Source organism: Bizionia argentinensis JUB59 (assembly GCF_000224335.1).
GTDB lineage: Bacteria > Bacteroidota > Bacteroidia > Flavobacteriales > Flavobacteriaceae > Algorimicrobium > Algorimicrobium argentinense.
In genome coordinates this window covers 57,672-115,342 of the sequence record NZ_AFXZ01000019.1, presented here as the reverse complement: position 1 = coordinate 115,342, position 57,671 = coordinate 57,672, and the positions used below count along the sequence as shown (strand labels likewise).

Here is a 57,671-nt window from a genome sequence, read left to right as displayed (position 1 = left end):
TATGGAAACCTGATTAGACGCTTGATATAATTTAATAAAATACATGCCTTTGCTTAAATAAGACGTGTTTATGGATAAATCTGATCCGTTATTAATTTCATTGCTCAAAACCACTTGACCAAGGATATTATAAACCGTGTAGCTATCTGGTAATATATTATGAGCTTTTATAGTCAATTGATTTGAAGCAGGATTTGGGTACACGCTAAAGTTGTTTGCCCCATCGTTTTGTAAACTTGAGGATGCATTTAGAGGTCCAAAATAGAACGTTCCATTTAAGTCCGTAAAGTTAGCTTTTAAGGTAACGATGTCGTCACCAAAGTTACCAACAGTTGCAGCTATAGTTTCTTCAACCGTACCATTTACTTCTCTAAAAATATATAGTTCAGTTCTGTTTTTACCTGTTGCCGTTTCCCATCCAGCGATTTCTGCTTTTGTAAAGTAGAAGGAAATTGTAATGTCTCCATTTGTGTTTGCATTTTCTGTAGTTATGTTAAAAACTTTATCCATTGCAAACTCTGTTAGGTTTGTGTTTACGAAGACTTGAGATCCAGAGCCTTCACGTATGACAGAAATATCTAAACAGCCATAATCGAAACTATCGTTGTTTTCTAATCTGGCCATAATATTGCCTGACGTATTATCATAAGAATAAACATCAACAACTCCAGAAAGCTGCATTCTAGCAGATGCCCCTGGATTTACAGCTGTTTGTGCAGTGGTTGATTTATATGTTGTAACAGAAACATCATCTAGCATAAAAGCAAAAGCATCACTAGATAATACATGTATTGTTATATAGACATCTTGACCATTATAGGCCGATAAATCATAAGTAAATTCTGTCCATGTATCTGGAGCTTCAGCATAAGGGGAAGCTGTTAAATATGTGAAATTGTCTGGGTTTGTGTCTGTAGTAGAAACACCTACTCTAAAACGTTCTAAACCATACTCAGCTGTGGCGGATCTAGCCCAAAATTTAAGCTCGCTATCTATTCCATCTAGGAGAATCTGCGGCGTAAAAATATAATCGTTGTTGTCAGGAGTAGTTGCAGCAAAGCAATAGTACCCTTTAGAGCCTGAATGTGTGTCTAAATTTTCTCCTACTAAAGAAGGGCTTGTTAGACTTGGATTAAATACTATAAATGTACCCGTATAAGATTGATTAGGGAATGTTGTATTTGAAATGCCATAAGTAGTACTACCATCCATATCCTTCATAGTCCAGCCACCTACTGGGTTACTGGCAAAATCGTTATAGGTTTCAAAACCATCAGAAAATACGTTGACTAAAGAATTTAGAGTAGGGGCAGTGTCATCATTAACTATTGTATACGTTAGGGTTTGTGAGCCGTTTGTTGCTAATTCGGCATCGCCAGATGTGGCTAGAGTCATGTAAACAATGATGGTTTCATCATCTTCAATAAAGCTATCTTCAAAAACTCGTAAAGTTAAGGTTTGAATATCATTAGAACCGGCAGTAAAAGTAACCGTAGGCGTTACAAGTTCGAAATCCGTCATATTGGTTGCAGTACCGCTTAAAGTGAACGTTATAGTAGCATCTGCAGATGGCGCTTTGCCTATCTGAATTGGAATATCCAAATCTCTATAATTACAACCTGTACCTTCCATTTCATTTAAGATTGGTGTACGAAATGCGATTATAGGTTCTGGGTTACCTGTTGTTGAGTTTTGCAAATTTGAAATGCCATCCGCATTTTCAAGAACTGTAATAATTCTGTTTACTTGATCGGCAGTAAAGATATTCATACAAGCATCGTTTGTATAATCCATATAGTTTTCAACCATGTCAGGGCCTAATCCATCTGCAGAGCATCTATCAATAGTAGGGCATCCGCTATTAGATGCATTAGAATCTGGTGTGTCTGCACAGTAATCATCGTTTGTGCAATTTGAAGTATCTCCCCAAATATGTCTTAAGCCAAGCCAATGACCCATTTCATGTGTTAATGTCCGACCTTTATTATAAGGGGTTGCTGTTCCTTCATTAATTAATGAACCGACACTACCAGAAAGAACCACAACACCATCTGTAAGAGCAGAGCCATTATTAGCATCCATCCCTGGAAGTGTGGAGTTTGAGGGGAACTGTGCGTAACCCAATAAGGTATCTTCTAAATTTGCTGTCCAAATGTTAGCATATAAAGAACGGTCCCAAATAGTGGCTGGCTTAATGGAGTTGTCGAGTTGTGCTGTTTCGAGTGCACCAGTATAACCATATTGTCTATCAATACCTGGCTCTGGCAATATGTTACCATCTGGATCAACTACAGCAGGAATAAAATTTATTTCGGCAGATGCAGCTGCTGGATGCGTACTTCCTGAAAGATTATTAAAATCTAAATTTAACTGATCTATTTGTGCTTGTATTTTTTCGGCAGATATGTCATGAACATCACCGGGAGATCCAGCGAGTACGTGAAAAATAATTGGGATATTAATAATAGCTCCTCTATGCGTTCCATTTGTTCTGGCGCTGGCAATACGTTGTTTACGTGCTTCAGCTAAAGGTGCTAGCCAATTTTCAAAATCTTCTTTGGATTGTATATTAGGATTGTTCTGTCGGCGTAATTCTTCCACTTCTACCGTAGCACATCTAACATATCCTGTTTCAGCTAAATGTCTTTGATTTTCTACTGTTAATTGTAATGGCCCCTCTGGAATGGATTTAAAGTTCGGATTCTGCTGTGCATATAGATTAGATCCACCAATAAATAACAGAATTAACCAAAATAGTAGAAAGTTGTTTTGTTTCATGATAAGCATTTAAAATTAGCTAAAATAATTGTATCGAGTAAAAATAGCTAAAATAACAGTATATTATAGATGCTTTAAACTATTTATTGCTAAATAAATGCTCTTTTTATGATGTTTATAGGGAAGGGTCATAAAAACATAAAATTACAAAAATTACGCTACCAATTACTCTGGCTGTACTTGAAGGTCTAAAATTAAGAATTTGTCTTGTTTCGAAAACCCTAATTTTTAGAGAGCATTAGCTATTTCAATATTATAAAAATCATTTTTATTTTCCATTAAAACTGCTCATGGTATTATTAATACCTGCAGTTCCGAAAGATTTAATGAGTTCTACCGATTTTTCCAAGCGCTCTGTTAAGGCTTTGTTTTCTTCGTCAGACCAATCGCCAAGAACATAATCTACTTGTCGGCCTGTACTAAACTCATCACTTATTCCAAAACGGAAACGATTATATTTGGTGGTGTTTAATTTGTCTTGAATATCTTTAAGTCCATTGTGACCGCCATCACTTCCTTTAGTTTTTAAGCGAATGCTTCCGAAAGGCAAATTCAAATCATCGGTAATAATTAGTAAATTTTCTAAAGGAATTTTCTCTTTGGTTAACCAGTACATAACAGATTTTCCACTTAAATTCATGAACGTACTCGGCTTTAATAAAATAAACGTTCGACCTTTAAATTTATAGGTGGTTAAATCGCCTAGCTTATCGGTTGTAAAAGTTAAGCTTTCTTTGTCGGCTAAAAAGTCTAATACTTTAAATCCAATATTATGGCGTGTATTATGATATTTAGCACCAATATTCCCTAAACCTACAATTAGAAATTTTTTCATACTATCTGTTTCGTCTATTTTAAAAGTTTGGCTTTTCTTAAAAAAATTAAAGAATTTGTACATGCTTCAAATGTATGTAAAATTAAAAAAGCATTCTGAATCCCGATAGTTACCGGGATAGAATGCTTTTATAAATGTTTGCACTGCGAAAAAAAGGGTTTATTCTTGTCCTTCTGCTTCTGGAGTTGCTTCAGCACCTTCCTCAAGATCCTCAAGATCCTCATCGGCAACTACTACTGCAGCTCTTGCACGTTTAATCTGACAAACAACTGTGTTGTCAGTATGCATGATTTGGTATGCTTCGTTTTCTAAAGCAGTAACATATAATTTAGATCCAACTTTTAAAGGCGTAATATCTACCTCAATAAAATCAGGTAAATTACTTGGTAAAGCTTTCACACGTAATTTACGTGCGTTTTTACGTAAAACACCACCAGCTTTAACACCTTTAGAACTTCCTATAAAGTGTACAGGAATTTCCATAGAAATAGCTTTATCTTCAAATAATTGGTAGAAATCTATATGTAAGATTCTATCTGTTACTGGGTGGAACTGAATATCTTGCAAAATTGCATTTAATTTGTCTCCACCTTCTAAAGAAATCACAACTGTATGCGCATTAGGCGTATAAACCAGTTTTGAAAATGCGATTTCTTCAGCATTAAAATGTACTGGTTTGCCACCTCCGTATAATACGCAAGGTACCTGTCCAGCATTACGTAAGGCTTTTGTTGCTTTCTTGCCTACGCTTTCTCTTTTAGATCCGTTAATTGTAATTGACTTCATTGTTTAAATATATAATTATTATTAATATTCTAGTTTTGGTAGTATTAAACGATACTACATGACAAATTTTGAGCTAATAGATTTGTTATAATGCACATTCTGCATCACTTCAGCAAATAAATTAGCACAAGTTAATACGCGAATTTTAGAGCTTTCTTGTTTTAAAGGAATAGAATCGGTTACAATTAATTCTTCTAATTTAGAATTCTCTATACGCTCATAAGCATTCCCTGATAAAATAGGATGCGTACAAATAGCACGAACACTTAAGGCACCACGTTCCATCATTAAATCGGCTGCTTTTGTTAAAGTTCCAGCGGTATCCACCATATCATCCACTAGCACCACATTTTTCCCAGTTACATCGCCAATTAATTCCATGTGCGAAATGACATTAGCCTGGGCACGTTGTTTATAACAGATAACTACATCGCTTTCCAGTGCTTTGGAATATGCATATGCTCTTTTAGAACCACCCATATCTGGTGATGCAATGGTTAAATTATCTAGTTTCAAACCTCTTAAGTACGGTAGAAAAATAGTGGAAGCAAATAAATGATCGACTGGTTTTTCAAAAAATCCTTGAATTTGATCCGCATGCAAATCCATGGTAATAATTCGTGTTGCTCCAGCTGCTTCTAGCATTTTTGCGACTAGTTTTGCAGCAATAGGCACACGTGGTTTGTCTTTTCTATCTTGTCTTGCCCAGCCAAAATATGGTAAAACGGCGGTAATGTGTCTAGCTGAAGCGCGTTTTGCAGCATCAATCATCAATAACATTTCCATTAAGTTTTCGGCACCTGGGTTTGTAGATCCGATAATAAAAATACGGGTTCCACGGATAGACTCTTCGTATGATGGTTGAAATTCACCATCACTATAGGTTGAGGTAATAACGTTACCCATAGGAATACCAAAAGCGTCAGCAATTTTTTGAGCTAATACTTTACTTTGTGTACAGGTAAAAATCTTGGCTTCTGTGTGGGAGTTTGGCATATCTAACCGATTGTATGATAATGATTTATAATCACTCTTGTTTTACGAGGTGCAAATTTAAGAATTTATTTCAACTCCAAAAGCATAAAAGACAGTATTTTTAATTGTTAGAAGGATTTTATTTTCTAATTTTGCAATCTACTTCAAATAAGTACGCTCAAGTGGTGGAATTGGTAGACACGTTGGATTCAAAATCCAATGTCGCAAGACGTGCGGGTTCGATTCCCGCCTTGAGTACTGAAAGCCTTAACAAGAAATGTTAAGGCTTTTTTTATTTTTCATTATTAGGTACTTAATTTCGAAAACTAGTAACCATTCATTTTTCCTTAACCTTGCGTAATTTATTTACGGTCTAAATTATTAATAGATTCTGAAATGGAATCTTAAAAGTTGCTATGACTTGCTTCAATAAATTTTCTTGGTCCAGGAAGTTTTAATCTGATAGTACATATTTTCTCAATTTCGTCTGATCTGGTGTTTTTTAAAATATATATCCGGGCGCATCACTATTTCATATTTTGAGTCCACGTATTCTAGCTTTTCTTTGGGCGTAAATACAACTAAATCACCAAATCTACGTACCCATACGTATTGTATAGTGCTGGCATTTAGTATATTATTGCCGCTGCTGTATGATTTTTTTTTTAGTCTATAGGAAGTATAATTGTGACAACAATTATCGTCTTATTGTATTTTTTAAAAAACATTACAACGCTATTTATTAATTATTTAACCTGAATACAAACTCACTAACTTTTTTACTATGAATAAAATTACTTTATTACTTCTCTTTATTTTGGCTTTTTTAGGCATCCAAGTTAATGCCCAAATTACATCAGCCCAAGTTACGAATAACGCAACCGCATCTTTACAAATGCAGACTCAAATAGAAAAGACTATAAGGCTGCAGCGAAGTGCTACTTCGCGCACGACCAACAGAAATCTAGAGGCAACATACGTTGGCGCATTTAATACTGATGATGGCCCTTTGTGGAATGATAATCCGATGGTGTATAATGGTTTAGAGGCTGCTGCACTGGTATTTGGAGGTGGTCCGTCGGATTATGCTATTTCTACGAATTCTAATACCGCCGACCCTGCCACTATAACCCATACGGCATGGGCAACTACATGGGGTGTTGATGATTGCCTAGAAATAGATGAAGATTATTCAGTTGATTTAGGCGATCCTGGTTATAATGCTCCCGGAGGAGAATATAGTGCTGTATCAGCTTACACTAAAGACAATTGCTTTGCACCTGGTAATACAAATTATGTTTGGTTGGTTGATAATTCAACCTCATTTATAACCACATGGCAGACCACTATTGCTAACGAAACCATTAACATACCTACTACTGGTGTTGGTTATAACTACAGGGTTGATTGGGGAGATGGTACGGCGAATGCTCTAATTTCAGGCGACGTACTTCATACTTATGAAACACCGGGTATATATACGGTTAAGATCAGTGGCGATTTTCCGCGTATTTACTTTAATAATTCTGGAGATAGAGAAAAAATACGTTCCATAGAACAATGGGGAACTACTGAATGGGCCTCAATGAGCTCTGCTTTTTATGGCTGCAACAATCTTGTTGGAAATGCAACGGATGCGCCAGACCTTTCTGGAGTAACCGATATGTCATATATGTTCAGCGAAGCATCCGTATTTAATCAAGATATTGGTTCATGGAATATGAGTAACGTGACCACTATGGAGGGTATGTTTAGAGGTGCTTCCGCATTTAATAATGCCATTGGTACTTGGGATTTAAGTAATGTGACTAATATGGGTTCTGTATTTTATGAGGCAATTGCATTTAATCAAGATATTAGCACTTGGAATGTGAGTAGTGTTACCAATATGGCAAATATGTTTACAAATGCTATAGCATTCAATCAAAACATTGGTGCTTGGAACGTGAGTAATGTGACCGTTATGAACGATATGTTTCAAGGCGCTACGCTTTCAACACTCAATTACGATGCGCTTTTAAATGGTTGGCGTGCTTTGCCTACTTTGCAAGCTGGGGTAAACTTCCATGCTGGCAATAGTACTTATTGTACAGGCGAAAATGCTAGAATAGCATTGGAGGGTAGTTTTACCTGGGCCATTACTGATGCCGGACTAGACTGTACAGGAATTCAAACATGTACGCCACCAATAATAACTATTGAAGTGCAAGATGTTGATGGCAATCCAATGGTTGATTGTATAGAGCAAGGCAGCCCATACTATGCAATGGTAACGCTGTCAGGTGGGTATGGAAACACGTCTTACAATGTTTCTGCCAATAACTCGGATGCAGTTGAAGTAGCTGCTGATGATTTTGAAGTTTTTGGACCATTTACAGTTGGAACAAACTTTAGCGTAGGTGCCATGGGTATTCAAAATGGAGATTGTTATGTTTCTACATCTATTAATTCTCCAGCTTTTTGTCCACCTCCTAGTAACGATTGCATAAATTCTATACCACTTTCATGTGGTGATTCAGTTGCTGGCACTACTTTGAGCGCTACTAATAGTGGAATGGGAAGCGCATCTTGTAGCGTTGGTACACAAAAGGATGTGTTTTACACGCTTGATGTACTTGAAAATAATGAATATACAGTAACTGTTGTTGGAGCAAACTATGACGCAGTACTCGCAATTTACTCTGGTGCATGTGGTAGTTTAACTGAAATTGATTGTGTAGACAATGGTTTTACAGATGGTGTTGAAGAGACGATTACATTTACAGCTGCCGCTACAGAAGCGCTAATTATTAGAACCTATGACTGGAGTTCTTCGGCAGGAGACTTCATAATTAGCGTAACATGCCCAACAATGTCTATTAATGATAACATGATGTTAGTAGAAAGACGTCTATATCCAAACCCATTAAACGATGGTACATTCTACATTCATGCGCCAAAATTAAACGGTGAGCAGGTAGTTGTGAATATCACGGATATGGCTGGAAGACAAATTTTCAATAACACATTATCAGTTACTGATAATAAAGTAACGGTTTCTGTAAAGGATGCTTTAACGTCAGGCATGTATTTTGTAACGCTAAAACATGCAGGTGAATCAAGTACATTTAGAGTAATGAAGAAGTAATATTAATAACTAGAAGACATAAATGTTTGTCATAAATAAAAAACCGCCTCATATTGAAGCGGTTTTTTCATGAAAAAGGATATTGTTATAGAAGCAATTTTTTTAGAAATTAATGTGTAAAAGGTTAATCAAATAATTTACGCGTGCTTTATTATTGAAAAAATAACAAAACTTTAGTATCAATTAGTTCGTAATGTTATGAACTAAAACTATATTTGAAGGTATGATACTTTCAGAAAAGAAAAAACAACTTATTGAAGAGATAGGCGTTCGAATTGAAGAGCGCTTAAGTTTATCGCCATTAGCAGCTAGGATTTTTGCACTGCTAACGTTGTCGTCGTATGAGGGTTTAACCTTTGAGGAGATTCGTCGGGCTATTGAAGCCAGTAAAAGTTCCACTTCGGTGAACATAAAGGTTCTAATGCAATTAGAATACTTAAAGTATTATACAAAGCCTGGAGATAGGAAGCGGTATTTCATAATAGCCAAACATTTTCAGTTGGAGTCTTTAAAGCTTTATCATCAATCAATTCAACGTGAAATTGAAATGGTAGAAAAAATTAATGACTACAATAAAGAGTTTCATCCAGAGAAGTTTTCATACGAAAAATCTGTGGGAAATATAACACAAGATTATTTACGGAAAACTCAAAATTTGGTAAACGAAGTATTTCAGGCGCTTACAAAGTTTCGTAAAGGAGAAGAAACCAGTATTTAACTGCTTAAGCGCCGGATTGTTAAATTTTAACAATACTTTAGTCTTATTTAGTTCGTAATGTTACGAACTAAAACTATATTTATGTAACTAAAACAATAAACATGAAAACAAAAATAATAACATTATCAATTATTGCAGTCGCATTTATGAGCTGTAATTCTGGTAAGAAATCCGAAACCAATGATTCTTTGGAAGTAAAAGAAGAAGTAACTCAAATGGAAACACCAACTATTAAAGATGAGGTGGCAACGCTTGAAAATACCAAATGGGTTATTACCAAGCTGGAAGGTAAGGATATGACCGATAGAGAAAAAAACGGACAAATAATTCATTTCGTTTTAGACTCCGAAACAAATAGTATTAGTGGTTTTTCAGGATGTAATACGTTTATGGGAACCTATAAAATGGAAGAAGGCGGACGTGTTTCTTTCTCCAAGTTAGGCTCAACTCGAATGGCTTGTCCAGATGCTAAAATAGATGAATCATTAATAATAAACATTTTTGAAACGGCTGATAACTTTAGAATTACCAACAATACTTTAGAATTAAACAAAGCTAAAATGGCACCATTAGCCGAGTTTAAAAAAGTAGTTATGGACAATGAAATTACCGAGACTTACTGGAAGCTTAAAACATTAGACGGTAAAGCTGTTACTATGGCAGACAACCAAGAGCGTGAAATTTATTTCACTTTAAAGAATGACGGAAATCGTGTTACAGGTTTTGCAGGTTGCAATGGCTTAAGTGGTGAATATATGTTAGAAGATGGGAACAGAATCCGTTTTGTAAACATGGCAACAACCCTAAAAGCGTGTCCAGATGTGGATGTGAATGAATCAGCATTTTTAAAGATTTTTGAACTGACAGATAATTATACTGTTAATAATGAAACATTGTCTTTAAATGTTGGTAAGCGTGCACCTTTAGCAGTTTTTGAAGCTGTTTATTTCGACTAAATTATCATAAAAAATCACATAAAATCGGGCTTTTGGAAAATTGTGTATCCAATTTATAAGAATCTATTTTAAAACAACACAACACACTATTTATTAATTAACTAAACATTTTAAATTATGAAGACTACTCTAAAAAAATTAAAAAACATTAATTCGGAGAATTGCATTACTATAATAATGAACTCTCATAGAACACATCCAGACTATTTAAAAGATGAAATCACTTTAAAAAATCATATTAAAGAAGTCGAAACAAGGTTATTGGCGGATACTACGAAGCGAAATGCAACAGCCTTATTGGATAAATTGCATGCGCTTGCAAAAGATATAGACTTCAGCCATAATTTAGATAGTTTAATTCTTTTTGTAAACGATGACATAGCTGAATATTCAAGATTAGCTATAAAAGTTGAAGATCGCGTGGTAATTGATGACACGTTTTCTACAAGAGATTTAATGAGATCTATTCATTCAGAATCAAATTACTATGTATTAGTTTTAAGTCAGGAAAAAGCCCGTTTAATTGAAGCTTTAAATGATAAAGTTGTTAAAGAATTCAAATCGCCTTTTCCATTTGAAAACAAGCAGTTTTTCTCTAAAAATAAGACAGAAGCAGCAGTTTCATCTAAAAAGTCAAGCTTAATGGCTGAATATTTTAACCAAGTTGATAAGGAAGTAAATATCATTAGAAAAAATAATCCACTTCCTGTTTTAATTTGTACAGTTGAAGAGAACTATGGCGAGTATATAAAAATAGCGGATGAAAAAGACAGTATTTTCACGTCTTTTTTAAACTCTAATAGAATGACGGAAAAGGATCAAGCTATTGTTATAGAGGCTTGGAAAATAGTAGAGGCTCACACCAAAAAAATGAATGATGATAGAAAGGCCGAGCTTTTAAAAGCCGTTACAGATAATAAGTTTTTATCTGATACTAATGATATTTGGAGAGCTATTAACGACGGTAAAGTGGAAACACTTTTCATTGAGCAAGGTTTATTTCAGCCAGCTGTTTTGGAAAATGATGAAATCAAATATGTATCGGAAGATCATAGAACGGATACAGGGATAATTGATGATGTTTTTGACGAAATGATTGAATTAAATATGAGTTTTGGTGGCGATGTCGTATTTCTTCCAAAAGGCGAATTATCTAAATTTAACGGTTTTGGCGCAGTAACGCGTTATTAAATAAGAATAGTAAAAATTAAAATAGCCCTAATTGAAAGCTTTTTTAATTAGGGCTTATTTTTTAAGCGGAGCAAAAACGCTTAAAAATTTAAAGTTAATAATAATCTTTAAAAACTATTAATATGAATTCTCAAACAAAAAAAATTGTGATTACTGGCGGTGCTGGCGGAATTGGACAAGCTTGTGCGCGATCATTTAAAAATCAGTCTATAATTCTAACGGATTATTCGCAAGAAATGGTTGATAAATCAGTGGCAACTTTAAAAAAAGAAGGCTTTGACGTTTCTGGAATTGCCTGCGATATTACCAATAAATCTGATGTTGAAAAGCTAACAAAATTCGTTTCAGTTAATGGAACTTTAAAAGCATTAATCCATACAGCTGGTGTGAGTGGTACGGTTACCGATTTAAAAAAAGTTTTCACGATTGATTTAGTTGCAACAGAATATTTAATTGATGCTTTTTATAAAATCGCTACTACCGATTCAGTAGCCGTATTATTGTCTTCTATGATGGCACATGTTGTACCGGCAAATGAAGTTTATGATGATGCGCTTACAAACCCACAGGAAGAAAATTCTTTTGATACGGTGAGTAAATTTGTTGATGGCAGTTCAGATACTATGTACAATTTTTCCAAGCGCGGCGTGCAATTATTAACGCAGAAACACATGGGTAAATGGGGTGCAAAAGGCGCGCGAATTGTGAGTGTTTCTCCAGGTGTAATTGAAACACCAATGGGTTTAAAAGCTGCCGAAGAGCATCCAGAACGCATGGAAAACATTAAGCAAGCCACACCATTAAAACGTAATGGTCAGCCTGAAGATGTTGCAGATGTTGTTAATTTTTTAACAAGTGATGCTGCGCGTTTTATTACAGGAACCGATATTTTGGTGGATGGTGGTGTTATTCATAACATTAAGAAAATGGGCTAAAAACCCTAACAATAGGAAGCTAAATTTAAGGTTGAAATTTAGTTTCCTGCTTTTTAATACCAATAGTAATAATTTAAAAGTGATAATGTGCTATCTCTTTAAGGTCTCATTTCCCACTATTTCTTTTTATAAAATTTTCACAAAAAAAAGAGTAAGTCGTCCTTTGGTCTAGCATTTGCTTAATAGTTAATTCAAGAATTAATTAAATTTCTAAATGAAAAAAACAAACGTTTTATTAACTGGCGCTTCTGGAACTGTTGGTTTCGAAGCTTTACAACAATTGCTTCAAAAAGATTATTTTAATGTGACGGCTTTTGATAAAAAAACGAAGCTTTCTACTGAAAAATTAGCACCTTTTAAAAATCAAATTACCTTAATATATGGTGATATAACTAATCCGAAAGATTTAGAGAATATCAAGGATGTAGATGCGGTGATTCATTTAGCAGCCATTATTCCACCGCTTGCAGACGAGATGCCAGAATTAGCGCATAACGTAAACACCAAAGGAACGCAAAACTTAATTCAGCAATTGGAGGCACATTCCCCAAATGCTTTTTTTATGTATAGTTCAAGTATTTCGGTTTATGGCGATCGTATTGAAAATCCATATATACATATAGGCGATCCTTTAATTCCAAGTGAAGGTGACGCTTATGCAGAAACGAAAATTAAAGCAGAACAAGCTGTTCAAAACAGTCAATTAAATTGGACAATTTTCAGATTAGCAGCCATTATGGGGAACCATAAAATGTCTAAATTAATGTTTCATCAGCCTTTAAATACCGCTTTAGAAATTGCCACACCACGAGATACCGCAAGAGCTTTTGTAAATGCAATTGAAAATGAAACTGCAGTAGCTAAACAAATTTTTAATTTGGGAGGTGGCGAAACCTGCCGAATTAGCTACGAACATTTTTTAGAACGCTCTTTTGCTATTTTTGGATTGGGTAAACTAGATTTTCCAGAGCATGCCTTTGCCGATAAAAATTTTCATTGTGGGTATTATGCTGATGGTGATGTTCTTGAAAAAAACCTTAACTTTAGACAAGATACCTTGGAAGATTTTTTTGCAATGGAAGCCGAAAAGGTATCGTCCATTAAAAAAATGGCAGCGTGTATATTTAAAAAACCTGTAAAATGGTATTTATTAAAACAATCTGAACCCCTAGAAGCATGGCAAAATAATGATAAAAAATTAAAACAACATTTTTTTAACCTGCAGTAAAACTATTCAACATGACAAAATATATTGGCATACTCTTTATTACAATAATTCACTTTAATATGAATGCACAAGATTGGAAAACGCCAACAATTGAAGGTTACGGCAGAATTGTAGATTATGAAAAAGCCGTTATTAAACCCGATCCAGCATCTGAATATAAGTTGCTTTTTCATATCACGACAGATAAGGAACGCGAAGGGGTAAACGTAGCCCTATGGAAAATTGCACGAACTATTAATTTATTAGAAAATGCCGGTGTTCCCAAAAAAAACATTCACGTTGCAGCCGTAGTTAGTGGTCCAGCAACGCCGCTTGTAATGAAGGAGGATGTGTATTTAAGTAGAATGAGCAAGCCAAATCCTAATTTGGATTTAATAGATAAACTAACAGATTATGGTGTGGCACTTCATTTTTGCGGTCAAGCAGCTGCCGAACGTAAAGTAGATCCAGAAACGGAACTAAATCCTAAAATAGCCTTAACGCTATCCGCGCTTATAGATATACCAACCTATCAAATGCAAGGTTATAGTATAATTTTTTAATAACTTTAGTAATAATAAATAACTTTAATTAATCGATTTTATTAATGTGAAAGCAAAAGCATATACCGTACTATTTTAATGTAAACCCATAAATTATGAACACTTTATTCTTCTATTTCTCAATTTTATTAGGTTTTTTAGCAAGCGATAAACCAAAACTGACTATAAATATTCAAAATATTGAATCAATTCAAGGTAAAATTATTATTGGTATTTATAGTGCTGAAGAAGGTTGGCTTGAAAAAGATTCAGAAATCAGACATTATCGAGTGTTAGTGTCTAAAAATACAGAGCAACTAATTATTACAGACTTGCCAAAAGGCGATTATGCTATTTCCATGTATCATGATGAAAACTCTGATGGTATTTGCAATCTTAATTTTATAGGTATTCCAAAAGAATCTTATGGGTTTTCTAATAACTTTAAACCAAAATTTTCGGCACCAAAATTTAAGGATTGTAAATTCTCGCTTTCTGAAGATCAAGAAATGAGCATTAAACTTGTTGATTAAAACCCAAAAACAAATACAAACACACAGTAACATTAATAACCAATTTACAACAATCATTATGGAAGCATCATTTTTAAAATCAATCAAAGAAGCAATCAAACACTGGTATATTCCGCTGCTAGTAGGTTTGTTTTTCGTTATTATCAGTATCGTAGTATTCATGTCGCCAGCAGGTTCTATTCTTACATTATCAATTCTTTTTGCCTTCTCATTCTTATTTGGTGGTTTAGGTGAAATTGTTTTTGCAGTGGTAAACAGACATCAATTAGAAAATTGGGGATGGTCCTTAGCTTTCGGAATTATTACATTTATTGTAGGTACTTCATTAGTTATGCAACCCGCTCTATCTATTACCGTTTTAGCATTTTATATTGGATTTATTTTATTATTTCGTTCCGTTGCAGCCATCAGTTTTGCGGTAGATTTAAAAAGATACGGTAGCAGAAATTGGGGTGTATTATTAGTACTGGGAGTTTTAGGGATTATTTTTTCATTTATATTAATTTGGAACCCAATATTTGCGGGAATGAGTGTGGTAATTTTAATAGCTTTGAGCTTCTTGTTTGCAGGACTCTTTAGCATTTACTTGTCAATACAATTACGTCAAATTCATAAATCCTCAAAACCTATTTCAGCCGAATTAAAAGCCCGATATGACAATCTTCTGGAAGAAATTCGTGATGAATGGGATGACTAACATTTAAGATTAAAGTTTAGAAGTGATGAATATAGATATTGCCATTCCGGAAAAAGTACGCTCTAGAGTAGAATTTAAGCGCCGATTTAGTTTAATAGAAATGTATAGCGCCTTTATTTACGTGCCAAGAGCTCTAAAAATGGTGAGTGTAAATAAGCAAAATAAATTAGTGAATCCTGATTTGTTAAAGCGATTAGAATTAGCAGTAACTGAAGTTAATGGCTGTTTGGCTTGTTCATATCAGCACACCAAAATGGCTTTACGCCAAGGCATGAGTGGGGAAGAAATAAGCAGTTTTTTAAGTGGAGATACTAATTTAATTAAACCAGAAGAAGCTAAAGCTATCATGTTTGCTCAACATTTTGCTGATTCCAGAGGATATCCTAAAAAATACGCTTTTAATACTATTATAGAAGAATATGGCAAAAAAGAAGCGCATGTTATGCTATCCACAATCCAAATTATGATTGCTGGAAATATGTATGGAATTCCATTTAGCGCATTTCAATCTAGGCGTAATGGAAAACCTTTTAAAGACAGCTCTTTGTTTTTTGAATTGGGAATGTTAATCGCAGGTATTTTTATAATGCCAATTGCATTTATTCATGGCGGTTTAAGAGGTTTGTTTGGGCTTTCAAACATAAAGTTTGATAAAAGTACGTCCAACGAAAATGAAGGATTTACTAACATGTAAATTTATTTAATTGTGTAAGTTTTAGTTATTATCTAAGCAAGCCTATTTAAATGACAAATAATTTCGAAGTGAAATATATTAAAATAGTCACTAATTTTAAAGTCACTTATACATGATAGGAATTATTAAAAAGAGGTTTTGAAGTTTCGAGAAATATGAAACTGATCAGTAAAAATAAATAAACATGAAACATATATTTTACAACGCAATTATACTACTCTGTTTATTTGGTTGCAAAGACGAGGCGAAGCCAGAAGTTAGTGTCGAATACGATTCCCAATTATTTTATAATGGCGATATAATAACGATGGAGTCCGATCAGCCTGAATATGAAGAAGCACTTGTGGAGCAAAAGGGCAAAATCGTATTTGTAGGAAGCAAAGCAGAGGCAGAATTACTATTTAAAAATTCGGAATTAATAGATCTTAAAGGAAAGACGTTATTGCCTGGTTTTATAGATCCGCATAGTCACTTTGGAATGGTGTCAAATACGATGGGGCAAGTGAATCTGAATCCTGAACCTGTAGGGGATGTCAGTAATATTGACGACATGCTTAATAGGCTTAAAGCTTATAAAGAAGATAATAAAATTGCCGATGGCGAATGGATTTTCGGTTGGGGTTATGATGATGGTCAATTGGACGAAAAACGCCATCCTACAAAACGTGATATCGATAAGGTTTTGCCTGATAATCCGGTCTATTTACAACATACTAGCGGACACATGGGTGTGGCAAATACATTAGCTCTTGAAAGATTAGATGTTACGGCAGAATCTAAAAATCCAGAAGGAGGTAGCATAGAACGTTTTCCAAACTCTAAAGAACCAACTGGTTTGGTTCAAGAAACAGCTATGTATCCTTTTGTAGGGAATATGTTTCAACTATTAGAACCTAAACAAGCCGAGTTTTTTGATTCTACACAAAGCTATTATGCGTCCAACGGTTTTACAACCGCTCACGATGGAATGACAGATAGAAATACTATTGCCTTTTTTCAAGCGCAAGCCGATGCTGGAAAATTGGATATCGATTTAATCGCGCTAGCCGGTTATACGGAATTGGAAAGTAATTTAGCCGATTCTACACTTCACTTTAAAACTTATAAAAACGGATTCAAAGTACAAGGAACTAAAATTGTTGCTGATGGTTCACCTCAAGGTAAAACTGCGTTTTTTACCAAACCTTTTTTAACGGAAGTTCCAGGTTGTGAAAGTGATTGTAAAGGTTTACCGAGCCTAACGCAAGATTATTTGAATAATTTATTTGAAATGGCTTATAAAAAAGACAACCAGTTATTCATTCACTGTAATGGCGATGCTACAATTGATATGGTAATTGAAGCGCATGAAAAAGCCTGCGAAACATTAAATCAGCCATTAGATAAAAACAGAAGAACTATTATTATTCACTCACAATTTGTGCGGCCAGATCAGTTAGACACTTTTGTGATGTATAATTTAGAACCGTCATTTTTTACCAATCATGCTTATTTTTGGGGTGATGAACATGTAAAGAATTTGGGTGAAGGGCGTGCAAATTTTTTAAGTCCGATGGTATCGGCAGATCATTTGGGATTAAAACCTACCAACCATTCTGACGCTACGGTAACTCCAATCGATCCTCTTTTTACTATTTGGACAGCGGTAAACCGTGTGTCACGTTCTGGAGCTGTTATTGGTGAAGCGGAAAGAGCAACGCCATATTTAGCTGTTAAAGCAATTACTTGCAATGCGGCTTATGAGTTTTTTGAGCAAGATATCAAAGGAACTTTAACAAAAGGTAAGCTAGCCGATTTGGTCATTTTAGACAAAAACCCATTGAAAGTAGAACCAATGGAAATTAAAAATATTCAGGTATTAGAAACCCTAAAAGAGGGTGTTGTTATTTATCAGAAACAAAAATAAATTTAAAAACACGACATTATGGATACATCAAAGTTTTTTGACTTAAAAGGAAAAACAGCAATAGTCACAGGCGGAGCAAACGGAATAGGAAAAGCTTGTTGCCAAATTTTAGCGGCTTATGGCGCTAAAGTGGTTGTTTCAGATTATAATTTAGAAGCGGCAGAAAAAACATCTAAAGAAATTAATGCAGACGGCGGAAAATCAATTGCAATAGATTGCGATGTGACTAAAGATGATGCTTTAGTAAACCTAGTTGATAAAACTGTTAAGGAATTCGGAAGCATCGAAATTTTGGTTAACAATGTTGGTGGCGGTGGCGCAGGTAAAGAAAGTCCTTATGATATTAGCGTAGAGCAATTCAAAAAAGTGTTCGATATGAACGTGTTTAGTATGTGGAGACTGTGTCAATTAGTAGCCCCTCACATGAAAAAGGCAGGTTATGGAAGTATTATTAATATGTCTTCTATGGCGTCTATAAATAAGAGTCCTGCTATTAGTGCGTATGCATCTTCTAAAGCGGCCATTAACCATATGACACGTAATTTAGCTTTCGATTATGGACCAGATAACATTAGAATGAATGCTATTGGACCAGGAGCAACAAGAACACATGCTTTGAGTACGGTTTTAACGCCAGAATTAGAAAAAGCAATGCTAAAACATACCCCAATAAAAAGATTAGGTGAAGCAGTAGATATTGCCGGAGCCGTACTTTATTTTGCATCACCAATTTCAAGTTGGACAAGCGGTCAAGTTATCTTTATTAATGGTGGTGGCGAGCAGACTTTGGATATGTAGAATTGTTTAATTTTAATTCAAAATAACATATTATAAAAAGCTATTATTGATCAATAATAGCTTTTTTCATTCAAAAAACATCAAAACAGCTGTTTTTTGTCATTTTTCAGTTTAAAAACACCTTGTTGTCATGGTGTTCATTTCTTAATATTTGGATTTTTGCTGCAAAAACCGTACCTTATCAGCTTCGGTATATAAAACATCAATCGGAACATAAAAGAGCTTATTTCTTTTAGTCGTATCATTTTACGATTGAAGCTTCCTAACTGCTATTAGCAGCCATTTACCTAAATTATTATTACTAATAGTCTGTATGGGATTCCTATGCGGATTCAAAAATTTATATAATATATATGAAAAAAACACGCATTGGAATTATCGGAGCAGGACCCAGTGGTTTAGCACAATTAAGAGCATTTGAAGCAGCAAAAAAAGAAGGACATGATGTTCCTGAAATTGTATGTATTGAAAAACAAAGTAATTGGGGTGGTATGTGGAATTACTCATGGAGAACGGGTGTCGGTAAATACGGCGAGCCTATTCATGGAAGTATGTACAAATATCTGTGGTCTAATGGTCCTAAAGAATGTTTGGAGTTTTCTGATTATTCATTCGATGAGCATTTTAAAAAGCCTATTTCATCCTATCCACCAAGACCTGTTTTATTCGATTATATCCAAGGTCGAATTAAAAAGAATAATGTTCGTGACTATATTCGTTTTGACACTACAGCCCGATGGGTAAGTTTTGATGAAGAATCACAGAAATTCACGGTTGTTTTAGACGATTTGAAAATTGACAAAACATATGAGGAGGAATTCGATTATTTAATTGTTGCTTCTGGACATTTCTCTACGCCAAATATGCCATATTTTAAAGGTATCGAAAATTTCCCTGGTCAGGTAATGCACGCGCACGATTTCCGTGGTGCTGATCCCTACAAAGATCAAAACTTATTAATAATTGGTAGTAGTTATTCTGCTGAAGATATAGGCGTGCAGTGTCATAAACACGGGGCTAAAACGGTAACGTTAAGTTATAGAAGTAATCCAATTGGCGTTAATTGGCCAGATGGTATAAAAGAAGTGCCGTTATTAACCCATTTTGAAAACGACATCGCCCACTTTAAAGATGGCACATCAGAAAAATATGATGCCGTTATTATGTGTACGGGTTACCAACATAAATTTCCATTTCTACCAGATGAAATGCGTTTGAAAACAAAAAACAATCTGTATCCAGATAATTTATATAAAGGTGTGTTTTTTAATGATCTTCCTAGATTAATTTACTTGGGAATGCAAGATCAATATTATACATTTAATATGTTCGATACTCAAGCTTGGGTAGCGAGAGATTATATGATGGGAAGATATAAATTACCATCTAAAAAAGAGCGTCGATACGATATTGACAAGTGGTTAAAAGAAAATGACACATTACAATCAGGTAACGATCACGTCGATTTTCAATCAGCGTATATTAAAGACTTATTGGCAATATCAGATTATCCAGATTTTAACGTGGATAAAGTAGGTGTCATGTTTAAGGAGTGGTTAAAAGATAAGGATGAGAATATTTTAACGTACCGCGATAAAACCTATCAGAGTGTTGTAACTGGAACGATGGCGGAAACTCATCATACCGAGTGGATGGACGAGTTAGATGATAGTAAAGAGCGTTATTTATATCAAAATGAAAGCGAAGAAGAATTATCGGATACTTTAGAAGTGACATCTATTTAGCATAAAAACCTATAGATTTACAAAGTTTATCGTAAATTTAAATTTTAATAAATCTTTTCAAAAAGCAATTGTTTTAAACAATTGCTTTTTAACTTTGTGCCCATGATAAAATTGTTTAAAAATAGGTGGTTTTTGGTTACAATTCTCGCCTTAACCTGGGGTAGTAGTTTTATACTAATTAAGAAAACATTAGTCGCCTTTTCACCTTATGAAATTGGTGCCATACGCGTGGCTGTTTCAGGAATTATTTTAGCTTTTTTAGGTGTTCCAGCTATAAGAAAAATGCCGTTAAAAACCTTATTTTGGGTGGCTGTTGCTGGTTTTTTTGGTAATTTTTCACCTATGTTTTTATTTCCCATTGCACAGCAAAAAGTGAGTAGTTCTTTAGCGGGGATTTTAGATTCCTTGGTTCCAATATTCGTGCTTATTTTCGGTTTTTTTTTCTTTGGAATACGCAGTAAATTATCACAAGTTTTAGGCGCTATAATAGGTTTTATAGGTGCCGCTAGTCTTATCTTTTTTTCAGAGGCAAATACTGAGGGTTCACAATTTTGGTATGCCATGCTCATTGTTCTAGCAGGTGGGTCCTATGCTATGAATGCCTTGGTTATTAAAGAGAAAATCCCTGGTTTAACGTCTATAGATTTAACGGCTGCCGTATTCACCTTTTGGGCAGTACCATCATTAGTTATTCTGTATTTTACGGGCATATTCGAGAATTTTGAAATGACACCCGAACGCTCTGAAGCGCTTGGTTATTTAAGTTTTCTAACCATTTTTGGAACAGCAATAGCCATGTTATTATATTATAAATTAATTCAAAATACAACGCCTGTTTTTGCTAGTTCGGTTAGTTATTTGTTACCCGTGGTTGCAGTTATTTGGGGTGTTTTAGATGGAGAGAAGTTTTCTTTTTGGTATATTCTTGGTGGTTTATTAATTTTAATAGGTATTTATTTAATTCGCGAGAAGAAAGTGAATCCAAAATTAGTTCAAAGGTAATATGTTAAACTCCAATTGGTTTCTGGCTGTTAATATCATTTATGCTATTATAATTATTTTTGTAATTATGAGAGTGCTTTATGATACGCGTAGTAGCACCAAAGCATTGGCCTATATTTTATTCATTGTTTTTGTGCCTATAATTGGTGTGCTTTTTTATTTTACCTTCGGAATAAACTATAGAAAACGCAAGCTGTATTCCAAGAAAATAGTAGAAGATGAGCCCTTGCGGAAGCGTATTCTCGATAAAATGAATGCATATTCTGAATCTATTAGTAATTCTGGATTAATTACTGACAAACACCAAACCTTGGTGGAGTTTATTCGTCGTGCTGGGCGAAGTCCGTTAACAGCAAATAATCAAGTGAAATTGCTGATAAATGGTGAAGAGAAATTCCCCGAATTATTAAAAGCCCTTTCCAATGCAAAACTACACATTCACATAGAGTATTATATCTATGAAAATGATAATACTGGTAACCAAGTTGCAGAAATACTGATTCAAAAGGCGCAAGAAGGTGTTGAGGTTCGTTTTATGTATGACGATTTTGGAAGCCATGGTTTAGGAAACGATTTTATAAAAAAACTCCAAAATGCAGGTGTACAGACCGCACCTTTTTATAAGATAAAATGGTATGCTTTTGCTAACCGACTTAATTATAGAAATCACCGTAAAATTATTATTATAGACGGTGATGTTAGTTTTGTTGGAGGTATTAATATGAGTGATAGATACCGGAACGATTTTGAAAGCAATAACCAACTGTTCTGGCGCGATACGCATGTAATGATTACGGGCCAAGCTACCGCATATTTGCAATATCTTTTTCTTTGCGATTGGAATTTTTGTAGTCATACCAATTTAGATTATAGCGAAATCTATTTCCCTGACAATACCCAAAATGACAACATAGAAAACGATATGGTTCAAATTGCCGCTTCTGGTCCAGATAGTGTACAGCCAGTCATTTTCTATTCTCTTTTAAAAGCTATTGGATCCGCTAAAAAAAGTATTTATATAACCAGTCCTTATTTTATTCCTGGAGAGAGCTTAATGGATGCCTTAATTATTGCGATTCAAAGCGGCTTGGATGTTAAAATTATAATTCCTGGAGAATCAGATTCGGTTATGGTCAATGCTGCTGCCAGTGCTTATTATACAGAATTATTGTACTACGGAGCTCAAATTTATAAATATAACAAAGGATTTGTTCATTCTAAAACTATGGTGGTTGATGATGATTTAGCCATAATTGGTTCTGCAAATATGGACTATCGTAGTTTCGATCTTAATTTTGAAGTCAATGCTATGGTTTACAGTAAAGATATAGCCAAGCAATTACAAAACAGTTTTTTTGTGGATTTGAAAGAGTCTTCTGAAATTGATGCAGCGAAGTGGCTAAGCAGGCCTAAGTATATCCATGTTTGGGAGAAATTTGTGCGTTTACTATCGCCTTTTCTATAATTTTTGCCAAATAGGTATTATATATTGTAGGCAAAAAGGTATTTTTAATAATTATAAACTGTGTAAAAAAAAGTGAATTTATGGAAGACTCTCTACAACTTATGAAAGAATCGTTGCAAGCTTATTGGGAGTCTTTTATTATAAGTGTTCCAAAAATTATTTTGGCAATTTTAATGATCATCATTGGGTTTCTTCTAGCTAATTTAATTTCGCGTTTTTTCAAAAAAACAGTATTGCTAAAAAGGCATGATCCATTGATGATTAATTTCTTGGCTAAAACCGTCAAATTGGGCGTTGTTATTCTGGTAATTATGTTGGCCCTAAAAGTAGCTGGATTAAGTGGCATAGCAACAGGTTTGTTAACAGCGGCTGGAGCATCAGCCGTTATAATTGGTTTTGCTTTTAAGGATGTTGGCGAAAATTTTATCTCCGGAATTATTTTATCCTTTAACAGGCCGTTTGATGTAGATGATACCGTGATGGTTGATAATATTTTTGGTAAAATAAAATCGTTAGAATTTAGATACACGAAATTAAAAACCTTTGATGGTCGCGATGTCTATATTCCGAATAGTGATATTATAAAGAAAGCAGTTTACAACTATACAGAAGATGGTTTTTTCCGATTAGATTTTATGGTTGGTATCGATTACGATGATGATATTGATTTCGCTAAAAAGGTAATTTTAAATACTGTTAGAAAAACTGAAGGTGTTTATGAAGATGCCGATCATGAGTGTTTTGTGGTAGTAGATTCGTTGGGTGTGAGTTCCGTTAATTTAAAAATTCTCTTTTGGACTCAAACCAAGGAATACCGAAAACGAGCGATGGAAGTAAAAAGTACGGTTATTAGAAATGTGAAGCAAGTTATTATGGAAAATGGCTTAAATATGCCTGCGGATATAACAGAAATTAAACTATACGGATCACAGACTAGCATTCCCGTCACAGTGGATTACAAAAATCCAGAAAAAAAGTAAAAATAAAAATTCATTTTAAAAACTTTATATGATTTTCCAACTAGCTTTTTCTCAAATCATTTTAAAGTGTATCTTTGAAAACACCCAAAAACTACATAAACAATGCTCGATAATTTCTGGTTTAACGTTGAATACGGCATCAATCACGTTTTAGATTTCAAGGCCTATGATCATGTCTTATTCCTTATCGTTTTAACCGTTCCTTATTTGTTTAAAGACTGGAAACGTGTATTGCTTTTGGTAACTGTTTTTACAGTGGGCCACACGCTTTCTTTAGTTCTTGCTACTTATGGTGTAGTAAGTGTTAATGCGTATTTAGTCGAATTCTTAATTCCCATATCCATTTTGGTAATAGCCGTATTTAATGTTTTTACCGCTGGAAAAGGGGCGCAAAAAGAAAAAGTTGGCGTCTTGTTTTTTTCTACACTATTTTTCGGATTGATCCACGGACTAGGTTTTGCAAGAGAGTTTCAAATGATGCTTGGTAAATCGGGTAATAAACTCATCGTATTATTGGAGTTTGCTCTGGGTATTGAAATAGCACAAATTATCATTGTGTTTATTGTGCTTTTTCTAGGCTATATTATGCAAACGATATTTCGTTTTTCAAAACGCGATTGGGTTATGGTTATTTCAGCAGTTGTTGTTGGACTAGTAATTCCTATGATAATTGAAAGCGACTTCCTAGCCTAAAGACAACTTTTGGCTAAAGTTTTCATAAATCTTTAATCATCAGGTTGTAATTAAAAGATGAAGCCGTTATCTTCGCTGTAAGTAAGGATGTTTATGAAAGAAAAAAAACAACTTAAATACGATAAAGCGTATTTAAGAATGGCTTCGGAATGGGGCAAACTATCCTATTGCAAACGCAAACAAGTTGGTGCCATTATTGTAAAAGATAGAATGATTATCTCCGATGGTTACAATGGTACGCCAACCGGATTTGAAAATTTTTGTGAAGACGAAGATGGTAATACCAAATGGTATGTTTTACATGCCGAAGCTAACGCTATTTCAAAGGTGGCAGCTTCTACACAATCCTGTATGGGTTCTACATTGTATATCACGCTTTCTCCTTGTAAAGAATGTAGTAAGCTTATCCATCAAGCTGGAATAACCCGCGTGGTTTATCAGAACGCTTATAAAGATGATTCTGGTTTACAGTTTCTTGAAAAAGCAGGTGTAGAATTGAAATTAATTACCGACTTAACATCCGAATGAGTATAAAAAAGAAATATTTACCACTTTTCCTGGGTATCGCAATCGCTGCTGGAATCTTCATTGGTGGGAAATTAAACTTTTCTGATAAATCTGATCGACTTTTTACTACTAATAGTAAAAAAGAAAAACTCAACCGACTTATAGATTATATCGACTACGAATATGTGGACGATGTAAATACTGATAGCATTGTTGATGTTACAGTCAATAGGATTTTGGAAAATCTAGATCCACATTCTGTATATATTCCTAAAGCTGATATGCAACGCGTTTCTGAAAACATGAAAGGCGACTTTGTAGGTATTGGCATTAGTTTTTATCCACACAATGATACCATAACTGTTATCCGCGCTCTTGAGGGTAGCCCAAGTGAAAAAGTAGGTATTAGAGGAGGCGATCGTATTATTACGGCAGATGGCGACTCTATCTTTGGTAAATATTTTAGTAATTCTGATATTATCGGCAAGCTGAAAGGCCCAATAGATACGGAAGTGACGTTAGAAATCTACCGTAAAGACGAACCAAAACTTCTTGTTTTTACGGTAAAACGCGATCATATTCCTATTCCTAGTGTAGATGCTGCTTATATGCTAAATGAAACTTTAGGGTATGTTAAAATTAATCGATTTGCGGAATCTACCTACAAGGAGTTTAAAAGAGAACTGAAAATATTAAAAAAATTAGGCGTTCAAGATTTAGTGTTGGACTTGCGTGGAAACCCCGGCGGTTTTCTTGCTATTGCGGAAGAGATAGTAGACGAGTTTTTAGAGAATGATAAACTTATATTATTCACAAAAAATAAACGCGGAACCATTCAGAAAAGTTTTGCCACGAAGAAAGGTGATTTTGAACAAAGTGATGTGTACGTCCTTATAGATGAAAATTCGGCTTCAGCTAGTGAAATAGTAGCAGGTGCTTTACAGGATAATGATAGAGGAACTATTGTTGGTCGTCGATCTTACGGAAAAGGACTCGTTCAGCGCGAAATGAATTTAGGCGATGGCAGTGCCGTGCGCTTAACAGTTTCACGTTATTATACGCCAACTGGACGTTCTATACAACGAACCTATAGTAATGGTAATAAGGATTATTACGATGATTATTTCGAGCGTTTAAGCAGTGGCGAATTTCTAGATCCCGAAAAAATTGAAGTAGCCGATTCCTTGAAGTTTACCACGCCAAAAGGTAAAATTGTTTATGGCGGTGGCGGTATTATTCCAGACGTTTTTGTGCCTTTGGATTTAAGTATACAAAACGAAACCTTGACCTTGTTAGAAAGAAGTGGCTTTATAAGTAGTTTTATTTTTGAAGAATTAGAGAAAGATCGTCATGCTTATGATAAATATTCACGTAAGGACTTTATAAAAAACTTTGAGGTATCAGACGAGTTTGTATTGGCATTCAAAGATTATCTAAACTCGAAAACTACTGCCAATATTTCCTTTGTAGCTTATCAAGAAGCAGTAAAACAATATATAAAAGCTACCTTGGCGTCCCAATTATACAGTAAAGGTGCTTTAGAAGAGGTTTTAAATAAAAGTGATGTTATGATTAAAGAAGTTATAATGTTGGATACTACTAAATAGCTGTTTCCGCTAAACTTTATCATGAACTTTAACGTGCTGACCGTTGTTCCATAGCGTTAAAATATCCGTAGCAACATGGGCACCGCTTCCTGAAGCAATGGCAAACTGACTCCTCCAACCAGCAAGTGTACCTGCAACATAAAGTCCGTTGTCTATAAAGTGATTATCGTTTTTTAGCCAAATCCGTTCTTTTTCAATTTTGTCACGAGGATGCGGTTCAATATAGGATTCCAATCCTTCAATATTTATTAAATTGGTGTAGCCAACTGCAATAACCACAATTTTTGAAGCATATTCTGTTTTATTCGTGGTTACTAAAAAACCAGTCGTTGTTTTTATAACAGACTTAACTTTTTCATTTTCTATGCAGTCTACATGTGGATAAAGAGAGGTTAATTGCTCTTTTCCAGAAGTCAAAATAGCTTCGCCAGTAGTTCCAGGCATAATACCCAAAACATTATTAAATAAGGCATTTTGTAAATGCGATGTTTTCTGATGTAGAATTATACCAATGCGTTTATCGGCCACAAATTCTTGTTTTTTCCCTGATCCTAAAACCAATGCACAAGACATACCAGCGGCACCTCCCCCAATTATTAAAGCGTCAAACATTAGTCTTTGCTTTTAGATTTTTGTTGAATTTTTTTTGAAACCATTAAAATTTGAAGTAAAGTTAGCGCACAAAGCGACGCAATAATGGTAATAATAGCCACCATGCTTTTATCTGCAAAAGGCGCACTAAAGTCAATTTGAGTTACATTAAAACCAATTAATACAATAGCAATTAGAGATAGGATGAGCGTAAATATTTTCATAGTAACATAAAACGTTTTACAATCAATTAATATGATTTTTTAATCAGAAATTGTCTGAAAAACCACACGCGCTGACTTATTTAAGTGTCTTTTACAAAATTAGCCCATTTTAACTGAAATTACATCATTATAATAACCGAAAGTTTGCCTATTTTTGCCAAATGTTTCAATTAGGAAAAACCATAGTTTCAGAAGACATTATTGAAAAGGATTTTGTCTGTAATTTATCAGCATGTAAAGGTGCATGTTGTATAGACGGTGATGCTGGCGCACCGCTTGAAAAGTCTGAATCCCAGATTTTAAAAGATATTTATCCCAAAGTAAAACCGTTTTTGCGTCAAGTTGGCATTGATGCCATTGAAGCGCAAGGCACTTTTATTACTACCGAAGATGGTGAGCTAGAAACGCCACTTATTGATGGTGCCGATTGTGCTTATGTAACCTTTGATGATAGAGGAACCGCTTTATGTGGTATTGAACAAGCTCATAATGCAGGTGTTATTGATTGGAAAAAACCAGTTTCTTGTCATTTATACCCAATTCGTATACAGGAATATTCAGAGTTTTCAGCTGTTAATTATGATAGATGGTCCATTTGTGATGATGCCTGTACTTTAGGTAAAGAACTACAAGTGCCAATTTATAAGTTTGTAAAAGAAGGTCTTATTAGAAAATTTGGAGAAGATTGGTATATGGAACTGGAAAAAGTGGCTGAAAAGAATTTCAAATAGGCAATTAGGAGTAATTTTGATTTGTTTCTAGTGGTCGAATTTTATGAGTTGTTGCCGGTTTTTTTTTATTAACAGCTTTAATTTTTCCTTCATAGATAAAACGGTTCTGTAATTGCTCCCAATTATATGTTTGTTGTTTTTCGGTAGCATAAACTCCAGCACTGATTTATTTTTGTCCCTGTAAAGTATTATACCACTAATTTTATTCTCATCTTTAAATTTTATCTATCGGTCATAATAACTTACATGCATCTACTTTAGTCTCAGATCTTGATGTTTTAATGCATCTAATTATTAGATCAATTGACACAAATCATCTTAAAACTCGATTATAAAAGGCTAAATAAAACGGTCCCATTTGCTTCATAAAAATTTTAAAAATCCTTTTCCAACCCCTTTACAAATTGTTTACGGTAATCCGCTATTTCTTTTTCACTTTACTCTTCTTATACTAATATTCTGCTCATTTTAAAATAATAAAGTACCACAACCTTATTAAAGGTTCATACCTCTTTTTTCTTATGCAACTTGCAGTAGTTATACAATCTTGGAGTGGAAATTTTTATCTATTGATTTTATCTTGTTCGTTTTTTTGAATATAAATTTAGTTGGCAATAAAATAGTAGTTTACTTTTTGCCTTGATATAAATGTTGTTTTTAGTTTGGGTTAAGTCTTTATTTTGTAGGAATATTAAGCACCACTTGAGTTCCAGTTGCTAAATTATTCTCGTCGTACAAGTCGATAATTTTGATACTATAATCGGCTCTGAAGTTTTTTGAAAAATTTTCAAGGCGTGCTTTCGTAATGCTGATGCCAATGGATTGACGTTTGAGGGTTTTCTGATTTTTGATTTCTTCCGCAGCCACACGGCCAATTCCATTATCTGTAATAGTGATGGTTACATGACGTGCTGTTTCTTTTTTGGCGACTAATTCTATTTTTTTATTTTGCGTTTTAGCTGATAAACCATGCCAAATTGCATTTTCTAAAAATGGTTGTAAAATTAATGACGGGACTTTTATTGAAGACGTGTTAAGGTTTTCGTCTATAATTTCTTGGTAATCAATTTCGTTGGAAAATCGGATATTCTCAATATTCATATAAAGTGCCATATTCTCAATTTCATCCTTAAGAGAAATCTCCTTTTCTGTTGAAGCAATAAGAATTTTCCGGATTAATTTCGAGAATTTATTGAGATAGTAAACCGCATTTTCCTTTTCGTTATTAATAATATAGAGCTTAATGGAGTTTAAAGAATTAAAAATAAAATGCGGATTCATTTGATTCCGAAGCATTTCTTGCTCCAAGGTTAGAATTTTCTTTTCGTTTTTAAGTTGACGCTGCCTATACAGCACGTAAAAAGTAATAATTATTAAAGTCCCACCCAATAAACTTAAAAATAATGTGCGGTTGTTTTGCTCTAAACGTAATTTTACAATTTCATTCTCGTTGGCTAATTCTTTAATTTGATTATTCTTTTTTTCAGTGTCATATTTTACAATTAAATCATTTACATATTGAATATTACGTTCGTTGGTAAGGGACTCTTCAAGTGTTACGTATTTGCGATAATTTATTAAAGCTTCTTTATGCTGTTCCGAAAGCTCATATGTTTCAGATAAATACTTATAAGCTTCAATTTCTGAAGATTTTAATTTGAATTTTTGAGCTATTTCTAGTCCGATATTTAAATATTTTTTAGCATCGTCTAGATTATTCAATTTTAATTCAGCTAATCCTAAATTAACGTAAGAAATAGCAATATAAAATTGGTCGTTAACTTTAATAGCTGTGTTTAAAGCATCTTGAATAAGGCATCGGGCTTCACAGTATTTATTTTGATATATGTATATTTTTCCAATACTATTAAAGCAAATCACGATACCTATTTTCGAATTTATATCATTATTGTATTCAAGTGATTTGTTATAATAATCAAGTGCTTCCTGGTAGAAACCTTGCTTTTCTTTAGCGTAACCAATATTATGATTGTTAATGGCGAGTCCTAGTTTATTGTTCAATTCCTCCTCAATAACTAACGACTTGTAAAACTGGGTTAGCGCTAAATCATATTGTTTTAGCGCCGTATAAATATTTCCCATACTATTTTGAGAAACCGCTATAGATTGTTGGAGTTCTAACGTTCTTTCGCATGGCATTTCGGCTAAACTCAATGCTTGGTTATGATAATCTAAAGCAGCCCGTATGGCATCCATTCTGCGATAAACAACGCCTAACATATTTAACGTAATAACCTCCATTTCTAGGTTTCCAGCTTTTCTAGCTATGGATAATGCTTTGAAATGTACTATTAATGCTTGGTTGTAATCAGATATGTTTCTAAAATATATACCAAGGGTGTTTAAGGCATAACATTCACCATCTAGGTATTTTTTTTGATGACTTTTATGAACCAGATAGGAGAGTTTAATGGTGTCTCGTGCAATGTTATGAAAAGCTGATTCTAAAACAGATTGCTGGGTCGTTTTAAGCGCAATTACACTATCTACTTTTTTATAAAAACTTTTTACGTCCTGTACCTGCGAAAAACTAATGCTCGTTGTTAAAAGTAGTACGATTATGTATAAATATGTGAACGGACTATGAATACGCTTATAGATTTTCATTACAATTTAAACTTTATCCAGAAAATCTGATTTTCGCTGTCTGGCAACGGGTATTTTTTTATTGCTTTGCATGACGACGTAACCATCATTTTTTATAAATTCCTTGATTTTATTCAGATTTATAATAAAGGAATTGTGAATTCTAAAAAAATAATCTTCAGGTAATATAGCATTCACCTCTTTAAGTTTTTTGGTAACTACAATTTTCTGATTGTCAGCCATTACAAAAGTGCTGTAATTACCATCAGATTCAATATAAATAATGTTGTCCGTTTCTAGAAATATAAGTTTGCCATCTGTATTTATAGTAATCTTCTTCTGATTGAAATTTTTGTTGAAATTAATTAATACTTCTTCGATTTTGGCTATTGGGAAAGAAAGGGAGTTGTGCTTTTTAATTTTCCTTAAGGTGTCTTTTAAATCGTCAGAATCTATAGGCTTAAGTAAATAATCTATAGCCTCATGTTTTAAAGCTTTCAGCGCATACTCGTTGTATGCTGTGGTTATAACAACGGCAAAATCTTTATTAGACAGCCTATCTAAAAACTGAAAGCCGTCCATAGTAGGCATGTTAATGTCTAAGAAGATGCAGTCTGGTGTGTGGTTGTTCAAATAATCTATAGCGGTTTCAGGTTGGCTAAAGGTCGCTATTATTTCTACTTCATCATTGAAGTTTGTGAGTTCCCAGGATAAACTCTCAATAGCTTTTTGCTCATCGTCTATAATTACAGCTCGTATCATGCAATCAAATATAATAATATATTGTTGTTCTTAACTTTATTATATAATAAAAGCAGTTTCACTTTTTTAAAATAACGATGAGGGAAATAGATCAAATGGTGTAAGTATTTATTTTTTGCCAAGTACACATAATTTAATACCAACTATACATAAGTTGCATGAAAATGTTGATTAATGTGGCATATTCGTAATGCTATTAAATTATTATACGATTAAGCACTTATTAAAGGGTATGTGTTTTAGTCAAAATAAAAGGCTAGATATATCTAGCCTTTTTGCTTTTAGTTAATTTTAGGAAAAGAGATATTTTAAGTATTTTTTTCATAATTTATAAAATGGCTCTCCACAAACCATCTAGATAATTTTAAAACTTATTGTAGTTGATTTTTATTCATTAAAAGGAATGAAAATAGTGCTAATTAAATTTCCGCTAAACTGTTGAAAACTAAAAAAGCATCTCGAAAGAGATGCTTTTTTATATATAATATATGTATTATTAATCTTCAGGTTCCGCAACTGTAGCAGGTTCTACCGAACTGTCGTGTGCATTATGATATTCCTCTAACAGATTCATTGTTGCATTTAACAAGTCTTTAGTTTCCAATAGTAGACTGAAATACAGGGTTGTGTTTTTCGGACTAGACTCTTCAGTTCTGGTGCGCTCTACTTGTTTGTGTATTTTCTGCGTTACCATATCTGTAATCTCTTTCTTTCTACTTAAAATTTCGCCAATTTCTTCAAAAGAACGTGAATCGAAAGCTGCTTTCGTATTCTGGAATAAACGTTCAAAACGCGCATCCACTTCTTTCAACTCCTTAATCTGACTGAATTTTAATTTCTTATGATTATTGTTAACGTGTTTATGACTTACTTTAGAAATGTATTCTAAAGATTGCGTGATATCCTGTAGGTAACCTAATACATTAATGTAAAAATTACTTGCAGCGACACTGGACTCGTCTAAATTTTTAATGAAATAGAAGATGTTGTCTCGTAATTCATCAATTTCATTTCCAAGCTTGACAACTTGTTTTTTATTCTTCTTCAATAACGATAAATCTTGTTTAGCTAAACCGTTAATGGCGTTTGTATAAATGCGATTTCCACGTTTTATAACATTTGCAATATTGTTGGTGCTTTCATGAATTACACCTTGAATGGAACTGCTTTCGGCACGTGTTAAGCTATCTTCAGCTTTCAATTCATCCGATTTTTTTCTATTCGCAATATAATTTCTCACCAATATAATAATTACTAATAACAATAAAACAGGAACCATGACATTTACGTTCCAATGTAATAAGTAAGCAATGATAGCTGCGGCAACAAAGGCAATAAATGCAGTAAAGAACCAGCCTCCAATTACGTTTAATACGCCAGCTACGCGATACACTGCACTTTCTGCGCCCCAGGCGCGATCGGCAAGAGATGTACCCATGGCAACCATAAAGGTTACGTATGTAGTGGATAATGGTAATTTCATAGATGTAGCAATGGAGATTAATACGGCAGCAACCATTAAGTTAACGGCGGCTCGTACTAAATCGAAAGCAGGTAGCTCATAAGTTTTATCTTTTTTCAAGGTTAAAACAGGGATTTCAAATTGCTTATCAATCTTTTTCTGCCAAGAACTTGGTAAAAAATAGGACGACAATAGCGAGCCTAAAACTGCAAAACGAACAAAACCACGTGATAGAAAGTTAGGTTGGAAACGCTCTTTTGTTTCACCTTGACTAGATAAATCTAAAGACGTTTTCATAACAGCTTTAGCTTTACTAGAAAACCATAATGTTGCCACCATAATTAAACCAGCACCTATTAATAAATAAGTTGGTGTTGCTACTTTATCTGCAAGAAATCCCATACTGAAAGCTTCTGCGGGAAGGTCCTGCGCTGCCCAAGTAGAGTAAGAAAGCCATCCAGCAATTGGAACACCAATAAAGTTTACCAAGTCGTTCCCAGCAAAAGCCAGCGCTAAAGCAAAGGTTCCAACTAATATAATAATTTTATAAATATTTATTTTAAAAACGGTAATAAGTAAAAAAGATAATAATGCCCAAAAAAGTAAACTTAAAAGAAGAATTAAGGTTACTTGGTTTTCTAAAAAGTCGTTTACAGATGCGCCATTTAACATGGAGATAGGATCATCGGCAAATGCCATACCTTTTAAACCTTTAATAAAGATAAAATAGGTAATGGATGTTAAAGCCAAGCCGCCAAATATGGCGCCAACCCAATGTGCTTTTTTCTCAAAATTATAGGATAATAATAGTCTAGCAAACCACTGGACAAGAGCACCAATAGAGAATGCAATTACGACTGAGAGGAGTATTCCGAAAATAATTTCGGCAGCTTTTGAGGTGTTTATGTAGTGTACAAGATCCGTGAAACTACCGCCATCATGACCTATTTTTATTAAGGACATGGCTACTGAAGCACCTAACAACTCAAATACAATAGAAACGGTTGTGGATGTTGGCATACCAACCGAGTTGAAAAAGTCTAATAATAGAATGTCTGTAATCATGACGGCCATAAATATGATCATGATTTCATTGAACATAAATTCGTGCGGATTAAAGATACCTTTTCGCGCAACCTCCATCATACCGCTAGAAAAAACGGCTCCAACTGCAACACCAACACTGGCGACAATCATAATGGTTTTAAACGAAACGGCTTTAGATCCAATGGCGGAGTTCAAGAAGTTTACTGCATCATTACTAACACCTACAACCAAATCAGCTACAGCTAAAACGGCCAAGGCAATAATCATTAATAAGTATATATTATCCATATGTTACTTTAAAATAGTTTGCAAATATCCGTAGTGTTTAGAATTGTAATGTTACGTAATTGTTATCTTTTAGAATCCATTGATAAGTTTGCATGTTTTTATTGAATGGGGTTTCACTTAAATAGTAAATGTTGCATTGGAAAAACATAGCCGCTAGGATTCTTGATAATATAGTTTACAAAAATGAATCGGATTATATGCAATTACTGTTTATCTGTTTTAAGAAAACCCAAGACTGCATAATAAGCGTCATTTCATAGTGAGAATTGTAGAAAGGTCATATTACAGCATTTGTTTAAATGTCTAATGTTAAATTAATGTTACCAAAACGTTGCTTTAAGGTTAATTAAGGTATATATTTGGAATAGACGAATTTTACAAACCCAGTAATTATGAAGAGCATTCTATTAATTTTCACCTTTTTAATTTCTGCGGTCTCTTTTGCACAGCAGGAGAGAACGTTAAAGTTTAACGAAGAAACTAATGTTATTGATGTAGTATACTATCATGACAACGGTATTGTAAGCCAAACAGGATCGTATAATTTAGATAGCAATCTTCAAGGTGAATGGTTGCGTTTTAATACAGCAGGGGAGAAAATTGTTTCTGCAATTTATGATAATGGCATAAAAGTAGGTAAATGGTTTTATTGGACAGATAATACGCTGAAAGAAGTAGATTATATTAGTAATGTTATTGCTAATGTAAACACTAGGAGTAAATCCAATGTCGGTCAACGTGACTAAAAGTGTTTGGTTCAGTGATAAAAAAAGAGGGTGTCTTATAAGATACCCTCTTTTTTTATTATTTTATTATAAACCTAAAGTCCACCCATTAGCCCAAGTTGGTTTTTGAGCACCATTTCCAGCACCTGTGGCAGTTGCGTCTTCTGTGTAAAAAGCTGATACATCTACAGCAGCTCCTGCAGTATCTTTACCAGTAGATTTTGTTGTTACATTATCAAACTTAACATTTGTTGCAATTAATGAACCATTAACTACGTAACCAATACTTTCAGTATGTTGAATATCAAAACCTGTTTTCCAGTTGCTTAATACAACGTTGTCAAAAGTTGCTTTTGTTCCAACTCTTAATTTAACGGCTTGTGTTTCGCTACTTGTATCCGTTTCACCTATACCAACTAAAGTAATATTTTTAATGGTAGGGTTAGATATTGGAGTAGCCAAATGGTTGTTAGAATTGTTATCTGCTTCTATACCTCTGTTACCAGCGTTAGTTCTTTTTCCGTACCAGTTTTCACCGTTACCTGTCCAACCTTGTGTCCAGTCAAATAAATCATCTCCAACTTCCGTATGTGAATTGAATGCTACTAAATAATTAGCATTTACAGTTCCACCAAACCACTCAAAAGCATCGTCAGAACCTTCGTATGATTGAACGTATTCAATAGTTGTTCCATTACCAACACCGAAAAGAGATAAGCCGTTGAATTCTTTATCAGAGTTGTAAGCAAAACCTGTGTACTCTAGTCTTAAATACTTAATAGTACCAGAATTATCTTCAGGTTCTGTTCCACCGTACTCTAAATCAGAAACTTCTGCGGAAGCAGTTACTCCTTTATTTATTGGTGCTTTTCCACATACTACTAGTCCTCCCCATGCACCTGGAGTTTTGTTAGATGATGTCATTACTACTGGATTAGTTGCAGTTCCTTGTACATCAATTTTACCGCCTTTTGCTACTGCTATAAATCTTACTGCCGCAAAATCGGTAGCATCAGAAACAGTAGTTGCTTCAACTTTAACGCCTTCTTTAATAATAAGTATAGCGCCATCGTTTACAATTAACTTGCCTGTTAATTTGTAAGTTCCTGATTCTAATATCACCTCATCACCACTATTAAGTTCACCTTTAAAATCGTCGCGGTTAAGAACGAAAGATGCGCTTGGATCGACCTCATCAAAAGTTCCATCATCATCACTTGAACATGATGTAATAAGTGCTACAGCAGCAAAAACTGCCAAGCTTAAAAATTTCGAAATTGAATTTTTCATTGTGTTTATTTATTAATTGATTGTGTTACAAATTTTAAAAATATTGAGATACTATGTATTAAGCCTTTGTCACCAGTTTGTTAAGTTACCCTGGTGTTGTTTACAATTTATAGTTAATTCCTAAAGTTAAAAAAGCCCCTCGTTTATATGATGACACGGTTATGTCTTGCAAGGCATTTTCTTGAATTCTTGAATAAGCGGGATTTAGAATGTTTTTAGCAGTAAAATCTATACTAAGGTTTTTATTAATCTTTGTTTTTAGAACAAAGTCTAATGATCCAACGCCTTTATCTATTAAGTTTCCTTTTGTTTCTACACCAAGTGCGTATAGTCTGTCAGAGAAATACGAGTATGCAACAGTTGCCATAATATTTGCATTATTTTTTAATTCTTTTATATAAGATAAATCGGCGTTTATTAAAAGGTCAGATGCGCCTGTAAATCCTGAAGTATCATCAGTAAGGTTTGTGTTGTAGTTGGTTTCTTTTCTTACTTTTTCAGAATTTAATTCTTGATGTGTTTGTATATAAGAAGCATTAAGGCCTGCTGAAAGTTTATTAGAATCATCTTCATTAAAATTGAAGATATCTTTTCGTATTTCAAATTCAGCACCATAAACATAGCCTGTATCTCCTGTGTTTATAAATGAAATATCATTTGTGGAAGAAGCCAGTGTAATTTCATTTATGGGGTCTAAAATATACTTACCGAAAGCTGTGAATGAAAATACCTCTGAATTTTTAGGAAACATCTCCCATTTTAAATCCAAGTTGTAATTTTGTGATGGATATAAATCTGGGTTACCAATTTTTACTTCAGTTACTTCTTCATAAATAAATAATGCTCTTTCTTTAAACTGTGGTAATGTGTAAGTTTTACTTGCACCAAGACGTAAGTTTTGTTTTTCATTTAGTTCGTATTTTAGTACAATGCTTGGTAAAAACTCGTTTCTTTCAAATCTGTTTTTACTTCCAGATGCATCTAGCTGGGTTCTCCATGAAACGGTTTGCTCTACCTGTTCAAACCTTAATCCTACAACTGAACTTAATTTATTGGAAAGCTTATATTCCAAACTTGCAAAACCGGCATTTATTATTTGTTCGCCTTGGTAAGTTTGTGGTGATAAACCCGCAAAAGATTCAATACCAAATAAGCCGTTTCCGTAATTTGTTTGGTTAAAAAAGGTGTCTAGGTTATCCGGATCAACGACGGTGTTTAGTTGTGAACCTGTAACTCTAAAGTTAAATTGAATAGCTTCAAAGTCACGGTTTTTAAATCGACCGTTGTAACCTAAAGTTATTTTCCCTTTAGCTTCCCCATCTTCATTATTATTTAGTTTGTAGCTTAGCTCAAGATTGGCAGCATATTCATCTTCAACTAAATTTTGATAATATCTATGGTTGTCTGTAATTGTATTTTGAGCAAATATATAACCGCCAGAAGATTCTTTGAACTTTAAAGTGTTTTGAGTTCTGTCAGGCATATTGCCTTCAACTTTATTATGGGAAGCACCCCAATCAAAATCAATTTTATCAGATATTTTATGATTACCCAACAATTGATTTACAAGTAGCGTGTTTTGAACGTAAGTTGCTCTTTGAATTAATCCGTTATCTTCTTCAGCGAGGTCACGGATAAAACCTTGGTAGGAGTCTCTTATTTGGTTAGATGAATTAACCATTAAAAAATTATAAGCAATGTTGTGGTTTGAGTTAATGCGATAATTTGCATTAAACATTCCCGTGGTATTAGTGTTATAAGAAAAACGCTGTTGATTAAATGACTTTAATTTTGCGCCTTGTGCACTTACACTTTGGTTAATACCTTCTCTATATTCAAAACCGTTATCAAAACTAACGGTGGCAAATAAATTAAGATTACTTTCTTTTGCAATATCGAAAGACTTCCCTGCTTTTAAACCAAAAGAACTCCCTACAGGAACTTCTTTTACAGGAACCAAACTGTTTCCAAAACTATAAGATCCTAATGGATTATTTGGAACATCATAGGATGAAAAACCAAATTTACTTGGTCCGTCTTGCAGTTTAAAATTATTGTTTTCACCAATTGCATTGGTTCCAATTCGTGAGCCTAAAGAAAACTCAAACATGCCTTTACCTTTATAATTAATAGACGTTATATCTACATTACCTCCAGCAAAATCTCCAGAAATTTTGGAGCTATATACTTTATCAATAGAAATAAACTCGACAATATCAGTTGAAAACAGATCTAATGATATGTTTTTATTTTCAGGATCATTGGAGGTTATAGGTAGTCCATTAATAGAGGTCGAATTATAGCGATCCCCAAGACCGCGGACATATATATTGTTTGAGCCTTCCTGTTTTGATACACCTGTCGTTTTTGTTACAGCTGTTGCAACATCACTTACACCTTTTCTTGATAACTCTTGTGCGCCGATTGTTTGCTTCATTTCAATCGCTTTTTTTTGTTCTAATAATAAAGCAACTTCACTTTCGCGTTTTGTAGTGGTAGTTATAATGATTTCATCTAAAGATGCTGCGCTGGCCGACATTGGTAAACTAATTTCGGTTACTTTTCCAGCCATAATTTGTGCTTCAACCTCTTGTGTTTCATACCCCACAAAACTAAAGACAATAATATAATTGCCGGGTTCCAGATTGTTGATACTATACAAACCATCCATATCTGTTGTGGTTCCTTTGGTTGTTCCTTTGATAATTACGTTGGCAAACGGAAGCGGCTCGTTGTTATATTCTTTATCGGTAAGTTTCCCTACTAAAGTACCCGGATTGTTTGCATGGGATAAAAAGGGGATGAATAACAACAAGTTAAGCAGTAAATATTTCATGTGTTTTTTTACAAAATTTCTAGCCACAAAGAAACTGTAGAGATGTAAAGTGACTGTTAACTAGAGGTTAAACATATATCACAAAAAGGTTAATTTAACGTTATGGGAATTCCTATATATTCTGATTTGGAAAAGATTTCTTAACATTGGAAAAATGGTATCTTGCAACCCTATAAATTAAAAGAATGAACTGGGAACAATTATTATCATTAAAGCGTTTTGGCGATAACCATAAACGTTTACGAAAAGAGCAAGATGAAACACGTTTAGGTTTTGAAGTGGATTATGATCGTATCATTTTTTCTGCTGAATTTAGAAGCTTGCAAGATAAGACCCAGGTAATTCCTTTATCGCAAACCGATTTTGTTCACACCCGTTTAACTCACAGTTTAGAAGTTAGTGTGGTAGGTAGAACACTTGGTAGATTAGCTGGTAAGCAGTTAATTGAAAAATATCCGCACTTACAAAATATACATGGTTATCAACCAAACGATTTTGGTGCCATTGTTGCAGCAGCAGCTTTAGCTCATGATATTGGAAACCCTCCTTTTGGTCATTCAGGTGAAAAAGCAATAGGTGAATTCTTTAAAACAGGCGCTGGAAAACAATATAAGTCTGAATTAACGGATAAAGAATACCAAGATTTATGCGATTTTGAAGGTAATGCTAACGGTTTTAAAATTTTAACTGAAAGTCGTTTAGGTAGAGAAGGTGGCATTCGGTTAAGCTACTCTACACTTGGTGCTTTTACAAAATACCCGAAGGAATCTTTACCTAAAAAACCAACAACACATATTGCCGATAAAAAATATGGATTCTTTCAAAGCGATAAAAAGGCATTTGAGGATGTTGCTAACGAGTTGGGTTTAATTTCTAGAGGATCTGATGGAAACATGAGTTATGCTAGACATCCTTTAACTTTTTTAGTAGAAGCAGCCGATGATATTTGTTACACAATTATCGATTTTGAAGACGGTATTAATTTAGGACTTATTCAAGAGGAATTTGCGCTTGAATATTTAATAAAATTAGTGCGTGATAGTATTCAAACTAAAAAATATCATCAATTATCTACTACTCAAGACAGGATTAGTTATTTACGCGCTTTGGCTATTAATACGTTAATTAATGAAGCGGTTTCTGTTTTTATTGAGAATGAAGAAGCTATTTTAAACGGTACATTCCAAACCGGTTTATTAGATAAAAGCAAATATGAGGCTCAAATTAAGGACATTATAAATATTAGTGTGAATAATGTCTATCAATCTAAAGAAGTCGTTGAAAAAGAAATTTTAGGTTATCAAGTAATTAATATTTTATTGGAAACTTATGTTTCTGCGATAAATAATGAATATAACGGAACGGCATCCAACTATAATAAATTGATACTAAATACCTTGTCAGGATCTATAGACACCAATGAAGACTTAATTTACAAGCGTCTTTTAAGTGTTTGTAATTATGTTGCTTCCTTGTCTGATAGTCGCGCTATCTTGATTTATAAGAAAATTAAAGGGATCGCTTTTTAGTATTAAAAATTTTCAGACTAATAACTTTAATCAAATTGTCTTGTGCAAGTGACAGCTATATTGAGGTTATTAGTTTATATGTAATTTTATCTAAAGGCAATAATAGCTATTATTTATAAATAGGTTTCAACAAACAATTTTATTTGTTTGGCACTAATGCCTGTTTTTTCTTCCAGTTCAGCAATAGTACCTTGTTCAATAAAGGTATCTGGAATTCCTAATATTTTCAAGGTGTTCTTATAGTTATTAAGCGCTTTAAACTCGGCAATGCCACTTCCAAAGCCGCCGATTATCGTACCATTTTCAATGGTAATAATAACGTCATATTTACTAAAAATATCATGTAATAACGATTGGTCTAAAGGTTTTACAAAATGCATATCGTAATGCGAAATATTTAAACTCTGAATCGCTTCAGTTACATTTTTTGCTATAGCACCAATACTCAGAATCGCTATTTTTTTACCTTTTTTGAGTTGTTCACCTTTACCTATTTGTGTTTCTTTAAATGGAACTTGCCAATTTAAAATGTCGCCACGACCTCTAGGATATCGAATGGCGAGTGGGTTTTTAAGTTTCCCAAGTTGCGCTGTATACAACATATTTCGCAGTTCAATTTCATTTCGTGGTGCAGCAATTATCAAATTTGGAATACAGCGTAAATAAGCTAAATCGAAAACACCATGATGCGTAGCGCCATCTTCGCCTACCAGTCCGGCACGATCTAAACAGAAAATTACAGGCAAATTCTGCAAAGCAACATCATGAATAATTTGATCGTATGCGCGTTGTAAAAAAGTAGAGTATATGTTACAAAAAGGAATCATACCTTGGGTTGCCATTCCAGCCGCTAAAGTTACGGCATGCTGTTCCGCAATACCCACATCAAACGCACGATTAGGAAATGCTTCCATCATATATTTTAAAGAACTTCCAGTTGGCATGGCAGGTGTTATACCAACGATGTTTTCATTGTCCTGGGCTAACTCCACCAGTGTTAAGCCAAATACATCTTGATATTTAGGTGCTTGGATTTTAGTGCTTTTCGGTAAAATATCACCTGTAATAGCATCAAATTTTCCTGGCGCATGATAGACGACTTGGTTTTCTTCAGCTTGTTTTAAACCTTTTCCTTTTTTGGTAATTATATGTAAAAATTTAGGACCCTCTATGGTTTTTAAACGTTCAAACTCTTCAATTACTTTAAAAATATCATGGCCATCTATAGGACCTGAATAGTTGAAATTTAAAGCTTCGAAAATATTATCCTGTTTTTCGGTGCCTTTCTTTACGTTTGTTAGGTATTGCTTTAATGCGCCAACACTGGGATCGATTCCTATGGCGTTATCATTTAAAATAACCAATAAATTGGCGTTCGTAACACCTGCGTGATTTAAGCCTTCAAAAGCCATTCCGCTCGCTATTGATGCATCGCCAATAACAGCAATATGATGTTTTTTAAAATCTCCTTTTATTTGTGAAGCAATAGCCATTCCCAATGCAGCAGAAATAGAGGTGGAGGAATGTCCCGTACCAAACGTGTCATATTCACTTTCAGAACGTTTTGGAAATCCACTAATACCTCCCAGTTGCCTATTGGTGTCGAAATGTGCTTTCCGGTTGGTTAATATTTTATGAACATAAGCCTGGTGGCCAACATCCCAAATTAATAAATCTTTAGGCGTATTAAACACATAATGAAGCGCAATAGTTAGTTCTACAACTCCTAGACTTGCACCTAAATGGCCTTCTTTAGTGGCCACAATATTAATAATGAATTGACGCAGTTCTTTTGCTAATTTAGGCAGTTGATCACTGTTTAATTCACGCAAGTCTGACGGCGTATTTATAGTATCAAGAAAATTCGAATTCATTTTATTAGTATCTGCTGTAAAATTATTAAAATAGCCCGTCATTCCTTAATTATTGTGGTTAAATTGAAGAAATAAAATGAAATACTATTCTGTTATGTTTGGATGTTAAGCGTGAAAGGTTAAAACTTATAGAGATTTCAAGTTACTATTTAAAATTAATTATTTTTGATTCTAACAGATAGTTCATAATGTAGTTAGCTTTTTCTATTTTTACAGCATGGAGAACCCTTTTGATGACACGTATTTTATGAAAAAAGCCTTAATGGAAGCTGAAGCAGCTTTTAATAAAGGCGAAATTCCCGTAGGCGCTGTAATTGTTATAGATAACAAAGTTATTGGGCGTGGACATAATCTTACCGAATTGTTAAATGACGTAACAGCACATGCCGAAATGCAAGCTATTACTGCAGCAGCCAATTTTTTAGGTGGGAAATATTTACATAATTGTACTTTATATGTTACGTTGGAGCCTTGCCAAATGTGTGGCGGTGCTTTATATTGGAGCCAAATAAGTAATATAGTTTATGGTGCGCGCGATCAAGAGCGTGGTTTTATAAATTTGCAGACCAAACTACACCCTAAAACAAGTATAAAAGGCGGTGTTATGGCCGATGAAGCAGCAGCATTAATGAGACGCTTTTTTATAGAACGGAGGAATTTGAACTAATTTTTTTTCCGCTTCTGACTTTCACGCATTTTATCTAAATTTTCTTGATTAAGTAAGTAATCACTCATTTTTTTGTCTTTCCATCGATACCATGAAAATAGCGGAAATACAATAAAAAATAAGCCTATTACACCACCGCCCACAAGTTTAGGTGCATATTCTGTGTCAAGTGTTAGGCCTGAAACAATAGCAGTCATGGTTATAATGAAAAGTAAGAAAATAAGATACTTCATAATTAGTTTGTAATATTTATAAGTTTTCTACGATAGGCTGTTAAAAGCTTCGATTTTGAAATGAAACCAATATACTCGTTCTGTTTTACAACCGGTAAATTCCAAGCATTACTATCTTGAAATTTCTTCATAATAGTGGTCATCTTATCTTTTTCCATATCAATAATTGCCGGTGGATTTTGCATAATTTCTTTGGCTAGAACTTCGTCATACAGTGTTTGATCAAACATAATAGGTCTAATATCATCTAGTAGAATAATACCCACAAGCATTTTTGTTTTATCGTCAATAACGGGGAAAATGTTTCGGTTAGATTTTACTACCGCATTATGCACGATGTCTCCCAAAGTCATTTCGGGTGAAATACTTATAAAATTCGTTTCAATAACAGAGTTAATATCCATTAACGTCAGTACAGCGTGATCTTTGTCATGGGTAATCAAATCGCCTTTTCGGCCTAATTCCATGGTATAAACAGAATGCGGATAAAAGTGCTTTGTTAAACTAAATGAAATGGTAGCTGTCAGCATTAGCGGAATAAATAAATCATAACCACCAGTAAGTTCAGCAATCAAGAAAATAGCCGTTAAAGGTGCGTGTAATACGCCAGACAGCAAGCCTGCCATGCCTACCAGTGTAAAATTACTTTCAGAAACTGAAAAGCCTAAACCACAATTGTTAATTATTTTCGCAATACAATTCCCCATCATACTACCCATAAAAAGCGTTGGTGCAAAAATACCGCCCACACCACCGGCTCCAAATGTAATGGCACTCGCTATAATTTTAAAAAACACTAACCCTGCTAATAGCCCAATAACTATCCAAATATTAGCGAGATCTAAATTGAAGAAATTATTTGCTAGTGCTTTTTCAGGGTTTCCAGCAATTAAATTATTTATAACATCAAAACCTTCACCATAAAGCGGTGGAATAAAATAAATAAGAATTCCTATGGCAACACCACCCACTAATATGCGATGCCAGGCCGATTTTAATCTATCAAAATATTTTTGAATTCGTTCATAGATTTCAGAAAAATACATAGATATTAAACCAGCAAATACGCCCAGAATAATATAAAAAGGGACATCGGAAATTGAAAATTCTCCCTGAATATCAAAAGGTAATAACACATCACTACCGAAGAAAAAATATGAGGTTAAAATCGCTGATAATGACGCTAATAATAAGGGGAGCATGGACGCAATCGTTAAGTCCAAGCTAAACACTTCTATGGCGAAAATAATGGCTGCTACTGGAGCTTTAAATATAGATGATAAGGCGCCTGCCGCTGCACAACCAATTAATAAAGTTTTTGTTTGCTGATTAACATGAAATAGTTTTGAGATATTGGAGCTTATTGCCGCACCTGTAGCAACAGTTGGACCTTCCAAACCTACAGAGCCTCCAAAACCAACAGTTATAGGGGCAGTTAAAAACGACCCAAACATTTGATAACGTTTAATAATGCCTTTTCTCTTAGCTATGGCATAGAGTGTAGAAGGAATACCATGACTTACCTTGTTACGAATAATATATTTCATGATGAGGTAAACCAAAGCAAATCCAATAATGGGAAAGACAAAATAAAAGGCGTTATGGTAATATTTCACCAAATTCCCCTCTAATAAATGTTGAATATAATGCGTTAAGTTTTTTAGAATAACAGCGCCAACACCAGAAGTAAAACCAACCAGTATACTTAAAAGATATACGAACTGCTTGTTCGAAATGTGTTTAGCACGCCAAATAAGAAATCGTTTAAAATAGGTTCTGTTAGGCATTTTCGTCGTGTAATTCTAGTTTTAACGTCTGCAAATCTTCTAAATAAATTTGGCGTAATGTTTCTACGTAAGGTCTGTTATTAAAATAGCCTTGCTTAAAGTCATCAATAGCAGAATTCACTAACTCTTTGGCTAATGCTAAATCACCCTGTTTTTGAGCAATTAAAGCTTTGTAGTATTTGGCGTCTGCACTTGTGCTTCGGCCGTGTTCAAGTCGTTTATTAAAATTATAAAGTGCTTTTTCAAGATCGCCTGTTTCGTAATAGGCAATTCCACGATATAAAAAAGCGGTTAATTCTACCCAATCCTCGCCAGATTCTTCAATTTCTTGGTTGATATATTTATCAAAATAAGCAATGGAGTTATCATAGTCCTTCAAGCCTAAATAAGCAATGCCACGCCAGTAATCTACACTGTGGCCTTGCGGCTGATCAAGAAAATTGGGAGTCAAGGTGTCAGAAGCATCAAAATCTGCAATAGCTTTTTTATAATCTCTATAAAACCATAAATATAAATAACCACGCCAAGGAATTCTCGATATGGAATCCAATGGAACAGCTTTATCATATTGTTCCTTCCATTTGTGTGGCAAGCCGCGTTTTAAATACCCAACAGAAAGTTCATAAACCGCTTGCTCGTAGGTGGAATCTATTTCTATAGCACGCGCGATGCCGTTGATGCTACCTGCGGAACCCTGTTCGAAATTGGTAAGACCAAATTTGTAAGATGCCTCTGCTTTTTCACGTTTAGTTTGACATGAGAAAAGACAGAGAACAACACTTATGTTAAGGAATAATTTCAGTAATTTCGCCATGTTCTATTCTATAAGATATATACATATAGGAATCTCGATAATCATTATATGAATAATTAGGATTCCAAGTTTTAAGTTGGGTTGTAATTTGAAATAGCTGGTCAACTAAATCTTTATTGAATTGTTTAGGCTCTAAATCCAAGTTGTTTTCATGGATTACATAACGGCCGGCTTCACCTTTACAGTTTATAACAAATCGGATGTTTAAATAACCTGAATCTGAATAGTTTTTGTTCTCGTAATTAGAAAGAATAAACTTTCGTAAGCCATTTTTACCTTTGCTGTAGGTTGCATTTTTTGAAGTGTAATATGGTACGATATAATTTTCATTACAAACTTCAAATCCGTCACTTAATAAAGCAGTTTCGGGATTAATGTATTCAACGGAATGCGTGTATTTTTCTTGTGGAATATGTTTATATTTAAATAGATAGTGCGCATAACCATAAAGAGCAAACAGAATAACTGCTATTCCCAAAATGATATATAGAAAAATTTTAAAAATCCGTTTCCAATTCATTAGCTAAAACTACAAAAAAATAGTCCCGATAAAGTATCGGGACAAAATTTTAATTTTATGATTTTAAGTTCAACTTCAAACTTAACTCTTCAAGCTGTTTATCGTCTAATGGTGCAGGTGCATCAATCATGACATCGCGACCAGAATTGTTTTTGGGGAATGCAATAAAGTCACGAATGGTTTCTTTACCATGTAAAATGGCAACCAATCTATCCAATCCGAAAGCTAAACCTCCGTGTGGCGGTGCTCCATATTGAAAAGCATCCATTAAAAATCCGAATTGTGCTTTCGCTTCTTCTTCAGTAAAGCCTAAATACTCGAACATTAAGGCTTGTGTTTTCTTATCGTGAATACGAATAGAACCACCACCAATTTCGTTACCATTTAAAACTAAATCGTAAGCATTGGCTTTTACATCGGCAGGATTTGTAGCTAATAATTCTAACTGACCTGGTTTTGGTGATGTAAATGGATGGTGCATGGCGTGGAAGCGTTCGGTGTCTTCATCCCATTCTAAAAGCGGGAAATCTAGGACCCAAAGTGGTGCAAATTCGTCAGGTTTACGTAAACCCAATTGTTCTGCTAGTTCCATACGTAAGGCACTTAATTGCGCACGTACTTTGTTTGTTGGACCAGAAAGTACACATACTAAATCGCCTGCTTTGGCACCTGTTTTTTCTGCCCATTTGGCTAAATCGTCTTGATCGTAAAATTTATCTACAGATGATTTGTAGGTTCCATCATCATTACAACGAGAATAAATCATGCCTAAAGCACCAACTTGTGGACGTTTTACCCAATCAATTAATTTATCAATTTCTTTTCTAGTATATGAGTTTCCTCCAGGAACGGCAATTCCAACTACCAATTCAGCATCATTAAACACCCCAAAATCTTTATGTTGTGCCACATCGTTTAACTCGCCAAATTTCATTCCAAAACGGATATCTGGTTTGTCGTTTCCGTATAAACGCATCGCGTCATCATATAGCATACGTGGAAATTCTGCAATTTCAACACCGTTTACTGCTTTTAAAAGATGTCTGGTTAAACCTTCAAAAGCATTTAAAATATCTTCTTGTTCCACAAAGGCCATTTCACAGTCAATTTGTGTGAATTCTGGTTGTCTGTCGGCACGTAAATCTTCATCTCTAAAGCATTTTACAATTTGAAAATACTTATCTATTCCTCCAACCATCAATAATTGCTTGAAAGTTTGAGGTGATTGTGGAAGTGCGTAAAATTGCCCTTCGTTCATGCGGCTTGGCACGACAAAATCACGAGCACCTTCCGGAGTAGATTTGATTAGATAAGGTGTTTCAACCTCAATAAAACCTTCTTTTGATAAGTAGTTTCTAACTTCCTGTGCCACTTTATGGCGAAAAATTAAGCTGTTTTTTACAGGGTTTCTCCTAATATCTAAATAGCGATATTTCATGCGAATATCTTCGCCACCATCTGTTTTATCTTCAATAGTAAACGGCGGTAATAAGGATTCGTTTAAAATATCCATTTTTGATACTAATATTTCAATATCACCCGTTGGAAGATTTGGGTTTTTAGAAGCACGTTCAATAACGGTTCCAGTTATTTGAATAACGAACTCACGACCTAATTTTTGCGCCTTGTCCATCATGTCTTTCGGCGTACGTTCTTCATCAAAAACTAATTGTGTAATACCGTAACGGTCGCGTAAATCGACCCAAACAATAAATCCTTTATCGCGTGATTTTTGAACCCAACCAGAAAGGGTAACTTCATTATTGATGTGTGATGCTCGTAATTCACCACAGGTGTGACTTCTGTACATAATTTTGAATTTTTATAACCTTATCGTTATATGCGGGTGCAAATTTAAGCAAGTTAACCGATTATCAAATAAAAAAGCCTCAACATTTGTTGAGGCTTCTCGCTATTAGCCAATCTTTCATCTTGAGGGTATAAGAATTGGCTTTAAATATTTTCTGTTTTTGCTGTTTTTTTCCGAAACCACATTTTTAATTGCATGGATAGGAAGAATAATACCGGAACAACAATTAGCGTTAAAAAGGTTGCTACGAATAAACCATAAATAACAGTCCATGCTAGAGGTCCCCAGAAAACAACGTTATCTCCACCCATGTAAATATTAGGGTTTCCTTCACTAAATAACGTGAAAAAATTGATATTTAGACCTATAGCTAACGGGATCAATCCTAAAATAGTAGTTATAGCTGTTAATAATACAGGTCGTAAACGCGCTTTTCCAGCTTTTACAATGCTTTCAAATAACTCCTCTTTGGTTAAATAAGCGTTTTCTTCTAAATCTAAATCATTCTTTTTCCTATCTATGAGGAGTTGAGCATAATCTAATAATACCACACCGTTATTAACCACAATTCCAGCAAGTGAAATTATACCCACCATTGTCATCATAATAACGAAAGAGCTTCCTGTAATTACAATACCACCAAACACACCAATAAAACTCAATAAAATAGCTAACATAATAATGGTTGGTTTCGAAATGGAGTTAAATTGGAATATTAAAATGAAGAAGATTAAACCCAAACCTGTCAACAAAGCGCCATTTAGAAAATCTTGCTGCTTTTTCTGCTCTTCAATCTGACCTGTATAATCCACTTTTATATCACTAGAAATACCTTTATAGCTTTTCATTTCACTTTGAATTTTAGCTATAATGGCTCCAGCATCAATAAATCCTGGTGATAATGCCGAGTAAACCGTAACAACACGTCGGGTGTTTTTATGTTTAATAGCACTAAAGCCAGAGTTGTTTTCGTGTTTTGCAACGGCAGATACAGGAACACTTTTTATTTGACCTGTATTATCTCTAAATGTTATATTTTGATTAAACAAAGCACTCGTATTATAACGATTCTCTTCATTAAAGCGGACGTAAATATCAAAATCGTCACCATCTTCTTTATAGATACCAGCTTTAGAACCGAAAATAGAGTTTCGTAATTGCTGACCAATTTGTGCTGCACTAATACCTAATTCTCCAGCTTTTTCACGATCAATAATAACACGCATCGACGGTTTATCTTTATTGACATCAATTTTTAATTCGTCAATTCCCGGGATGTTTTTTGTGTTGATAAATTCCCGCATATTCTCGGCAGCACTTATTAACTGATCATAATCATCACCTTCAATTTCAATATTAATTGGTGATCCTGCAGGAGGGCCATTCACATCTTTTTCAACAGAAATTAATACACCTGGGTAAATACCAACTAATGCTTTTTGTACTTTTTGGCGTAATAATTCACTGTCAGCACCACGACGGAATTTATACTCACGCATGGAAGCCGTAATTTTGGCTTTGTGTGGCATTTCTCCGGATGCACCACTATCCGCACGTGGATTTCCAGCGCCTTCACCAACTTGCGAAACGGCACTTTCTACCAAGAAATTATGGTCTCCATCTCTATATTGTTCGTCATTAACAACGTTATAAACACGATTTTCAATTTCTTTGGTAATAGCATTTGTTTTTTCAATTGCTGTTCCTTGTGGATATTCTATATAAACAATAATCTGGTTTGGTTTATTGTCCGGGAAAAACTCTACTTCGGTACGCTGTGTGGATAATGAAATTCCAAAAGCTACAAATGCGAGCACCAATAGTAAAAATGTTCCGACCGTAATAATGTAAGGTTTCCATCCTGCTAAAGCCCAACGTAATTGACCTTCATACCAACGCTCCAACCTTACCAAGGTTTTAGTTTGGAAACTGTTAGCCCATTTACGTAAAAACAAGCGGTAAACCCACTGCATAATGGCAGTGAAAATCATTAATGAACCTAAAGCGCGATAGTCGCCACCGAAAATAAACACTAAAACACCTATACCAGCCATAATTGCTGTATTCCGGATAATTTCCTTGTAGGGCATATCTTTGTCTTCAATACTCATAAACTGCGATACTAACACGGAGTTAAAGAGTACGGCAACTAATAATGAGGAACCTAAGACGATGGATAGCGTAATAGGTAAAATCATCATAAATTCACCCATAATTCCTGGCCATAAACCTAAAGGAATAAATGCGGCAACTGTTGTAGCTGTAGAGATAATAATAGGAAAAGCAATTTCGCCAATACCTTTTTTTGCAGCTTCAATACGACTCATGCCTTCTTCGTCCATGAGTCGGTAAACGTTTTCAACAACAACAATACCGTTGTCTACTAGCATTCCAAGACCCATAATTAACCCGAAAAGAACCATGGTATTTAAACTATGTCCTAGTAAATTTAATATCATCAGCGACATAAACATGGACATCGGTATGGCAAAACCAACAAATATGGCGTTTTTGAATCCTAAAAAGAACATTAAAACCATAACGACCAGGATAACACCAAAAATAATGTTGTTTACTAAATCGTCCACTTGTCCAATAGTTACCGAGGATTGATCGTTGGCTATTGTAACTTTTAAGTCTTGTGGAAACTCATTGTCAATGGCTTTTTGAACAATTACTTGAATTTGTTCAGCCGCGTCGACCATGTTTTTTCCAGCTCGTTTTTTAACGTCTAGCATGACAACTGGATCGCCAAACTCTCTTGCAAAGGTGGTTTTATCTTCTTCGTGAAATGTTACAGTTGCTACATCCTTTAAATAAATAGCTTTGCCTTTTTCGGCTTTAACTACAAAGTTCTCAAGCTCATCTGGCGATTCAATTTCACCTAAAATACGAATGGTTCGTCTTTGTCCACTAGCTTTTAAGTTACCTGCAGACATGGTGATGTTTCCATTATTAATTGCACTAATAATGTCGTTAAAAGTAACTTCGGCAGCCATCATTTTATAGATGTCTACGGCAACTTCGACCTCTTTATCTTGGGCGCCACGAATATCAACCTTTTTAATTTCTATTAAGTTTTCAATTTCATCCTGAAGATATTCGCCATATTCTTTTAATTTTTCAACAGGATAATCGCCGGAAATATTAATGTTTAAAATAGGCATTTCTTCAGAAAGACTCAATTCAAAAACATCAGGTTTTACTTTAGCACCGTTGGACATAGGCCAATCTTCGCCTGCCGTTTTGGTGTCTATTTCATCTTTTACTTTTTGTTTGGCTTGTTCAACGCTTATACCTTCATCGAACTCCACTATAATCATGGAAAAATCCTCTTGAGATGTTGAGGTTATTTCCACCACATTACTCACGGTTTTTAATTCGTCTTCCAGTGGGTCGGTGATGAGTTTTTCAACATCTTCTGCCGTGTTTCCTGGGTAAATAGAACTGATGTATATTTTTGTTTCGTTTACTTCAGGGAAGCTTTCGCGAGGCATTTCAAAAAAAGCGGCAACACCTAAATAAAATATCACCAGAATGAGGACATACATGGTGGTCTTATTGTTGATAGCCCACGATGATAAACCAAATTCTCTATCGACTTGTTTTTTCTTTTTAGACATGAGTTATTTTTTTAGTCGTTAGCGCTTTTGGTGTCGTTTTGTAATTCGATGACTTTAACAATCTGACCATCTTTTACACTTCGGGCACCTTCTTCAATTATTTCAGAACCATTTTCAATACCTTCTAAAACTTCAATTACATCACCTTGAGTTTTTCCAGTTTTTATAATAACGCGTTTGGCTTCGCCTTCACCGGACTCTTTTTTATTCTTTATGATATAAATGTATTGCTCGCCGGCGGCATTTTCTGATATAATACTCTGCGGAATAAGCAACGCGTTTTCATTTGTATAATCGTTAATTTTAAGTCGTGCAGTTAAGTTTGGTTTGATGTTTTTATCATCATTTGGTATACTTACTTCCACTTTAAAAGTTCGGTTGGCAGGATTAATAAAATCACCAGCCTGACGTATTTTTGTTTCAATTGATTTACCTAATACAGGAAACTCAACCGTAACTTTTTTGCCACGAGTAACATCGCCAATATAGCTTTCTGGTATATCGGTTTCAATATACATGTTGTCTAAATTTATAATTCGCATTAATTGCGTTTGGCCAGCCATAACCACGCTTCCTTGTTCGGTAATAACATCATCAATGGTTCCAGAAAAAGGTGCCTTAACATTGGTTTTAGATATTTGTTGCTTAAGTTGATTAACAGATTCCTCTTGAGATTCGTAAGTAGATTTGGCTTGTAGAAACTGAATTTCACTACCAATATTCTGATCCCATAAACGCTTTTGGCGCTCAAAGGTTGTTTTTGCTAAATTAGCTTGAATTTGTAACTGCGCTAATTGCTGACTTAAACCACCATCGTCAATTTTGGCTAAAAGTTGTCCTTTTTTTACTTGTTGCCCTTCTTTAATATATACGTTTGTTAAAATACCATTGTATTCTGGCATTAAAACCAGCAGGTCTTTAGTAGTAACATTTCCTTGAATTTCCAATTGGTGATTAAAAACCTCTTGATTAGCCATAAAAGTAGTGATTAAAGGTACTTTTCTAATCGTATCTAATTTGGCTATCTTTTCATTAAGCAACTTTATCTTTTCGTTTAACTCTTGCTGCTTGGTGTCTATTTCAGAGCGTTTTTCCTTTAAATTTGTTAAGTTATTCGATCCTAAAACAGCATTAAATGATTTTTCGTTTTTATTACCGCAAGATGAAATAACTAGGGCAAGGATAATAAGTATTTTTATATTTTTCATGAGTTTATAAAGGTTGATTGACTTAATAATTGACAGTGTTTAATACGGTTTCTAATTCTGATTTTTTCGTGATAACATCAAACATAGATCTTAAATATTCCTGCTGTGCAGAATACAATTGCGTTTGCGCTTGTCTTAAATCGAAACTTGAAGCTATACCTTCAAAGAATTTAGTTTGATTTTTTTGTTCAATACGTTCTGCTAAATTTAAATTCTGACGCTTGTTTTCATATTCAGCAATAGCAAATAGGTAGTCGCTTTTGGCGGCCGATATTTGAAATTTTAATTGCTGTTCGGTTTCTGTTAGTTGTTCTTTAGCTATCTCTAAATCTATTTGAGCGCGCTGGGTTGCTGCACCTCGCATACCAGAACTAAAAATAGGAATGGATAAACTTACCCCAGCAAGCGAGGATCCATACCATTTTTGATTATTGTTTGCAAACGAAAATGTTTCGCTAAAACCACTATATCCCGCATTTATAAAAGCGCTAAGGGTTGGTAGGGAATTTGTTTTTTCAAGTTTTAAAAGTAGTTCTTTAGACTCCTCTTGGTTTTTAGCAATTTGATAATCAATGCTGTTTTCAACATTATCATCCGTTTCAAGAATATCTAACGACATATTTTGAAGCGTTAAGGATTCTAAATTGTCAATTAAAATCGTTTCTTCATTTAAATCGATACCTAAAGTAATATTAAACATCTGATGTGCTATATAATCTTGCCGTTTTATATTATTTAAATAGTTTTGTAAACCGGTTAGGGTTATTTGAAGTTGCTCAACACTCTCTTCTTCACCTAAACCGTTTTCGTAGATTTTAGTTGTTTCGTAGAGGTTTTTTTCAAGAACATCAATGTTTTTCTTAGCAATTTCTAAATTTTCCGAGGCTAACAAAACATTTCCATAAGCGTTAATTACCGCATTTCTGACCTCTAAATCTGTTTTAATTTTGGCGTTTTTAGAAATTTCTAAATACACTTTCGCTGATTGCAATCCTACTAAATATGCGCCATCAAAAACCAATTGGCTTAAGGTTGCTGTTGCGTTTACGTTTTGTTTTGTACCAAAAAGTACTGGTACGAATGTGCCTGGTGTGCCACCAGAAAGTTCTGCCGGAAGTAATGATACTTGTTGTTTTATCCAGTTTTGGTAATCTACAGCACCACTAATTTGTGGTAATCCAGAGGCGGTGGTTTCCCATTTTTGCTTTTTAGCAGCTTCAATGTCCCTTGCCGCATTTTTTACCGAGCGGTTGTTGGTTAAAGCATAATCTATAGCGTCTTGTAATGTGAAAGCATTTGGCTTTTCTTGGCTAAACATCCAAGAGGAAAACAGTAAACTGATTATTATTAGTGATGTGTTTTTCATTGTGGGTTTGCGTCTAATTATTTTTTAAGCTATCAATAAAGTGGATTCTAATTTGGCGATACCTTTATCCGTACTAATTCCACGGATATGATATTCTAAATAATTGTCCATAAGGTTTTTCATGGGGAAATCGTTTATTGGAAATATTTCAGGGTCTTTTAAACTCATCATGATATTAAAATATAACCTTGAAACAAATTCAATATTTATCGAATCTCGATACAATCCTTCTGCAACACCACGAGTTAAATTATTCTTTACGCAATCTTGCATAATGTGGAATTGATTGTTTTTTAAGGACTCGAAAATTTTAGGATAATATTTTTTTAACTGGTATTGTGGTGATGATTTTTCGTCTTTTAAATGCACCATCGTGAATTTTTTGATCTCGAAAATTTCATCAATCGGATTTTGGTTCAAAGCACAAATGCAATCAATGCCATGCGAAATAAACTCAAACATATAAAGCGTTGTAGCCTGAACTAACTTGGTTTTTGTAGCGTAATGTTGATAAATGGTTTTTTTAGAAACACCAATTTCATTTGCTATATCGTCCATGGTTACGCTTTTAAACCCGTAGGATAAAAACATGTCGGCTGCGTTATTAAGTATTTTTTCTTTCATAATCTAATGCAAATATAATACAGGAAACTTTAAAAACCAAAAAAGTTTCCATGGTTTTAACCTTTTTTTAATAATGCTATCTGGTTCTTGTAATTATTAAATCAATTGCCTTATTTTTGCAGGATGCGAAACATACCATTTTATCAGCAAGCCTTCGTGGATTACTTGGATGACTATATCCAATATAAAGAGCCACAATCTTTATATAATCCTATTAATTACATCCTACAATTAGGCGGAAAACGTTTACGTCCAGTTTTAACGTTAATGACGGCCGAGATTTTTGACTGTGATTATAAAAAAGCCTTGGATGCCGCATTGAGTATTGAGGTGTTTCATAATTTCTCGTTAGTGCATGACGATATTATGGATGATGCACCATTGCGAAGAGGTCAAGAAACAGTTCACGAAAAATGGGATATTAATACGGGAATCCTTTCTGGCGATGCTATGCTTATTATGGCTTACCAGTTGTTTGAAAATTATGAGCCCGCAAACTTTCAGGCATTGGCCAAGCTATTTAGTAAAACCGCATTGCAAGTGTGTGAAGGGCAACAATATGATGTGGATTTTGAAACTAGAGACGATGTTTCTATTCCAGAGTACTTGAAAATGATAGAGTATAAAACAGCTGTTTTAGTTGGTGCTGCTATGGAAATGGGAGCCATTGTGGCTAATGCATCTCATGAGGATATTTTAAACATTTATGAGTTTGGTAAAAATCTTGGTATTGCATTTCAGTTACAAGACGATTATTTAGATGCTTTTGGCAATCCTGAAACCTTTGGTAAGCAAGTTGGTGGAGATATTATTGAAAACAAAAAAACATACTTATATTTAAAAGCTTTAGAGTTCTCTAATGCCGATGAAAAACAACAGTTAATACATTTATATAGTTTAAAACCGACAGATCAAACCGATAAAATAGAAACTATAAAAGAAGTTTTTAATGCTTCTGGCGCTAGTCAAGCAACCAGAGAGATTATTAAAGATTATACCGATAAAGCATTTCGAATTTTAGAAAATCTTCAAGTTTCTGAAGACAAAAAGAAGATTTTAAAAACATTTGGTCAGCAATTAATGAATAGAGATGTCTAATGCAATTACCAGTTACTTTTTCCGATTTAATTGATGAAGCGAATCAATTAGAACTCTGTCAAAAACTAATTCAACAATTGAATAAAGATTTAGCTTTAGCAAATGTGGATTTAGAGTTTGATTTAGAAGTCTTACCAACTAGTTTAAAACTTATGTTACATGAAATGGTTTATAAGTTGGTACAAGAAAAGTTTATGGACTATTTAAACCTCTTGTATATTATTGATGTTTCGGAAGATAAAGTGAAGCAATTAGATGGTTCCGATACGGTTATTATGGCCGAGCAGGTGGCTTTTTTAATTTTACAACGTGAGTGGCAAAAAGTTTGGTTTAGGAATAAGTACAGTTAAATTAGATGTATACTATTTTGACCATTGTCTTTTCCTAATGAGTTAATATTGCTACTTCAATTCCATTAAAAAAGATGAAGCAAATTTTACAAAACAAATATCTTCTACTTCTTATTATCTCCATTACGTGGGGTTCGTCTTTTATTCTTATAAAAAAGACATTGCCGGTTTTTGATCCTTTTCAAATTGGTGCTTTTCGTGCAGGACTTTCAGGACTACTTTTAGCGTTTATCGGTTTTCCAGCTTTATGGAAAATGGCAAAGAAAGATATCTTTTGGATTGCTTTATCGGGTTTGTTCGGTAATTTTTTAGTTGTTTTCATCTTTCCATTCGCGCAAAGAGAAGTGAGTAGCTCTTTGGCTGGAATTATTAACGCATTGGATCCTGTTTTCACCTTAATATTAGGTGCGTTTATTTTTGGAATTCGAAGTAAAACCATTCAGTATCTGGGTGCTGTAATTGGTTTTTTAGGTGCTTTAATCTTGGTTTACACATCCGGTTCAAATGGGAGTGATAGTCATTACTTTTATATACTTTTATTAATTGTTGGTGCTGCTTTATACGCCCTTTCAGCACTTATTGTTGAAAAAAAATTGATGCATATAAAATCGACAGAATTAGCGAGTTCTATTTATGCCTTCTGGATGATTCCTTCGCTTATAATTTTAGCGTTTTCAGGTTTCTTTACGGATATTGATTATACGCAAACAGAAACTTTGGAATCTTTAGGGTATTTAGTTTTCCTAACCGTGGTTAGTACAACTTTAGTTATGTTTTTATTTTTTAAATTGGTTCAAGATACTTCGGCAGTTTTTGTTAGTACAATTTCTCTTTTAATTCCTGTTATTTCTGTTTTCTGGGGGATTCTAGATGGAGAAGAATTTACGCTATGGTACGCACTTGGTGAAGTTTTGGTTTTAATAGGTGT

At 34.2% G+C, this 57,671-nt stretch carries 47 protein-coding genes and 1 tRNA gene (2 of these 48 cut by a window edge); 27 read left to right on the top strand and 21 right to left on the bottom strand.

Going from position 1 to position 57,671, the window contains the following annotated elements; all coding sequences use genetic code 11:
• From BZARG_RS15205 to BZARG_RS06835, 4 genes are all read right to left on the bottom strand, one after another.
• Positions 1–2,778 carry the 5' portion of a T9SS-dependent choice-of-anchor J family protein gene (locus BZARG_RS15205; RefSeq protein WP_008636765.1) on the bottom strand. The gene continues 18 nt to the left of window position 1, outside the view, so only the first 2,778 of its 2,796 coding nucleotides appear in the window; its start codon is at positions 2,776–2,778; its stop codon lies off the left edge, out of view.
• 268 nt (positions 2,779–3,046) lie between these two features.
• Positions 3,047–3,613: an aminoacyl-tRNA hydrolase gene (gene pth, locus BZARG_RS06845; protein ID WP_008636587.1), complete on the bottom strand. Its 567-nt coding sequence runs from the start codon at positions 3,611–3,613 to the stop codon at positions 3,047–3,049.
• A 159-nt stretch (positions 3,614–3,772) separates the two neighbouring features.
• Positions 3,773–4,399, bottom strand: a complete 627-nt coding sequence (locus tag BZARG_RS06840) for a 50S ribosomal protein L25/general stress protein Ctc (protein ID WP_008636599.1) — start codon at positions 4,397–4,399, stop codon at positions 3,773–3,775.
• 54 nt (positions 4,400–4,453) lie between these two features.
• Complete coding sequence (locus tag BZARG_RS06835; RefSeq protein WP_008636726.1) at positions 4,454–5,395, bottom strand: ribose-phosphate pyrophosphokinase; 942 nt, start codon at positions 5,393–5,395, stop codon at positions 4,454–4,456.
• 155 nt (positions 5,396–5,550) lie between these two features.
• On the opposite strand from BZARG_RS06835, the gene BZARG_RS06830 reads away from it, so the two are divergent.
• The 20 genes from BZARG_RS06830 (at position 5,551) to BZARG_RS06735 (ending at position 26,677) form a co-directional block, all read left to right on the top strand.
• Positions 5,551–5,632 (top strand) — tRNA-Leu (locus tag BZARG_RS06830).
• A 526-nt stretch (positions 5,633–6,158) separates the two neighbouring features.
• Positions 6,159–8,501 (top strand): BspA family leucine-rich repeat surface protein, encoded by a 2,343-nt coding sequence (locus BZARG_RS15200; protein WP_008636615.1) that lies wholly within the window; start codon positions 6,159–6,161, stop codon positions 8,499–8,501.
• A gap of 223 nt (positions 8,502–8,724) precedes the next feature.
• Positions 8,725–9,219: a GbsR/MarR family transcriptional regulator gene (locus BZARG_RS06820; RefSeq protein ID WP_008636598.1), complete on the top strand. Its 495-nt coding sequence runs from the start codon at positions 8,725–8,727 to the stop codon at positions 9,217–9,219.
• Positions 9,220–9,320: 101 nt separating this feature from the next.
• The gene (locus BZARG_RS06815) at positions 9,321–10,175 is read left to right on the top strand and encodes an META domain-containing protein (protein ID WP_008636743.1); all 855 of its coding nucleotides are present in this window, start codon (positions 9,321–9,323) and stop codon (positions 10,173–10,175) included.
• A gap of 117 nt (positions 10,176–10,292) precedes the next feature.
• On the top strand, positions 10,293–11,366 hold the full coding sequence (locus BZARG_RS06810) for an AOC03_06830 family ribosome hibernation factor (protein WP_237702581.1): 1,074 nt from the start codon (positions 10,293–10,295) through the stop codon (positions 11,364–11,366).
• A 122-nt stretch (positions 11,367–11,488) separates the two neighbouring features.
• On the top strand, positions 11,489–12,301 hold the full coding sequence (locus tag BZARG_RS06805; protein ID WP_008636635.1) for an SDR family oxidoreductase: 813 nt from the start codon (positions 11,489–11,491) through the stop codon (positions 12,299–12,301).
• Between the two features lie 214 nt (positions 12,302–12,515).
• Positions 12,516–13,529, top strand: coding sequence for an NAD-dependent epimerase/dehydratase family protein (locus BZARG_RS06800; protein WP_008636723.1), 1,014 nt, complete (start codon positions 12,516–12,518; stop codon positions 13,527–13,529).
• Between the two features lie 11 nt (positions 13,530–13,540).
• Complete coding sequence (locus tag BZARG_RS06795) at positions 13,541–14,071, top strand: DsrE family protein (protein WP_008636617.1); 531 nt, start codon at positions 13,541–13,543, stop codon at positions 14,069–14,071.
• 95 nt (positions 14,072–14,166) lie between these two features.
• Complete coding sequence (locus tag BZARG_RS06790) at positions 14,167–14,583, top strand: DUF2141 domain-containing protein (protein WP_008636740.1); 417 nt, start codon at positions 14,167–14,169, stop codon at positions 14,581–14,583.
• 58 nt (positions 14,584–14,641) lie between these two features.
• Positions 14,642–15,280 (top strand): HdeD family acid-resistance protein, encoded by a 639-nt coding sequence (locus tag BZARG_RS06785; RefSeq protein ID WP_040288092.1) that lies wholly within the window; start codon positions 14,642–14,644, stop codon positions 15,278–15,280.
• A 25-nt stretch (positions 15,281–15,305) separates the two neighbouring features.
• Positions 15,306–15,974, top strand: coding sequence for a carboxymuconolactone decarboxylase family protein (locus BZARG_RS06780; protein ID WP_008636625.1), 669 nt, complete (start codon positions 15,306–15,308; stop codon positions 15,972–15,974).
• Between the two features lie 184 nt (positions 15,975–16,158).
• Complete coding sequence (locus tag BZARG_RS06775) at positions 16,159–17,880, top strand: amidohydrolase (protein ID WP_008636678.1); 1,722 nt, start codon at positions 16,159–16,161, stop codon at positions 17,878–17,880.
• An 18-nt stretch (positions 17,881–17,898) separates the two neighbouring features.
• Entirely contained in the window at positions 17,899–18,678 is a 780-nt protein-coding gene (locus tag BZARG_RS06770; RefSeq protein ID WP_008636764.1) for a glucose 1-dehydrogenase, read from the top strand.
• 353 nt (positions 18,679–19,031) lie between these two features.
• Complete coding sequence (locus tag BZARG_RS06765) at positions 19,032–20,423, top strand: flavin-containing monooxygenase (RefSeq protein WP_008636613.1); 1,392 nt, start codon at positions 19,032–19,034, stop codon at positions 20,421–20,423.
• 132 nt (positions 20,424–20,555) lie between these two features.
• Positions 20,556–21,425 (top strand): DMT family transporter, encoded by an 870-nt coding sequence (locus tag BZARG_RS06760; RefSeq protein ID WP_237702580.1) that lies wholly within the window; start codon positions 20,556–20,558, stop codon positions 21,423–21,425.
• Between the two features lies 1 nt (position 21,426).
• Positions 21,427–22,890 (top strand): cardiolipin synthase, encoded by a 1,464-nt coding sequence (gene cls, locus BZARG_RS06755; RefSeq protein WP_008636652.1) that lies wholly within the window; start codon positions 21,427–21,429, stop codon positions 22,888–22,890.
• Between the two features lie 80 nt (positions 22,891–22,970).
• Positions 22,971–23,870, top strand: coding sequence for a mechanosensitive ion channel family protein (locus BZARG_RS06750; protein WP_008636580.1), 900 nt, complete (start codon positions 22,971–22,973; stop codon positions 23,868–23,870).
• A gap of 102 nt (positions 23,871–23,972) precedes the next feature.
• Complete coding sequence (locus BZARG_RS06745; RefSeq protein WP_008636687.1) at positions 23,973–24,563, top strand: HupE/UreJ family protein; 591 nt, start codon at positions 23,973–23,975, stop codon at positions 24,561–24,563.
• Positions 24,564–24,656: 93 nt separating this feature from the next.
• Positions 24,657–25,091 (top strand): deoxycytidylate deaminase, encoded by a 435-nt coding sequence (locus BZARG_RS06740; protein ID WP_008636632.1) that lies wholly within the window; start codon positions 24,657–24,659, stop codon positions 25,089–25,091.
• Positions 25,088–26,677: a S41 family peptidase gene (locus BZARG_RS06735; RefSeq protein WP_008636627.1), complete on the top strand. Its 1,590-nt coding sequence runs from the start codon at positions 25,088–25,090 to the stop codon at positions 26,675–26,677. The genes BZARG_RS06740 and BZARG_RS06735 overlap by 4 nt, the downstream gene beginning before the upstream one ends.
• A 9-nt stretch (positions 26,678–26,686) precedes the next feature.
• Here BZARG_RS06735 and BZARG_RS06730 read toward each other — a convergent pair whose 3' ends face one another.
• Positions 26,687–27,289 (bottom strand): FAD-dependent oxidoreductase, encoded by a 603-nt coding sequence (locus BZARG_RS06730; RefSeq protein WP_008636670.1) that lies wholly within the window; start codon positions 27,287–27,289, stop codon positions 26,687–26,689.
• A complete protein-coding gene (locus tag BZARG_RS06725) occupies positions 27,289–27,492 on the bottom strand; it encodes a membrane protein (protein ID WP_008636739.1) in 204 nt (67 codons plus the stop codon). The genes BZARG_RS06730 and BZARG_RS06725 overlap by 1 nt, the downstream gene beginning before the upstream one ends.
• A gap of 161 nt (positions 27,493–27,653) precedes the next feature.
• Here BZARG_RS06725 and BZARG_RS06720 point away from each other — a divergent pair, with 161 nt between their 5' ends.
• On the top strand, positions 27,654–28,223 hold the full coding sequence (locus BZARG_RS06720; protein ID WP_008636597.1) for a DUF3109 family protein: 570 nt from the start codon (positions 27,654–27,656) through the stop codon (positions 28,221–28,223).
• 675 nt (positions 28,224–28,898) lie between these two features.
• On the opposite strand, the gene BZARG_RS06715 is transcribed toward BZARG_RS06720, so the two are convergent.
• From BZARG_RS06715 to BZARG_RS06705, 3 genes are all read right to left on the bottom strand, one after another.
• Positions 28,899–30,851 carry a tetratricopeptide repeat-containing sensor histidine kinase gene (locus tag BZARG_RS06715; protein ID WP_008636757.1) on the bottom strand — a complete coding sequence of 651 codons (1,953 nt, stop codon included), beginning with the start codon at positions 30,849–30,851 and terminating at the stop codon, positions 28,899–28,901.
• A gap of 6 nt (positions 30,852–30,857) precedes the next feature.
• Complete coding sequence (locus BZARG_RS06710; protein WP_008636594.1) at positions 30,858–31,592, bottom strand: LytR/AlgR family response regulator transcription factor; 735 nt, start codon at positions 31,590–31,592, stop codon at positions 30,858–30,860.
• A 496-nt stretch (positions 31,593–32,088) separates the two neighbouring features.
• Positions 32,089–34,389 carry an inorganic phosphate transporter gene (locus tag BZARG_RS06705; RefSeq protein ID WP_008636622.1) on the bottom strand — a complete coding sequence of 767 codons (2,301 nt, stop codon included), beginning with the start codon at positions 34,387–34,389 and terminating at the stop codon, positions 32,089–32,091.
• Between the two features lie 392 nt (positions 34,390–34,781).
• Here BZARG_RS06705 and BZARG_RS06700 point away from each other — a divergent pair, with 392 nt between their 5' ends.
• Positions 34,782–35,135, top strand: a complete 354-nt coding sequence (locus tag BZARG_RS06700) for a toxin-antitoxin system YwqK family antitoxin (RefSeq protein WP_008636641.1) — start codon at positions 34,782–34,784, stop codon at positions 35,133–35,135.
• Positions 35,136–35,201: 66 nt separating this feature from the next.
• Here BZARG_RS06700 and BZARG_RS06695 read toward each other — a convergent pair whose 3' ends face one another.
• Together BZARG_RS06695 and BZARG_RS06690 are read right to left on the bottom strand one after the other, a co-directional pair.
• Complete coding sequence (locus tag BZARG_RS06695) at positions 35,202–36,404, bottom strand: hypothetical protein (RefSeq protein ID WP_008636729.1); 1,203 nt, start codon at positions 36,402–36,404, stop codon at positions 35,202–35,204.
• Positions 36,405–36,504: 100 nt separating this feature from the next.
• The gene (locus tag BZARG_RS06690; protein WP_008636655.1) at positions 36,505–39,240 is read right to left on the bottom strand and encodes a TonB-dependent receptor; all 2,736 of its coding nucleotides are present in this window, start codon (positions 39,238–39,240) and stop codon (positions 36,505–36,507) included.
• A 185-nt stretch (positions 39,241–39,425) separates the two neighbouring features.
• On the opposite strand from BZARG_RS06690, the gene BZARG_RS06685 reads away from it, so the two are divergent.
• Complete coding sequence (locus BZARG_RS06685) at positions 39,426–40,769, top strand: deoxyguanosinetriphosphate triphosphohydrolase (RefSeq protein WP_008636714.1); 1,344 nt, start codon at positions 39,426–39,428, stop codon at positions 40,767–40,769.
• Positions 40,770–40,882: 113 nt separating this feature from the next.
• Here the strand turns inward: BZARG_RS06685 and BZARG_RS06680 are convergent, their stop codons facing one another.
• A complete protein-coding gene (locus BZARG_RS06680; protein WP_008636602.1) occupies positions 40,883–42,643 on the bottom strand; it encodes a 1-deoxy-D-xylulose-5-phosphate synthase in 1,761 nt (586 codons plus the stop codon).
• A 217-nt stretch (positions 42,644–42,860) separates the two neighbouring features.
• Between BZARG_RS06680 and BZARG_RS06675 the strand changes: the two genes are divergently transcribed.
• On the top strand, positions 42,861–43,310 hold the full coding sequence (locus BZARG_RS06675) for a nucleoside deaminase (RefSeq protein WP_040288091.1): 450 nt from the start codon (positions 42,861–42,863) through the stop codon (positions 43,308–43,310).
• Here BZARG_RS06675 and BZARG_RS06670 read toward each other — a convergent pair.
• The 9 genes from BZARG_RS06670 to BZARG_RS06630 all read right to left on the bottom strand — a co-directional run bounded on the left by BZARG_RS06670 (position 43,307) and on the right by BZARG_RS06630 (position 55,295).
• Positions 43,307–43,543 (bottom strand): hypothetical protein, encoded by a 237-nt coding sequence (locus BZARG_RS06670; protein ID WP_008636595.1) that lies wholly within the window; start codon positions 43,541–43,543, stop codon positions 43,307–43,309. The two genes, BZARG_RS06675 and BZARG_RS06670, sit on opposite strands and share 4 nt — an antisense overlap.
• A gap of 2 nt (positions 43,544–43,545) precedes the next feature.
• The gene (locus BZARG_RS06665; RefSeq protein ID WP_008636600.1) at positions 43,546–45,330 is read right to left on the bottom strand and encodes a chloride channel protein; all 1,785 of its coding nucleotides are present in this window, start codon (positions 45,328–45,330) and stop codon (positions 43,546–43,548) included.
• On the bottom strand, positions 45,323–46,144 hold the full coding sequence (locus BZARG_RS06660; protein ID WP_008636604.1) for a tetratricopeptide repeat protein: 822 nt from the start codon (positions 46,142–46,144) through the stop codon (positions 45,323–45,325). Before BZARG_RS06660 ends, BZARG_RS06665 begins: the two co-directional genes overlap by 8 nt.
• Entirely contained in the window at positions 46,116–46,664 is a 549-nt protein-coding gene (locus BZARG_RS06655) for a hypothetical protein (protein WP_008636679.1), read from the bottom strand. Before BZARG_RS06655 ends, BZARG_RS06660 begins: the two co-directional genes overlap by 29 nt.
• A 55-nt stretch (positions 46,665–46,719) precedes the next feature.
• On the bottom strand, positions 46,720–48,474 hold the full coding sequence (gene aspS, locus BZARG_RS06650) for an aspartate--tRNA ligase (protein WP_008636689.1): 1,755 nt from the start codon (positions 48,472–48,474) through the stop codon (positions 46,720–46,722).
• A 143-nt stretch (positions 48,475–48,617) separates the two neighbouring features.
• Positions 48,618–52,097 carry an efflux RND transporter permease subunit gene (locus BZARG_RS06645; protein WP_008636763.1) on the bottom strand — a complete coding sequence of 1,160 codons (3,480 nt, stop codon included), beginning with the start codon at positions 52,095–52,097 and terminating at the stop codon, positions 48,618–48,620.
• A gap of 11 nt (positions 52,098–52,108) precedes the next feature.
• Positions 52,109–53,305, bottom strand: coding sequence for an efflux RND transporter periplasmic adaptor subunit (locus BZARG_RS06640; protein ID WP_008636609.1), 1,197 nt, complete (start codon positions 53,303–53,305; stop codon positions 52,109–52,111).
• A gap of 22 nt (positions 53,306–53,327) precedes the next feature.
• On the bottom strand, positions 53,328–54,671 hold the full coding sequence (locus BZARG_RS06635; protein ID WP_008636636.1) for a TolC family protein: 1,344 nt from the start codon (positions 54,669–54,671) through the stop codon (positions 53,328–53,330).
• A gap of 24 nt (positions 54,672–54,695) precedes the next feature.
• On the bottom strand, positions 54,696–55,295 hold the full coding sequence (locus BZARG_RS06630; RefSeq protein ID WP_008636665.1) for a TetR/AcrR family transcriptional regulator: 600 nt from the start codon (positions 55,293–55,295) through the stop codon (positions 54,696–54,698).
• Positions 55,296–55,418: 123 nt separating this feature from the next.
• On the opposite strand from BZARG_RS06630, the gene BZARG_RS06625 reads away from it, so the two are divergent.
• The 3 genes from BZARG_RS06625 to BZARG_RS06615 form a co-directional block, all read left to right on the top strand.
• Entirely contained in the window at positions 55,419–56,393 is a 975-nt protein-coding gene (locus BZARG_RS06625) for a polyprenyl synthetase family protein (RefSeq protein WP_008636697.1), read from the top strand.
• Complete coding sequence (locus tag BZARG_RS06620) at positions 56,393–56,743, top strand: hypothetical protein (RefSeq protein ID WP_008636606.1); 351 nt, start codon at positions 56,393–56,395, stop codon at positions 56,741–56,743. Before BZARG_RS06625 ends, BZARG_RS06620 begins: the two co-directional genes overlap by 1 nt.
• Before the next feature lie 74 nt (positions 56,744–56,817).
• On the top strand, positions 56,818–57,671 hold the 5' portion of the coding sequence (locus BZARG_RS06615) for a DMT family transporter (RefSeq protein WP_008636591.1). Its footprint extends 52 nt past the window's final position; the window shows 854 of its 906 coding nt (coding positions 1–854); it begins with the start codon at positions 56,818–56,820; the stop codon falls past the right edge of the window.

Excerpts from the sequence above, each read along its gene's own strand:
- BZARG_RS06820 (WP_008636598.1), top strand. The coding sequence starts at position 8,725 with ATGATACTTTCAGAAAAGAAAAAACAACTTATTGAAGAGATAGGCGTT.
- BZARG_RS06655 (WP_008636679.1), bottom strand. The coding sequence starts at position 46,664 with ATGAATTGGAAACGGATTTTTAAAATTTTTCTATATATCATTTTGGGA.
- BZARG_RS06745 (WP_008636687.1), top strand. The coding sequence starts at position 23,973 with ATGCTCGATAATTTCTGGTTTAACGTTGAATACGGCATCAATCACGTT.
- BZARG_RS06630 (WP_008636665.1), bottom strand. The coding sequence starts at position 55,295 with ATGAAAGAAAAAATACTTAATAACGCAGCCGACATGTTTTTATCCTAC.
- BZARG_RS15200 (WP_008636615.1), top strand. The coding sequence starts at position 6,159 with ATGAATAAAATTACTTTATTACTTCTCTTTATTTTGGCTTTTTTAGGC.
- BZARG_RS06740 (WP_008636632.1), top strand. The coding sequence starts at position 24,657 with ATGAAAGAAAAAAAACAACTTAAATACGATAAAGCGTATTTAAGAATG.
- BZARG_RS06800 (WP_008636723.1), top strand. The coding sequence starts at position 12,516 with ATGAAAAAAACAAACGTTTTATTAACTGGCGCTTCTGGAACTGTTGGT.
- BZARG_RS06685 (WP_008636714.1), top strand. The coding sequence starts at position 39,426 with ATGAACTGGGAACAATTATTATCATTAAAGCGTTTTGGCGATAACCAT.
- BZARG_RS06645 (WP_008636763.1), bottom strand. The coding sequence starts at position 52,097 with ATGTCTAAAAAGAAAAAACAAGTCGATAGAGAATTTGGTTTATCATCG.
- BZARG_RS06805 (WP_008636635.1), top strand. The coding sequence starts at position 11,489 with ATGAATTCTCAAACAAAAAAAATTGTGATTACTGGCGGTGCTGGCGGA.
- BZARG_RS06675 (WP_040288091.1), top strand. The coding sequence starts at position 42,861 with ATGGAGAACCCTTTTGATGACACGTATTTTATGAAAAAAGCCTTAATG.
- BZARG_RS06725 (WP_008636739.1), bottom strand. The coding sequence starts at position 27,492 with ATGAAAATATTTACGCTCATCCTATCTCTAATTGCTATTGTATTAATT.
- BZARG_RS06720 (WP_008636597.1), top strand. The coding sequence starts at position 27,654 with ATGTTTCAATTAGGAAAAACCATAGTTTCAGAAGACATTATTGAAAAG.
- BZARG_RS06670 (WP_008636595.1), bottom strand. The coding sequence starts at position 43,543 with ATGAAGTATCTTATTTTCTTACTTTTCATTATAACCATGACTGCTATT.
- BZARG_RS06750 (WP_008636580.1), top strand. The coding sequence starts at position 22,971 with ATGGAAGACTCTCTACAACTTATGAAAGAATCGTTGCAAGCTTATTGG.
- BZARG_RS06620 (WP_008636606.1), top strand. The coding sequence starts at position 56,393 with ATGCAATTACCAGTTACTTTTTCCGATTTAATTGATGAAGCGAATCAA.
- BZARG_RS06790 (WP_008636740.1), top strand. The coding sequence starts at position 14,167 with ATGAACACTTTATTCTTCTATTTCTCAATTTTATTAGGTTTTTTAGCA.
- BZARG_RS06680 (WP_008636602.1), bottom strand. The coding sequence starts at position 42,643 with ATGAATTCGAATTTTCTTGATACTATAAATACGCCGTCAGACTTGCGT.
- BZARG_RS06625 (WP_008636697.1), top strand. The coding sequence starts at position 55,419 with ATGCGAAACATACCATTTTATCAGCAAGCCTTCGTGGATTACTTGGAT.
- BZARG_RS06770 (WP_008636764.1), top strand. The coding sequence starts at position 17,899 with ATGGATACATCAAAGTTTTTTGACTTAAAAGGAAAAACAGCAATAGTC.
- BZARG_RS06690 (WP_008636655.1), bottom strand. The coding sequence starts at position 39,240 with ATGAAATATTTACTGCTTAACTTGTTGTTATTCATCCCCTTTTTATCC.
- BZARG_RS06700 (WP_008636641.1), top strand. The coding sequence starts at position 34,782 with ATGAAGAGCATTCTATTAATTTTCACCTTTTTAATTTCTGCGGTCTCT.
- aspS (WP_008636689.1), bottom strand. The coding sequence starts at position 48,474 with ATGTACAGAAGTCACACCTGTGGTGAATTACGAGCATCACACATCAAT.
- BZARG_RS06780 (WP_008636625.1), top strand. The coding sequence starts at position 15,306 with ATGAATATAGATATTGCCATTCCGGAAAAAGTACGCTCTAGAGTAGAA.
- BZARG_RS06660 (WP_008636604.1), bottom strand. The coding sequence starts at position 46,144 with ATGGCGAAATTACTGAAATTATTCCTTAACATAAGTGTTGTTCTCTGT.
- BZARG_RS06765 (WP_008636613.1), top strand. The coding sequence starts at position 19,032 with ATGAAAAAAACACGCATTGGAATTATCGGAGCAGGACCCAGTGGTTTA.
- BZARG_RS06835 (WP_008636726.1), bottom strand. The coding sequence starts at position 5,395 with ATGCCAAACTCCCACACAGAAGCCAAGATTTTTACCTGTACACAAAGT.
- BZARG_RS06785 (WP_040288092.1), top strand. The coding sequence starts at position 14,642 with ATGGAAGCATCATTTTTAAAATCAATCAAAGAAGCAATCAAACACTGG.
- BZARG_RS06665 (WP_008636600.1), bottom strand. The coding sequence starts at position 45,330 with ATGCCTAACAGAACCTATTTTAAACGATTTCTTATTTGGCGTGCTAAA.
- BZARG_RS06705 (WP_008636622.1), bottom strand. The coding sequence starts at position 34,389 with ATGGATAATATATACTTATTAATGATTATTGCCTTGGCCGTTTTAGCT.
- BZARG_RS06715 (WP_008636757.1), bottom strand. The coding sequence starts at position 30,851 with ATGAAAATCTATAAGCGTATTCATAGTCCGTTCACATATTTATACATA.
- BZARG_RS06775 (WP_008636678.1), top strand. The coding sequence starts at position 16,159 with ATGAAACATATATTTTACAACGCAATTATACTACTCTGTTTATTTGGT.
- BZARG_RS06795 (WP_008636617.1), top strand. The coding sequence starts at position 13,541 with ATGACAAAATATATTGGCATACTCTTTATTACAATAATTCACTTTAAT.
- pth (WP_008636587.1), bottom strand. The coding sequence starts at position 3,613 with ATGAAAAAATTTCTAATTGTAGGTTTAGGGAATATTGGTGCTAAATAT.
- cls (WP_008636652.1), top strand. The coding sequence starts at position 21,427 with ATGTTAAACTCCAATTGGTTTCTGGCTGTTAATATCATTTATGCTATT.
- BZARG_RS06735 (WP_008636627.1), top strand. The coding sequence starts at position 25,088 with ATGAGTATAAAAAAGAAATATTTACCACTTTTCCTGGGTATCGCAATC.
- BZARG_RS06730 (WP_008636670.1), bottom strand. The coding sequence starts at position 27,289 with ATGTTTGACGCTTTAATAATTGGGGGAGGTGCCGCTGGTATGTCTTGT.
- BZARG_RS06840 (WP_008636599.1), bottom strand. The coding sequence starts at position 4,399 with ATGAAGTCAATTACAATTAACGGATCTAAAAGAGAAAGCGTAGGCAAG.
- BZARG_RS06815 (WP_008636743.1), top strand. The coding sequence starts at position 9,321 with ATGAAAACAAAAATAATAACATTATCAATTATTGCAGTCGCATTTATG.
- BZARG_RS06695 (WP_008636729.1), bottom strand. The coding sequence starts at position 36,404 with ATGAAAAATTCAATTTCGAAATTTTTAAGCTTGGCAGTTTTTGCTGCT.
- BZARG_RS06710 (WP_008636594.1), bottom strand. The coding sequence starts at position 31,592 with ATGATACGAGCTGTAATTATAGACGATGAGCAAAAAGCTATTGAGAGT.
- BZARG_RS06640 (WP_008636609.1), bottom strand. The coding sequence starts at position 53,305 with ATGAAAAATATAAAAATACTTATTATCCTTGCCCTAGTTATTTCATCT.
- BZARG_RS06635 (WP_008636636.1), bottom strand. The coding sequence starts at position 54,671 with ATGAAAAACACATCACTAATAATAATCAGTTTACTGTTTTCCTCTTGG.
- BZARG_RS06810 (WP_237702581.1), top strand. The coding sequence starts at position 10,293 with ATGAAGACTACTCTAAAAAAATTAAAAAACATTAATTCGGAGAATTGC.